Here is a 49,896-nt window from a genome sequence, read left to right on the forward strand (position 1 = left end):
AAAGCACACATAGATGCTTGCCCTTATAGAAGTATTGTTGCGGGAGACACCAATAACACTTCATTTTCTTGGAATTATCATCACCTGATAAAAGGAAGAAAAGATGCCTTTGTTGAAGCAGGAACAGGGTTTGGAAGTACGTTTAACTATCTATTTCCTTTGCGAATTGATTTTATCTTACCCGATGAGACTATGAACATTGGTTCTTTTACCAATTTTGATGTAAAACTTTCTGACCATTTTCCTATTATGGCTAGAATAGATTTGAATAATTAGTATCTTTAACCTATGAAAAAAAAGAGATTCTACCTTATTTTATGCATCTTGATTAGTCAAGTATCTTTCTCTCAAAAAACGGATGACAAAGACTTAGAAGCTATTCAAAAATCCATTTTTACAGATTTTAGAATTCCAATTCGTGAAAACATAAACGAATCAGATTTACGACAAGATGGTTGGAAAACTGATGCTGGAGCTTATACATTTAGATGCAGAGATCGCAAAAGAATAAGAATGACCTTATGGTATTTAGATTCTGGTCCTAAAAAAGTAATTGGCTCGGAATTTGTAAACATAACAGCTGCGATAGATAAATGTCAAAAAGGAGATTTAAAGTATCGTGAATACCATGACAAAGAAGCTTACTAAAATCCCCTCTTTTAACTTACAAAACATGAACAAAAACTATCTTTTAATACTTATTTGCCTACTGTTCTTTAGCTTAGGACATGCACAAGATTTGCTAAAATTTAGCTTAAAGGGTAAAATTTCTAATGCCATAGACAGCACTGCTATTGATGGAACTACATTGTTAAACCTAACAACTATTGATGGAACTGTATCTGATAAAAATGGTTTATTTGAAATTGACACCCAAGAAAATGACACCATATTAATTTCGCACATAGGTTTTGAGTCGATCAAACTTAAAATTACCCGAGATTTATCAAAAGGAACAGAATTAGACATTCAACTACATCCTAAGATAGAACAATTAGAAGAAGTTCGTGTTCACAAATTGATTGGGGTTTTGGAAATTGATATTAAAAATGTTCCTAAAGACAAATACAATAGAGTGCATATTAACGGGTTGCCACAAACATATGAAATTCGAAAAAATAACAGTTCTGTATCTAGTTTAAGTGTTGGGAAAGCCTTAACAAACCCTGTAGACTTTGTGTACAATCTGTTTGGAAAAAAACCCAAAAAACTACGTGATTTAAAAGAACTTAAAGAAAAAGATGCTACCAGAGAAATTCTAACCAATCGATTTGATAGAGAAATTATTTTGGATTACCTACAAATGGATTTGAATGAGTTGACAGAGGTTTTATCTGAGTGTAACTATTCTACTTTCTTTATTCAAAAAGCTACAGATTTACAACTGATAGAAGCTGTTCTAGAATGCTACGAAAATCACAAAGCCATCAAAAAAGGAAGCACCTCCAAAGAACTTAAAAACAACTAAAATGTTTAGTCTATTAACGACTCTCCATTAAGGTTAGTGGTTAAGACACTACTCATATAATCTAAAAAAGGTCTTGCTGTTTGAAAAGATAGCAAGACTTTTTGATAAAAATCAGGAGCCAACACTTCTTTATCAGTAAAAGTTCTCATCAGCATAAAATCTTTTTTCCTTATAAGTTCAATCGCAGGGTGCTCTTTATCAAAACCTTTAGGAGCCGTTTTTAATGTTTGTCCCTGATAAAAACCTCCATAGATTTCTAGCAGTTCTGGATGGTTTATAATCTGTTGGATTTCTTCCGAGTCCATTTCAAACTCTTTTCTAATTCTAAACAAATCTTCTTTATTAGGTTGCCAAAAACCACAAGCTACAAAAGATGTGTTGGGTGTTATTTCTACATGATAACCTCCTCTTAATGCCTCTGTAGCACGCTTGTAACTACAACTTCTATATATTTTATATGGAGATTTATCTCTAGAAAAACGAACGTCTCTATAAATTCTGTACGCTTTCATGTCTTCTATCAAATCGGTTTCTTTTAAGCCTTCCATTACTTGTGTAAAAAAAATCTTGAGTTGTGCATCTTCTTCTTGAAACCACTCCTTATTATCTGCAAACCATTCACGATTGTTGTTTTCTTTTAAGGCATTTAAAAATTTAAAAACAGAAGGTTGTATTTGTATAGACATTGTTGTTTTTATAGAAAATTAAAGTCTCTAAGATACAAAATCAACTACATTCCTTTGGATCAGATTGGCAAAATTAAAAGCTGTACTTTTTACATGATTATATGCTTGTTCCATGGCCTCTTGTAAAGTACATGGTCCTTTTGCAACAGCTGATGCAAAATGAATCCCTAGTTCCTTTTGTTCTTTAGCAGATAAGGAAACATTACCACAAAAAGCTGCTACAGGTTTATTTTGTAATTTTGCAGATGCTAACACACCTTGTATAGTTTTACCCGATAAAGTTTGGCTATCTAACCTCCCTTCTCCAGTAATAATCCAATCTGCTTGTTGTATTTGTTTGTCAAACTGAGTAATGTTTTTAACCAAATCAATTCCAGAAATAAGGTCTGCCCCTAAAAAGACCATAGCACCTGCTCCCATTCCTCCTGCAGCACCTGCTCCTTCTACTTTTTGACAGTCTACGCCAAATTGTTTTTTTAGAACTTCAGCAAAATTTTGCATTCCCACATCTAGCTTTTCTATCTCAGAAGGAGAAGCTCCTTTTTGAGCTCCATACACATAAGCTGCCCCATGTACGCCATAGAGCAAATTTTTTACATCGCAGGCTACCTGAAATTGTACCTGATTTAACATGTCAACAACATTGTTAGTTTTAACTTCATCTACTAGTTCTAAGTTGTCTCCAATGGGTTTTAATACAGAACCATTTTTGTCTATAAATTCATACCCCAGTGCATGAGCCATCCCAATACCTCCATCGTTAGTAGCACTACCTCCAATAGCTAAAACTATAGAAGTAGCACCCTTGTGCAATGCGTGTAAAATCAGCTCTCCTGTACCTATAGAACTAGTTTGTCGGCAATTTCTGTCTTGAGGTGCTAGCAAACTTAAGCCCGAAGCTTGTGCCATTTCGATGACAGCAAGCTTTTGATGAGGAACCCATAAGTAACTGGCTTCAATAAGTTCAAAAACTGGATTATGAACTTGAGTCGTAATTTTTTTTCCATTCATGGCATGCAACAAAGCATCCATAGTACCATCTCCTCCATCGGCTAAGGGAACTTTTACTATTTCTGCATTAGAATCAGCTAATAAGATTCCCTCTTCTACTGCATTGCAAAACTCTATACCAGAAAGAGATCCTTTAAATTTATCGGGGGCTACAATATATTTCATTAGAAACTAAGTAAAGAAGGTAAGAAAAAACTAAATACTAATATTAAGACAAAAAAGAACAGTAATATATAAACTTCTTTGGTTTTAAAATCGCTTACTTTTAAGCTAAAATCCATAGCGTTTAAGCTGTTGATACGAACTTGTTTTGTAAATGCACTTACCACATACGCTACCAACAAAGCAATAATAACCCCTGTAAAGTTTAGCCAAATCCAAAAAATATGAATTCCTAAATCTATGTGAAATAATTCTTGAATAGTTTTAGAAAATATAAGGTTGATGAGCACAGCAGTTAAAATTCCTATATTCATTCCTATATGATTGACTTTTTTAGAAAAAAATGCTAAAATAAAAGTGACCAAAACGGGTCCATAAAACACTGATGAAATCGCGTTGATAATTTCAATCACTGCACTTTTACTTCCTCCAAACAAAAAAGCACAACCAATACATACAGCTCCCCAAAACACCACCGCTATTTTAGACAATAGCATGTATTTACTAGTGCTCATTTTGTCTTTTTGTACTCCTCTGTTAAACAAATCCTCTACGGTTACAGCAGACAAAGAGTTAATGGTAGAACTTAATGTAGACATAGCTGCAGAAAGAATTCCCACCATTAAAACACCAATCAAGCCATTGGGCAAGTATTTAATGATAAACACAGGAATCATCAAATCAGCTTTTAGACCATTTTGTTGATAATCTAGTGGAAAATGCTTCTGAGTCATGGCTCCAATATCCGATAAAAAATCTGGAGAAATACTCACCAATCCTCCAATAATTAACCCCATAATACAGTACACTAATACAACAGGAAAACGTAACAGCCCATTGGCAAGCAACAATTTTCTAATGGTTCCCTCATCTTTACTAGACAACAAACGTTGTGCTTGTGTTTGATCACATCCGTAGTAAGAGGTATAAAGAAAAAAACCACCAATCAACATCGGTAAAAAACCGTATTCATTACCTTCTCCCAAGCCTAAATTCCAATTCATTACTTCCAATCTTTGTGGTTCAAACCCCTGAGGTAAACCTCCTTTTTCTTGTAGTAAATTCCATCCTATAAACAAACAAATTCCCAAACCAACTACCAAAATAATCATCTGAATGGCATCTCCCCAAACAACAGCTTTCATCCCTCCTTGCCAAGAATATATAATGGTAATAATACTTATAATTAGAATGGTATAAACAAAGTCTATATCTAAAACAGCTTGTAAAATAATAGCAATGGTATAGACCATAACCCCGGTACCCAAGGCTCTACTAATCTGAAAAACAATACTTAAAATAAGTCGTGTAGATGTACTAAAGCGTTTTTCTACAACTTCGTAGATACTTACCACCCCCGATCGGAACAAAGGAGGCACTACAACAATCATAATAAAAATCATGGCTAGAGGAACAGCAAACTCAAAGGTTAACCATTTCATTCCACCTCCCATTTTTAGTCCAACGAATGCTGGTGCCGAAATAAAGCTAATGGCAGAAAGTTGGGTGGCCATGGTTGATAAACTTAAAGGAAACCATCCTAGGCTTTTTCCACCTAAAAAGTAGTCTTTAGAGTTTTTATTTTCTTTAAAAAAATAGCCCATTCCTAAAAAAAAGGCAATGTATGCAATGATAATTGTATAGTCTAACCAGTTCATTTTATAAGATGTTTTAGTGGTACATGAGTTTGTTATAGGTCACTTTCAATCAGATCTAAAAGCAAAGCAGCTGTCCAAGAAAAGTCGCCACCTCCATAACCTGCCTTGTCAGAAATGTGAATTTCTTTTCGAGCATCAAAATACTCATAAAAGCCGCTTTTTTCCACAATTTCTATCGTGTCTTTTTTAATACGCTCTGCCAAAGTGTTGTAATCATAAGCCCTACAACCTCGGTACAACATCCAGTTAAGATTTACCCAAACAGGCCCTCTCCAATATTTCTTGGGATCAAAGCGTTCGTTAGTAGGATCAAAAGAAGCACATAAGTATTTGTCTTCTCCGCCAAACTTATCTAACATTATATTCAACATATTTTCTACACGTTGTTGACTCACAAAATTGGCAAATATTGGAGCAAAAGACGATGATGTAATGAAAGGGATAGGTCTATTGTTTCTTACATCGAAATGGGTATAAACTTGTAATTCATCATGGTAGAGTTTGGTATTCATTCCCCCTATCGCCTTTTGGTTCCAAAGTTTTAATTGCGCTATTTTGTCTTGATTATCTCCTAGTATTTCATACAAATTAATCAAAGCCTCATTGGATTTAATTAGCATTGTGTTAAACAAGGGATCTTGAATTAAAAACGGAGACAATTCTGCAATTTTTTCATCGCTATAATTGTGTTCTTTAGCAATGTTAATAATGTGCAGGTAATGATCGTACTCTCTATTTGTAGGCCTTTCTGCTGCATCTACATGAGTAGTATCTCTGCGTGTAAATTCGTAATGAGGTGGATTCATGGTTGCAAAAATATCATCCCAAATAGGGGAATTATCTGTTCCCGACTCCCAGTTATGATAAATATATACTAAGCCTTCATTATTAGGATCTCTGTGTTTGTAGAAATATTCGTGGTTTAAAAACACCTTGTCTATTTGTGATTTGATAAAAGCCAACGTGCTGTTTTTGTCTTGGCTTATTCTATACATTTCTTCTAACACAAAACCTGTTACTGGTGGTTGTGTCATTCCTGTTGATTTGTATTTTTTAGAAGACAAAGGGTGCAGTTCTGACTGGTGAAATTCAGGTCCTGGAAAATACGTATCGCTAGGGGTATGAAAAACAATGTGTGGAATAAACCCATTGTCCCATTGCGCATCCAATAAGGTAGCAATTTCTTTTTCTGCTTTGTCCATATCATAATGAGCAAAACCAATGGCGATAAAACCAGAATCCCACAACCATTGAAATGGATATAATTTGGCACTAGGTACACTAAAACCATCTTTCCAGTTTTTGTTGAGTACTTGTTGTGCTTGTTTGACTAAATTTTTCATGTTTAAAATGTTGATTAAAAAATCGCCCACACCCGAGGATGCAGGCGAAAAACTAAAACTTAACTATGTTAAAAAAGAGGTTCTTTTTTCTAAAAATTAAAAGAAGCTGTTACAAAAAACCTTCTTGGTAAAATTGGTCTACCTACAAAGAATTCTTGTTCTGTTTGACCTGCAGCTCCTGCTCTTGGATTTCCTTCGGTAATACCAGCATTGTTAAACAAGTTGAATATTGAAGCTCCCAATCTTAAAGATTTATCATTGCCATCCAAATCAAAAGTATACCCTGCATTGATACGTACCATGGTAATAGCATCCAACTCAATGTCATTTACATCCGATGAAAACTTTTTACCTGTGTGGTTGGCAGTTATACTAGAATCAAACTGCTTGTTGTCAAAATGCAAGCCTAAACTACCTATAAAGTTAGGTTGTCTTGCCAGCTTGTTCCCTTCGTTGGCAGAAGTCGTTGTATTGTTTACCAAGTCTTCTTGCTTATTTTTAGTGATTTCATGCATTTGATAAGTAGCAGTACCTCTTAAATTTAAATGTTCTATAATTTCTAAATCCCCATTAAATTCCAATCCAAAAGTTTCTGTGTTTTGTGTATCTCTAGTTTGATCTACTAAATTTCCTCCAATGATTGCTTGGGTTATTTTAACACGATCACTTAACGAAACATAATAAGCTGCTGCAGAACCAGAAAACTTATCTGTACCAAACTTAGCACCTAGCTCTACTTGTGAAATTTTTTCTGAATCGTATGAGGTTTCAGGAATACCTGCTGTGGGTGCAAAACCTCTTAATTGAGGAAAGAAAAAACCTTTGGAAGCATTGGCATATAAATTAACAGCATCGTTTAACTTGTACAATCCTGCCAAAGAAATAGCCCAATCATCGGCCTCTACTGTTCCTCGTACAAATGTTCCATCTGCATAACGTACATTGCTTAATTCAGAAGTAATATCTTCATATACTGTAGAATCGTATAAATTTCCTTTGTTAAATTCTCCTGATGTTTTTTCGTATCTAAACCCTACATCAATCCTCCATTTGTCTAAAATAATCTCATCAGAAACATAAAAAGCGGTTTTGTTTTGTGATAGATAATTGTTTGCTGTCATCCCAATTCTGTTGTATAATCCTCCCTGAGAATAAATTACATTATCACCGCCTGCATTCGTATAAGATAAATTTACCAAACGAGGGTCGTTATTAAATTCAGATAATACTCTGTATTGATAGTTTACGTCTTCAGCCTCTGTTCTTGCCAAAAAAGTACCTGCTGTAATGTTATGGTTTCCAAAGTCCGTATCTAAAGTTTTGGTCAACGAAGCTTCTCCTGCATAATCTGTCATAGGACGTAATCTATCTACATGAAGATTTTCTATCACCAAATCGGTATCGCTTATCTGAGATCCATCTCCTCCTTGATAAGTAGCACTGTAACCTAGATTATTAGTTGCTATATTGTTTACATAATCTCCTAACTGAATAGGGGTTCCGTAATCTCCACTTCCTCCTACATACAAAGCAAAATTGTGTTTGTATTTGGCATATCTAACCTTGGCTTGAAACTTTAAGTCGTCCTCTAAATTGTATTTAAAATCTCCTAAAAAGTACCCGCCACTTGTAGCCACTCCATCCTGAATAGGACTGTTATATACTCCTCCTGGTGTTAAAAAAGATGTGTTAGCCAATTGGCTAGGCAGCAATTGTTCTACTGGTTTTCCATCATTTCCATCAATACGTTCTCTAGATCCACCTTGTAAAGGCAATGGCAAATAGAACTGAGCTTTATCGTCTATAAACTGACCGTGCATGGTAAACGAACCTTTGTCAAATTTCTTTTTAATATTACCTCTTAATTGCACCCCTTTGGTTGGTAGTCCTACATCAATGGGCCCTTCATCATATCTAACAAATCCGGTTAAAGCGTAATAAGTATTAGAATCCTCACCTCCTAATTTACCTCCACTATAAAAGTCTGTTTTTAATCTTCCTCCATTAGCCCATTCTACATTTACAGTATTCCCTGGGTTGGTATCTCCTGTTTTACTGGTATAATTAATAATTCCAGCTACAGAACCTGCTCCGTATAAAATGGCAGAACCTCCACGAACAAATTCTACTCCTTTAAACCCTATATCGGTTCTTGCATATACGTCATGTGCCGATGAGTTCAATCCAAAAGTACTCATCAAAGGCATACCATCGTATTGTAAAGGGTTAAAAACGTATTGCCCTCCAGAAGGCAAACCTCTTACAAATACATTGGTCGCTACTTCTCCACCTCCACCTTCTGCTGTAATTCCTGGTACACTACGTAAAATATCTGCCTGACTGTTGGCTGATAATTTCGTAATCTCTTCGGCCTTTACCGAACTGATAGACAGAGGAGCTTCTTTTTGAGACCTAAAGGTTGTAGAGGCTGTAAGCACTACTTCTTCTAGAGTATTCATATCTCCTTTTAGTACCACATCTACAATAATTCGTTTTCCCTTTACATTGATTTGTTTTTCAAAAGTTACAAAACCAATATTAGAGAATTCAATGGTCTTAGTTCCTGTACCGTTTATTTTTAATACGTAATTCCCATCCAAATCTGTAGTAGTACCTTGATTGGTTCCTTTTACTTTGACATTAGCAAGTGTTACAGGAAAACCAGTTTCGTCTGTTACGATACCTGCAACTTCAGTCTGGGCATTTATTGCTAGATAGCCAAAAACACAAAAAAGTGTAAGTAATATATTCTTCATAATTTAGGTTTTATTAGTTATTAATTTCGTTCACTACAAAATTACTATACAAAACAACTTTTTTTTACGAAAAAAGCAATATTACACCCGCAAACGTTTGCGTAAACTCATACAATTATCCTACATTTACTACATGAAAAAAAGACAAAACGTACGATTAAAAGACATTGCAGATGCATTACAAACCTCTGTATCTACAGTATCTAGAGCTCTAAAAAACCACAAAGATATTAGCACTGAAATGAAAGAAAAGGTGCACAAAAAAGCAAAAGAACTCAATTATTTTCCCAACATATTTGCACAAGGTTTTCGTAAAAGAAGAACGCATCTTATAGGTGTTATTGTTCCTAATCTAACCCATTACTACACCTCTACCATATTAGAAGGAGTATTAGAAGAAACAGAAAACAGAGGTTATCATCCTATTATTATGGGATCAAAAGATAGTTACGAAAAACAGATAGAACTACTTAACATGATGTTGCACCTAGGGGTAGATGGCATTCTACTATCTTTAACAAGAAATACGCATAATATTGATAAAATTATTCAGTACATAGAAGAAGTTCCTTTGGTACTATTTGACAAAGTTTCGAGAAAAGTGCCTTGCACGCAAATTATTATAGATGAAGAAGAAGCTGCTTACAAAGCTGTAAAACACTTGATTGATTTAGGAAGAAAAAGAATTGCCATTTTTAAAGAAACCAACGATTCCTTTAATTCTCTTAAACGTTACGAAGGCTATTTAAGAGCTCTAAAAACCCACCAACTCCCTTTTGACGAATCTTTAGTACTAAGTTCGCAATACATTCCCCTAGATCAAGGTAAAATACTGGCCGAACAAATTTTACAAAATCCAATCAAACCCGATGCAGTATTTTGCATAACCGATAATTGTGCCGTTGGAGCGTTACAAACTTTTAAAAAAAATAAGCTAAAAGTCCCCGAAGATATTGCTATTGTAGGATTTAGTAATTCTATGTCTTCACAAATTGTAGAACCCCAAATAACTACTATTGATCAACCTGGAACTAAAGTAGGAAAAACAGCAGTAACCTATTTGGTAGATGAAATTGACAATCCCAAAAAGGGTTTTATGGACTACAAAACTGTGGAACTTAAAACACATTTAATTGTAAGAGCATCTACTAAAAAAGAAGCTAATTTTTAGCCATATTCTGTATCAAAAGTTACTGTTTAACAAACGAATTGTCGTAAATTTATTCTTATAAATTTTGGTGTATTTTTTCTTGTTTTACTAGAGATAAAGTCAAAGTTTAAGCCATCGTTATTTCATTTTAAGTCACAATTTTTTTCCCTCATGGAAGACATGATTTTTTACGATCGTTTGCAGTTTGCTTTTACGATTACATTCCACTACATTTTTCCCCAACTTACCATGGGACTTTCTTTAATTATTTTGTTCTTTAAAGGCTATTACCTTAAGTCTAACAAAGAGATTTACAATGATGCTGCTAAATTTTTTATGAAAATATTTGCCATCAACTTTACTATGGGAGTTATTACTGGGATTCCTATGGAGTTCCAATTTGGAACCAACTGGGCTAAATTTTCAGAACTCACAGGGGGAATTATAGGGCAAACCTTAGCTATGGAAGGAACTTTTTCTTTCTTTCTAGAGTCTTCGTTTTTGGCACTGTTTATTTTTGGAGAAAAAATAATGGGACAAAAATTGCATTTCCTTACTGGTTTTTTTGTGTTTTTAGGGTCTTGGGCAAGCGGTTACCTTATATTAGCTACCAATGCTTGGATGCAACATCCTGTAGGATATGAAATAATAGAAAATGGAAAATTCGTCCTAACACACTTTGGCAAATTGTTTAGCAATCCATGGTTGTTACCTGCTTTTTTACACAATCAAATGGCATCTTTGGTAACTTCTTCTTTTTTAGTAGCGAGCATTGGTGCTTTTTACTTACTCATCAAAAAAAACGAAGCTTATGGAAAATTATTTGTAAAAACAGGAATCATTTTCGGATTGGTTTCTGCTTTGCTAGTCGCTTTTCCTACAGGAGATCTGAATGCTAAAAATGTAGCCAAGTATCAGCCTGCAGCTTTTGCAGCCATGGAGGGAATTTTTGAAACCGAACATGCTGGAGCAGAAATTGTATTGATTGGCCAGCCCAACATGGTAGAAAAAAAACTAGATAACAAAATTGCAGTGCCTAATGTTTTGAGTTTCTTAACGTATCAAAATTGGCATCAGCAAATATCAGGAATGGATCAGTTTGACAAAGAGGAATTACCCGATAATATTCCTGCCTTGTATTATTCTTATCACATTATGGTAGGATTGGGTACTATTTTTATCGGAATTATGATGGTTGCTGCGCTGCTGTTGTATCTTAAAAAAGTATATACGTTTAGACCCATTCTGTGGACACTACTATTGTTAGTACCATTTCCGTTTATAGCAAACATTACAGGTTGGTATGTTGCTGAATTGGGTAGACAGCCTTATTTGGTATATGGTCTATTAAAAACTGTTGATGGAGTCTCTCCCACAGTTTCATCAGGAAACACCTTGTTTACTTTGCTCGGCTTTGTAGCCTTGTATTTAATTTTAGGACTTCTATTTTTAATCTTGGTAGGAAAAACCATTTACCAAGGACCACAATCACAAAAACACTAAGCCATGGAAATATTTTGGTTCATTATTATTGCAGTCGTCGTTACCGTATTTTTTATTCTTGATGGTTATGATTTTGGTACAGGAATTATCCATTTATTCTTTGCAAAAAAAGAAAAAGACAAAGAAGTTATTTCTAAAGCAGCGGGGTTGTTTTGGGATTCTAATGAGGTATGGCTTGTAGCCGCTGGAGGATTGGTTTTCATGGCATTTCCTACGCTATACGCTTCTGTTTTTAGCGGATTTTATTTGCCTTTAATCATTGTATTATGGCTCATGATTTTTAGAGCTTTGGGATTAGAACTTCGCGGACAGTTTCACCACCCTGTATGGAAATCTTTTTGGGATACTGCCTTTGGTGTTTCTAGTCTTTTGTTAGTTTTGTTTTTTGGAATTGCTTTAGGAAATATGGCTCGTGGTGTAAATTTAGGGGGTGTTGAAGATGGTGTTTCTACCTACGAAGCTCACTACTTCTTTTTGCCTTTATGGGATGCTAGTTTTAGCCCCACCACCACCCATCCTGGTGTAATTGATTGGTTTACCTTGGTCATCGGAATCATTGCGGTAGTAACCTTAACCATTCACGGTGCCAATTGGGTCGTTTTAAAAACTCAAGCCAGTATTAACGAGCAATTAAAAAAAGTGAGTTTTCGCCTCAACATTGCTCTAGCCTTATTAACTGTGTTTTCTGTAAGTATTTGGCATTTAATTGAGCCACAACCACTACACAATTACTTAAAATACCCTTTGTTTTTAATTTTTCCTGCTATTTATTTTATTGGATTGATCGGTCAGTTTTTTGTGCTAAAATTTAAAAAAGAAGCTCATGCTTTTACTTCTTCTTGTTTGATGATTGTAGGTGGCATTAGCTCTACCCTTGCAACCATGTTCCCTACTATTTTACCTTCTACCCATAACGAAAGCCCAGATTTGACCATTTATAATACCGCTACAAGTGAATACGGAATGTCTGTTGCAGTTCCTTGGATTATTATAGGTTTGATTTTAATTTTAATTTATTTCATCATTCAGAAAAAACTAAATGCTGGAAAAATAGACAATCGAGAATACGGTCACTAATAGTTTCTTTACAATATTACAATCAAAATGAATCCCATACAACATCTTGAAAAATTAGGTTTGCAACTTCCAACAGTTTCTACTCCTGGCGGAAATTATGTTTCTGTAAATATCAGAGAACAAATTGCGTATGTTGCCATCCAATTTCCAATTGAAAATGAAAGCTACAAATATCAAGGTCGTTTGGGTAATGAAATTGCTACTTCGGATGGAATCAAAGCCATGGAACTCTGTGCTTTAAATGTTTTAGCACAAATCAATGCTAAAATTGGTTTTGAAAACTTGGTAGGGCTCAATCATATTGATGCCTATTACCAAGCAGACAATCATTGGGACGATGGTCCGATTGTGGTAAACGGTGCTTCTGATTTGTTTGCACATGTTTTGCAAGACAAAGGTACACATAGCAGGGCTATTTTTGGTGTTGCACAATTACCCAGAAACTTTTGTGTAGGACTTACAGCTTCTTTTACCTTAGAAAAATTATAATATCAAAGTTATGAGAACATTACAACAAAAATCTAGAAATAATAAAAAATATCATTCTGCTTTACAAAAATGTCCGTAATTTTGTCCGTACAATATAAAAAATGTGATTTTTTATGGCATCAATAAATTACTATCTAGACAAACCTGATAAAAAAGGATTTACACCAATACACTTAAGAATAAATTGCAATGGAAGACAATTAAAGATATCTATAGGTCAAAAAGTAAAACCAGAAAACTTCGATAAAGTAAGTCAAAAGATAACTGGAACAACATTAGAATCTAAAAAAATCAATCATTATTTGGATTTTTTAAGAGAAAGAGCTGACGAGTTTCTTCATCATTCTAATAAAAAGACTTTTATCCAAGACGAAGTAAAAAATGTTTTAAATGAGCACATAAAAAATTACAAGGAAAACAGCTTTGTAAACATTGTAAAAGAACAAATTTCACTTTACGGAAAACCGTTCACTTTTGTAGATTTATTTGCTGGAGCGGGTGGTTTTAGTGAAGGATTTTTACAAGCTGAACATAACAATAAATTCTTTGATTTTGTTGTAGCTAACGATATAAATGAAAACTGTGAATTAACTCACGTAGTACGATATAATCACCAATTAGGTTTGGATGCAGAATTTCTTAAACAAGATATTACCGAACCAGATTTTTTAGACAACTTACTAGAGAAAATAGATGGCAAAAAAATTGATGTTGTTTGTGGAGGTCCACCTTGCCAAAGTTTTAGTCTTGCAGGAAAACGAAAAAAATTCGATAAAAAAGACGACTTATTTTCTCATTATTTAGAAGTTATTAAGGTATTACAGCCAAAATACTTCGTAATGGAGAATGTAAAAGGTATTTTAACTAAAGAAAAGGGTAAAATAAAAGAGCTTATCATTAAAGAGATAAACTCTATAGTTGACATTAAAGAGATTCCTACACTCACATCATTTATAAAAAAAGTTCGAGTAGAATCAAATTCTTTTCTATTAGATAGTATTATAAAACGTGTAGAACTTGAAAAACTACTCGAAAAAGACAAAGAAAGTGGAAAAGCAGATTTTATAAACTTTGTAGAAAATAGGTTCAGAAAACTAACACCAAAAATTGCAGATTATAAAACCAGTAAAACAGACGAGAATATAAATACTATACGTCACGGTTTTAATCTTTTATCGCGAGCGAAAGAATGGGAAAAACTGAAACGTGATATTATAAAAGAAAAAGACTTTTGCAATATTGATAGTGATAATTTTGTAAATGCTTTTACTGATTTCATAACAGAAATCAGCTCAGAAAATGTTATATCAAAAATTGAAAATGCTTTCAAAATTTTAAAAGTTGAAAATATTTATAAAAAAGATTGTGATGATATCATTACTGCGTTAAAAATCTATACAACTTCTTTTGATGAGTCAATAGAGATATTAAAATCGCATTGTAATAAATCACAGAAAAAGGAATTAGAAACTATTCTTGAAAGTATTAGACTTTACAAAATAGAAAAACCTTTTGTTGCTAACGCTTCAAATTATGGTGTTCCACAAAATAGAGAAAGAGTGCTTTTCATTGGTTGTCGAAAAGACCAAAAATATATTTCTGAAATTCCTGCAACCGTTTCTGAAGAAGAAAAGGTTACCATTTTCGAAGCTTTGTATGATTTAGATTTTATCGGTAACAATCAAGAAGCTCACCGATACGAATTAGTTGATATTTCAACTCAATACAACGGAACAGCTAAGAAAATGGCTAAACTTTTGAAAAAACGTAGAATTGATGGGAAGCCAATCTCAAAAGGCGGAAAGTCGTTTGCGGAATGGTCAAGAAAAGGTAGATTAATTGAACGTTTCAAACCTCAAACAAAGCCTTTTTACGTAAGAAATACAGAAGCACTTGAAAATGGAGAAAAGTATTTCGACATACTCAATAATCACAAAACAAGTAATCAAAACGAAACTGTTGTTGAAAGACTTGGAGTTATTTTAAAAAATGGAGATTATAAAAAAGCTCAACCAGAATTAGAAAAATTGGGGCTTTCTACCAACAAGCGAAATTATAATGTTTTAAAACCAGATGAACAAAGCTCTACAATAATGACTATCGCAGATGATTATATTCATTACAATTCGCCAAGATCGTTAACAGTTAGAGAAATGGCACGTTTACAGTCTTTTGATGACTCTTTCGTATTTCAAGGGAAACGCTCAACGGGAGGAAATAATAGAAAAACGGAAGTGCCACAATACACTTTAGTTGGTAACGCTGTTCCACCTTTATTAGCAAGAGCAGTCGCAAGTGAAATTTTAAAAAATATCAAGTGAGAAAACTTACAGACGAAGAACAAGAAAAAATAAAATTACTGACCAAAAACCAAATTTCTCTTACTTTAATTGAGCCAACCGAAACCGGATTGAAAAAATCCATTATGGATGCGACTGGTTCTGTTCGTAGTTATTTGAAAAGTGAGAACATTCACGATTATGAATTGCAGAATCAGGGTACAGAGAGTAAAGTAATGATTCCAGCAATTATTCATACTGGCTTTAAGATTATCAAATCAAAAACTTCTCTATATCGTCCTTCAACTAAAAAAGGAGATCCAAGAATTTGGTTTTACGGTTTAACAAAGGTTGCTGACCCTAACGATATTATTGGAATCACTTTTTACAACGATAATTTTCAAGTTTTCAACTTGACAAAATTAGACATCAAGGAATTAATTTATTCTTCAATTCTAAATCCATTTCAAGAATTAATTAACGCAATCAATACGACAGAAAATGAAGTTGCTTTTGAGCTTTTAGCTCTGTTAAGAAAAATTGCGAATGCAGGCCCAATACCTTCAATGGTTGATGCTGATACTTCTGTAGGTAGGACACTTGAGACAGCACTCGGAATTAACATTAACTCATCAAAACAACCCGATTATAAAGGAATTGAACTTAAATCGTTTAGAAACAGCAGAACAAATCGAAAAAATCTATTCGCACAAGTTCCAGATTGGAACTTGAGTAAGTTTAAAAGTTCAGCAGAAATTCTTGACAATTTTGGTTATGAACGTGATGATGATTTTAAACTTTATTGCACAGTTTCAGCAATTACGAGAAACTCGCAAGGTTTGAATTTAAGAATTGATAGCGAGATAAAACAACTAATTGAAAACTCTGATAAACCAGAGGTTGGAGATTTTGTAGTCTGGACATTAGACAAACTTCATAACCGATTAAAATCAAAACATAAAGAAACATTTTGGGTAGAAGCCGAAAGTATAAGGATTGATGAACGTGAACATTTTCAATATAAGCTGGTAGAACACACAAAAAAACCAATTACCTCACAATTTGACTTGCTAATTGAACAAGGAATAATTACGCTTGACCATTTGATTAAGCGAAACTCAAAAGGAAAAGTGGTCGAAAAAGGTCCATTGTTTAAAATCAAACCGAAAGGAATTGAACTCTTATTCCCTCCGAGTATTAATTATAATTTGTTATCATAAAACTACCGTAAACTAACATGACTCAAACCCTTATCTCCTTACTTAGTATTGTCTTTGGGATATTAGGAGCTTTGGTTTTTAATGCTTTTTGCCAAAACAAAAAAACAAGTCTTACTGCTCTTGTTATTTTGGGTGTGTTTTCTAGTATATTATTTAGCAAATCTTTAGGAAAGTTGGGGGTTTCTCCTAATTTTATTGTACAAAGTTTCGAAGTAAACTACAAATTGTTGTGCCTTAACCTGTCTATTTCATTCCTTTCGGGATGCTTTGGAACACAAATTTTCTCTTGGTTAAAAGCACGGTTTGGTAACTAGTAGCTAATCGTAAGTTTGAGTAAAAAGTACAAAGTAGTTGGCATGCTATACTCTGTACTAACTACTCTATACTACCTCAATACGCTTCTTCAGGTACGTCGGTCAACGTATTCAAAAACGCAATAATGTCTATAATTTCAATTTCTGACAAATTCAATTCATCAAAAGGCAAAGTTTGATGTGGCAAGTTAAACCCTAAACCAGCTCCTCCTCCTTGATTGTAAAAATCCATCACTTCCTCTAGGGTATTGTATACACCATTATGCATGTAAGGTGCTGTTAAGGCAATATTTCGTACCGTAGGGGTTTTAAACATTGTCTTATGATACTCTTGCTGGAACATGTGATAAAATCCTAAATCGGCATCTAATTCTTTATTTTTATTTGTTTTAGGAACTCCAATAGCTTCTTTTTCGGTATCCGTAAAAAATGGAGGTACAGTTCCATTGGTTAAGGGCATAAAATGACAGGTGGCACACAAGGCTTTTCCCATAAATAAATTAAACCCTCTTTTTTCTGATGCTGTAAACGTATCTTCTTCTCCTCTAATATTTTTATCAAACTTTGCACTAAATCCATTGAGTGTACCAACGTATGATGCAATAGCTCTCACCATATCTTGATTGCTTTTGGGAATTTTTCCATAAGCTTCTTTAAACAATTTTATATAAGTGGTGTCCACTAATATTTGATCTGAAAATTGATGCACAGAACTATTAAATTCTCGATCGTTTTGAAAAACATTGCTAATTTGTTCGTTTAAATTCCCTGATTTTCCATCCCAAAAAAATGCTTTTTGAAAAATAGAATTGATTAAAGTAGGAGAATTTCTTGATAAAGGTTTTCCCGAATTATCCAAAGAAAAACGAATTCCATCCGCATAACCTTTCTTAGGATCGTGGCAAGTAACACAAGCCATATCTTTTGTTTTGGAAATATTAGCATCGTAAAACAATTTTTTTCCTAAGGCAATTTGTTTTGGAGTTGCATTTTGATTTTTGGGTCCTGCAAAATGATTTACATCCCAACTGTTTTCTTCAAAAAAAGTAGGAGCCTCTAAGTTAAAAGGATACACTCCATTAGGTTGCCATAAATCACTTTTTTTTCTAATTGCCACCCAAAGGCGAGTGATAGGATTGAGATGATTTTTTATAAAGTCGAATTTATCAAAAGTGGTTGGATTGCTGTGAGAACTTATGCTATAAACTGCTTTGTTGATTGCATTCACAAAAGAAATGTCTAGTTCTTTATCTTTAATTTGAATTCCTTTTTGAATACTATTTTGATAGACAAACAACAAACTTTGCAATGAAATTTCAGCTTCTAGCACTCCCCATTGACTTACAGGAGTATCAAAATTAGCCATAGAAAAGCTTACAATTCTAAGCAATTGTTGGTGTGTTGACAGAAAAAAACGTTGTGCATTGAGTTCATAATACGTCATTTCACTTTTTACCTTACTTAAAGTTCCTTCTATATACTGCAAATTATCTACCCATTCTTGATGAGAGGTTTCTCCTAAAAAAATAGACTCTTCTAAAGTTTGTAACCCTACAGGAGGCAATATTTTACCGCTATTTTCTCTAAAAACTGGCAAAGCAGGACCGTTAACTCTATGTCCTGCCTTAGGGTTTAAATAAGACAAATAAGGCTCACATTTTTTGAATGCTGTTCTAATTTTTTTAAAAACAGTAATGTTGTGTTGGGAAGTACGATTAACACTATCTAAATCCTTTAGAAATACCAACGTTGAATCTAAGTTATCTAGATAGTACTGTTGCACTGGATCCCAATTTACCAAAGTTGTTTGCTGTTTTTCTTTTTTATTAAAACAAGCTGTAAAAACGATAAGTGCAAGTCCTGTTAAAATCAAAAATTTGAATTTCATTAAGCTTCGAGATTTTAAAGAAATAGTTCCCAAAAATACTTTTGGGAACTATTAAAGTCAATTTTGTATTGTTTAATTATTGTGGCAACCCTCTTAAGATTACGATTTGAGAAGCTCTATCAGACTCTCCTGTCCCATCATGACCGTCCAAAGCTTTAAAAGCATTGTCTTGCCAATATTTTACCTGAATGTTTAAGATAAAAGTTCCTGGTACTCCAACTTTATCAGAAACATCTATTAAAGAACCAAACTCTCCACTTTCTACAATATCTAAACTATTGTTTCCTAAAGATTTTACTTTTAAGTCTAATAGATTTTTCACGTTATCTCCGGCTAAATCAGCTTGGTAAATAGAAGCTGCATGACCTCTATTCCAAGTTCCTCCGTTAGGATCTTCTTGAATGTACACATAGTTTTCTGTAACACAAATATTGTCTGGACTTTGCAAAGGTCTTAAATACCCTTCTTTTCCTAAATCACTATCGTTACCACTAATAATTTTTGTCAGTCTACCTGTTAAAGGAGAGTCTTCATCTAACTCTAATTTGTACACTGTACCTTGGTCGTTTACCGTACCTCTACCCGCACCTTTACCTGTTACCGCAAAATAAATATTACGAGCATTGGCATCGCTTCCTTTTTGATAGTCTAAATCTTCCATTCTTACAAAGTGAGTTGCAAACAATGTATTTCTGTAATAATTAGATGTTTCACCGGTACTTAAATTTTTAGCGTTAGGAATTTCTAAAAACTCGATATCGTATGATTGTTTCAAATCAAAATCACTTTCATCGTGTCTTTCTCCATCAGGAGCAGCAACAACACCACCAGCACCATCAGAAATTTGCTTTGCTCTAAGAACATATACTTTACCATTGGTTCTATCTGCATCTCCGTTTTCGGAAAGGTATAAAATAGGTTGCCCACCATCTAAGTCATTCCCCCCTAAGATTACCGTTTTTCCTGGGTAGGTATTTTTAGGTAATGGTACAGCGTTTTCCCACAAAAAATGTCCTAATGCTTTGTTTCCGTAATCTCCTGTTGGGTTTGGAGTTTCTACTCTTGGGTCTAGTTCTTTTACCACGTTACTAATAGACTCTTCCGAAGCAGATAAGAAAACGTCTTTGTCTCCTCCGTGAATCTCTTTTTCCCACATAGTTCCCGAACACTGTCTAGAATAATCGGCAACTCCTGAGTTTAGTAAATAATCTCCCGAAATAGGATTTAAATTATTGTCTAAACGCAAACGAGCAACTGCTTTTGCATCTTCACAATTTACCACGTAAATAAATCCATTTTCATCTTCTCTAATCAATCCAGACCCGTCTACAGTACTCGCTATCTGAAAGTTTGATTCCCCCACAACATCTACAGAAGTTAACAAAGAGTAAGCTTTTACATTGCTAAAACTCGGATTGATGTTTACCAAAGGTTCAATCAAAGATTTGTTGTAAAACATTTCTGTGTCTTCTAGAGTCACAGCATCCTTACCATCTTGACCATCTTTTCCATTTTGTCCATCTACACCATCAATTCCGTCTTTTCCATCCAGGCCATCCAGTCCGTCTTCACCACAACTTATAGTAATTGCAGCCAAAGACATTGCTACCCATAATAAAGGTAATTTTAAAATTTTCATTGTATTAAATTTGTTTTTGTTTATGGCTGCGAAACTAGATATCCAATCAGCACAAAGGGAGTGAAATCGTATTAAAAGGTGGAGTTTTATATCAAAACACAGCACTTTAGAAACAAAAAACAGCACTATTATTACAAGTACATTAAGTTTACTTAAAAGAAACTTTTACCTAACATACGAGTTTAAAAAAGCAAAAAAAGAACATAAAAAAATCCTCATCAAAAATATTGATGAGGATGCTATTATTTGATATAAAAATTATGGTTTAATAAGCCTCTGGTACGTCTGTTAATGTGTGTAAAAATGCAATGATGTCTTTAATTTCTGTTTCTGATAAATTCAATTCATCAAAAGGTAAAGTTTGATGTGGCAAGTTAAACCCTAAACCAGCTCCTCCTCCTTGATTGTAAAAATCCATCACTTCTTCTAACGTATTGTACACACCGTTGTGCATATAAGGTGCTGTTACGGCAATATTTCGTACCGTAGGGGTTTTAAACATACCATCGTGAATTGCCTCTTCATACACCCAATAAAAACCTCGATCGCTATCCAGTTGCTTATTCGCATTAGTTTTGGGCACACCAATTACCTCTTTTTCAGTTTCTTTAAAAAAAGGAGGTACTGTTCCATTGGTTAAGGGCATAAAATGACAAGTAGCACACAGGGCTTTTCCCATGTACAAATTAAACCCTCTTTTTTCTGATGCTGTAAACGTATCTTCTTCTCCTCTTATGTTTTTATCGAATTTAGAGCTAAACCCTTTAAGTGTAGAAATATAGGCTGAAATGGCAGAAATAACTTTTGTATTCTTTTTAGGAACACGACCATACAACTCCTTAAAAATAGGAACATAACTACTATCTGTTAAAATAGTTTCTGAGAATTGATGAATTTCTGTATCAAATTCTGATTTATTTTGAAAAACCAAACTAATTTGATCATTTAAGGTATTGGATCTACCATCTAAAAAGAAACTTTTCTGAAAAGCAACATTTACCAAAGTAGGAGCATTTCTTAAACTTGGTTTTCCGTTGTTATCTAAACTCGTTTTTAATCCATCTGTGTACGCTTTGTCTAGATGATGACAAGTAGCACAAGACATGGTTCCTTTGGTAGATAATTTAGGGTCGAAAAATAATTTTTTACCTAAAGAGATTTCTTTTTCACTAGGATTTCTTTCAGAAGGTTTTCTAAAAAAATCTACATTAAAACTATCTTCTTCAAAAAAAGTAACTGCATCGTAATTAAAAGGATCTTGAACCTTTGGAGACCAAATACCTAATGTTTTTCTTAGCTGTACCCATTTACGCATTAAAGGATTAAAGTAGTTTTTTAAAAAGGTAAACCTGTTAAAAGATTCAAAATTTTGGTGCTGCTCTAAATACTGGATAGCTGCTGTAAATACTTCTACCAATTCTTTGTCCAAACGGTCATCTTTTTTGCGTGTATAATCTTGTAAACTTAATTGATATACATATAACAAACTCTCCAATGACACTTGAGACTCATACAAACTTTGTTGACTAATAGGAGTATCAAAACCTGTCAATCCAAAACTTACTATACGTAACAATTGTTGATGCGTAGCTCTAAAAAAACGTTGTGGATTTAAGTCACGATGGTTTATGTTTCGTTTTAATACATTCAGCAACCCTCTAGTTAACCGTAATTCTTCTTTGTAATCAAAATCAGAAGTTCCACCTTCATAAATAGATTCTTCAATTTTTTGAAGCCCAATAGGTGCTAAAACTCGCTGTGTATCGTCTGTAAACTGAGGCAAAGCAGGACCATTGGCTTTATGCCCCACTTCTGGATTTAAATAAGATGCATACGGTTCTGCTTTTTTAAAAGCAATTCTCAGTTGTTTAAAAATTAATTTAGAAAATGTATCCTGAGCTTTATACAAAGCAAGTGAATCTATAGAAATAATGGCTTGCTGTATTTGCTGCTTGTAAAAATTTTGAGCTTTTGTAAAATCAACATTAGTTTTTTGTGTTGTTGATTTTTCTTGTTTACACGATAATAATAGTAATAGAAAAACAACAACTATCCCATTAGATGTTTTCATTGTGTTTGTTTTAAAGTAAAGACCAATATGTCTTGTGTTTAATGTATAGGAAAGAGCCTTCACAAGCGTGAAGGCTCTTTTATAATTAAAAAGTTATGTTGTTTTATCTAGGTAATCCTTTTAATAAAACAACTTGTCCTCCTTGGTCGTGTGGAAACGCGTTTCCTTTTACAAAGTCATCATTTTTCCAGTAGTGAGGTTGTAAGTTTAACATAAAAGTATCTGCCTCTCCTACTTTTTCAGAAACGTCAGTTAACGCTCCAAACTCTCCACTCAATCCAGTAGAACCGTTTTCAGCTAAGTTTTGTTCAACTTTTAATTCTAAAACCACTTTTGCATTGTTACCCGCTAAATCAGTTTGATGGATGTAAGCAGCATGTCCTCTAGAAAAAGAGTTAGGATCTTCTTGTATATAGATGTAGTTTTCTGTTACACAAATGTTATCAGGACTCTGTAAAGAAGAAATATTTCCATCCATATTGTTAGAGTCAGTATTACCACTAACTACTTGAGTTAATGTTCCTGTTAATGGAGAATCTGCATCTAATGCTAATTTGTAAACAGTACCCCAGTCATTATATGTACCTCTTCCTGGCCCACGTCCTGTTACAGCAAAGTATACGTTTCTTCCATTTTCATCAGAACCTTTTTGGTAATCTACATCTTCTACTCTCATAAAAGCAGAAGCTTTAACAGTAACACAAGCTTCTTCCATTTCAGATTTAGTCATATCCTTACCGTTAACTATTTCTACAAACTCCACTTTGTATTCTTTTTGAAAATCTAACTGACCTTCATTATAAATTTCTCCGGCATTTACTGCAGTAGTAGTTCCTCCGTTAGAATATTCTTTTAGTCTTAGAACATAGATTTTACCATTTTCTAAATCTTGATCTCCATTTTCAGAATAATACAAAGTCACTTGTCCTTGAGAATCAGAAGAATCATCGTCACCACCAATAATCACTGTTTTACCAGCATATGCATTTGCAGGTAATGGCACTGCGTTTTCCCAAGAGAACTCACCCAATGCATCCAATCCAAAATCAGCTGTAGGAGTTGGTGTTTCAATATAAGGATCTATTCCTTTAACATCATAAGCAATATTTTCTGAAGCCGATAAAAAGATATCTTTTGTTCCTCCATGAATAGCTGCTTCCCACATAGTTGCAGAACATTGTCTTGCTCTATCAGCCACTTCACCGTTTAACAACCACTCTCCTTTTAGAGGGTTCATGTTTTCATCAAAATATACACGAGATACTGAATAATCATCTTCTGCATTAGATAAATAAATAAATCCATCACTATTTGGATCTTTTAACAATCCTGCTCCATCTTGTGCCCCATACAATTGGAAACCATTAGACAATACATCAGAAGTACTAATCAAAGAATAAGCTTCTACATTAGAAAACTCAGAATGCATTTTTACCAATGGCTCTAAATTTGATTTGTTTTCGAACATGGTTTCAGTAATCGTTAAATCCTGTCCATCTTCTCCGTCTTTACCGTCAGTTCCGTTAACTCCGTCTATACCGTTAACTCCGTCAATACCATCTTCTCCACAAGCTGTGAACAAAACCGCAGTTCCACATAAAGCAGCAAATAAATAATTTTTAAAATTTGTCATTTTACTAGTTTGTTTTTTGTTTTTGATGCTTCAAACATAAGAACTAGTAAAAGCAAAATATGTAAGCTAAACATTAAGGAAACCCTACTTTTTTTATTAAAAAAATGTAAAAACTGTAAAATTAACCTTAAGCTATTTTACATAGAATCCTACCAAACAACTATTTATAGATTTATCACAAGCCGAAGCCTAATTTAGAACCATTAAAAACATTTACATTGCGGATAAAAAAAACTCCAAACGCTTGTGTTTGGAGTTTTATAATTAAGAATATTTTACTGTTTGTTAGTCTTCTTGATGTAAAAAAGCTTTTTTTGCCAATAATTCTTCTTCTGTTTCTACCACATCCTCATCAGGTACGCAACAATCTACAGGACATACAGCAGCACATTGAGGCTCGTCATGAAATCCTTTACATTCTGTACACTTATCAGGTACTATATAGTATACTTCATCAGAAATAGGTTCTTGCTCTTCATCTGCATTCCCCGACTTTCCGTTGGGTAATACAAAATCTCCAGACAGTTCTGTACCTTCTGCAAATCGCCATTCTTCTGCTCCTTCGTAAATTGCGTTATTTGGACACTCTGGCTCACAAGCTCCACAGTTGATACATTCGTCAGTAATTATAATTGCCATCGTTGTTTTTTCTTTAAATTTGTAGCCACAAAAATAATACTTTGTAATTTTCATTCAAAACCTACAAACTAACTTATAATGAGTTTAGATAAGAGAAAAAAAGCATTCATCACTTTGGGTGATTTTTTAAGTCAGTTTTCTAATCAAAAAATTTTAAAGAAAGATCACATTCCTTATAACGATGTGTTTTATGATGCGTTCCTTACTCAAATTAACAGAGCTCAGGAATACAACTCTTGGTTTACCAAAGAAAATGTATTGTTTGCGTTAGAAAGTTGGTCCAATGCACTTACCGAAACCCATATTAATACTTGGTTAACTCCTTATCAAAAAAAAATAAAAACATTAACAGAATCCTCAAAATCCAAAACTATTGCCATTATTATGGCAGGAAATATTCCTTTGGTGGGTTTTCATGATTTTTTAAGTGTAGCCATTACTGGTAATAAGGTGTTGGCCAAACTATCTTCTAATGACAAATATTTCATTCCGCTTATTGCAAAATATTTGGAGTATGTAGAGCCTTTGTTTAAAGGAACGTTTGCTTTTACCAATGAAAAACTAGAAAACTTTGATGCCGTTATTGCAACAGGTAGCAACAATACGGCTCGTTATTTTGATTACTATTTTGGAAAACATCCACATATTATAAGACAAAACAGAAATGCTGTAGCGGTTTTAGGCGGAAATGAAACTCATGAACAACTAGAAGCTTTAAGTGATGATATTTTTAGGTACTTTGGATTGGGTTGTCGTAGCATTTCTAAAATTTTTGTTCCAAAAGATTATAATTTTGATTTGCTATTTAAGGCTGTTTACAAGCATAAAGACTTGATTCACTATCAAAAATACGCTAACAATTACGATTACAACAAGGCTATTTATTTAATGAGTCTTTTTAAGATTCAGGAAAATGGTTTTTTAATGGTAAAAGAAGACTCTAGTTATGCATCGCCTATAGCCACCTTGTTTTACGAAACTTATACCAACTTAGAGGATTTAAAAAGCAAACTAAAAGAAGACAAACATCAAATTCAATGCATTTCTAGCGAACTTTTTATTGAAGATTCTGTAAAATTAGGAACTACACAAAGCCCTAAATTATGGAATTACGCAGATAATATTGATACTATTGAATTTTTATTAAAGTTGTAATCCTCTAAAAAAAATAAATCCATAAACTTAGTCTATAAGCACTCAGAATTTTTAAATTTGTGCTTTCCAAAAATGAAAACCATAATGAAAAAACATAATTTTAGTGCAGGTCCATCAATCCTACCACAAGAAGTATTTGAAAAAGCTAGTAAAGCACTTTTAGATTTTGAAAATACTGGACTTTCTATTATTGAAATATCTCACCGTAGCAAAGAATTTGTAGCAGTATATGATAAAGCAGTTGCATTGGTTAAGGAAATTTTAAACGTACCTGAAACTCACGAAGTTTTATTCTTACAAGGAGGGGCTTCTACTCAGTTTTTGATGACTGCTATTAACTTAATGAAGTCAGAAAATGGAAAAGCAGCATACATTAATACAGGTGCTTGGAGTAAAAAAGCAATTAAAGAAGCAGGATTATTTGGAGAAGTAAATGTTGTGGCTACTTCGGAAGACACCAACCATAACTACATTCCAAAAAATGTAGAAATTCCATCAGATGTAGATTACGTACACATTACTTCAAACAACACCATCTTTGGTACGCAATACAAGTCTTTTCCTGAAACAAATGCTCCATTAGTAGCAGACATGTCATCAGATATTTTTTCTAAACCTATAGACGTATCTAAATTTGGAATTATTTACGCTGGTGCTCAGAAAAATTTAGGTCCTGCTGGGGCTACTTTAGTTATTGTAAAAAAGGACATCTTAGGAAAAACAGGTAGAACAATTCCTTCTATGTTAGACTATCAAATTCACATTAAAGGAGAAAGTATGTTCAACACCCCTCCTGTGTTTGCTATTTACGTTTCTATGTTAAATTTAGAATACTTAAAAGCTAACGGTGGATTAGAAGCTGCAACTAAAAGAAACGAAGAAAAAGCAGCTTTGTTGTACAATGAAATAGACAACAACCCTTCTTTTGTAAATAACGTAGCAAAAGAAGATCGCTCTTTGATGAATGTAGTATTCTTATTAAAAGACGAATCTAAAAATGACGAATTCTTAGCAGCTTGTTCCGAAGCAGGAATCTCTAACGTAAAAGGACACCGTTCTGTAGGAGGTTTTAGAGCTTCTATTTACAATGCAATGCCAATTGAAAGCGTACAAGCTTTAATTGATGTAATGAAAAAATTTTAACGCTTAACGGATAAGCAAATAAACAAAAATAAAATGAAAGTTTTAGCAAACGACGGTTTGGCACAATCGGGTGTTACGGCATTAGAAAATGCTGGATTTGAAGTAATCTTAAACACAGTAGCCCAAGATCAATTAGAAAACTACATCAACGAAAATAATATTGATGTAATTTTAGTAAGATCGGCAACTACGGTAAGACAAGAATTAATTGATGCTTGTCCTTCTTTAAAAATCATCGGACGTGGTGGTGTAGGTATGGACAATATTGATGTGCAATACGCTAAAGACAAAGGTTTACACGTTATTAACACACCTGCTGCTTCTTCGCACTCGGTAGGAGAATTGGTTTTTGCTCACTTGTTTGGTTTGGTACGTTTTTTACAAGATGCCAACAGAAACATGCCTTTAGAAGGTGACACAAAATTTAAACAACTTAAGAAAAACTACGCTAAGGGAGTAGAATTAAAAGGACAAACTTTAGGAGTTATAGGATTTGGACGTATTGGTCAAGCAACAGCTAAAATTGCATTAGGATTAGGAATGAAAGTGATTGCTTTTGATCCTTACTTTGAGAAAGTAGACTTAGATTTAGAATTCTTTGACGGACAAAAAGTAAGCTTTACTATAGAAACAACTTCTAAAGAAGAAGTATTAAAAAATGCTGACTTTGTAACCCTACACGTACCTGCACAAAAAGACTACGTGATTGGTGAAGCAGAATTAAAAATGATGAAAAACACGGCTATTTTACTAAACGCAGCTCGTGGTGGTGTTATAGACGAAGTTGCTTTGATTGATGCTTTAGAAAAAGGAGAAATTGCAAAAGCTGGTTTGGACGTATTTGAAAACGAACCAACTCCATCTATGAAAGTGTTGATGAACCCTAACATTTCATTAACTCCACATATTGGTGCAGCTACTTTAGAAGCACAAGACCGTATTGGAACTGAATTGGCAGATCAAATTATTTCTATTTTGAAATAAATTATACTCTTATACCATAAAAAAATCCCTCACAACCGTGAGGGATTTTTTGTTACTGAATACCTACATAATCTTCGGCATACTTTTTACTTTGTCTTTTTAGTGGTTTTCCTTTGCTCCAATATCTAAAATACTTTACCTGAAACGTTTGGTCTAGCTTACTTTTTTCTGATGGTAATGCTCCAAACCACTTGTTTGATTCGTTATTAAAATTAACCTGCATTGGCTGAAACCAGTGGGTGTTTTTTGCCTCTCTAAATAAAACACCATCCAAATAAAAACGAATAAACTCTTTGTCCCATTCTACTCCCCAAACATGATAATCATCGTGTAAATTAAAAGGAACTTTGTATTTTTTATTCCTGCTAAAATGTTTTTTTACGTTGCCATATTCTTTAGGAGAACGAAATACATGAATGTTAGAATTCAAATCGTTCTGTTGATTTTTGGTCGCTGGTGAATTTTCGCAAAAATCAATTTCTGTCCACCAATCTTTGGTCCCTAAAGAAGCCCAAAAACCAGAAACCCAAGTGTCATCCATCAGTTTCATTTCTGCTTCAAAATAACCATACAATACTTTTTCTTTACTTTTAATAAATCCAGCTGTATGTGTATACCCTTCTGGAAGAATATGATCATCTTTATGTTGATTAATTTTAAAAACTAGCTCTCCATTTTTTAAACTTACATTAGAACCATGAAAATAAGTTGGCTTTCTCCCTTTCCAGCCTGGGTTGTTTGGATACCATTTTTTGGTGTTCAATTTTTTTCCTTCAAACTCATCACTTAATTTTTCAGACAAAATCCAATCATTTTTATTTACCTGATCCGAGAGCGGAAACTTTTGATTAACCCTTTTAGGAGCATTGGTAAAATCTACCTGATTGGTAAAAGTGTGCTTTGGTTTGGTCTGTGCACTTAGACAAGTAACAACTAATAAACTAGCTGCTACTGTAGTTTTTAAATTGATCATTTTTTTTTGATTTGGTTGTTTATTACTGTTTTCTAATCTTTATTAAACATTATAGATTAGATTCGTAAAAATCTCAAAAAAAGAATCCTAAAACCTGAACAATTCAGACAATTACTTGAACAATTTTAAAGAAACACTCCCAAAGATTCCCTTTATATTTGCATAAAAAACAATTCTTTATGAGTATTGCCCAAAATCTACAAAAAATAAGTCAGACACTTCCTCAAGACGTAACCCTTGTTGCTGTTTCCAAAACCAAACCTGTTTCTGATATTCAAGAAGCATATAATGCAGGTCAGAGAGTTTTTGGAGAGAATAAAATTCAAGAAATGGTAGAAAAATATGACGTTCTACCCAAAGATATTTCTTGGCATATGATTGGGCATTTGCAAAGTAATAAAGTGAAGTACATGGCTCATTTTGTAGATTTGATTCACGGAGTAGACAAATTTTCTACGCTGAAAGAAATTAACAAACAAGCAAAAAAACACAATCGAGTAATAAACTGCTTATTACAAGTAAAAATTGCTCAGGAGGATAGTAAATTTGGTTTGTCTCAAGAAGAAGTAAACGAGATATTAAGTTCTTCGGAATATGAAGTAATGGAAAATGTAAAAGTTGTTGGATTGATGGGAATGGCTAGTTTTACAGACGATGAAAATCTAATTAAAAATGAATTTAAAGGGTTATATGCTTTTTTTGACAACTTAAAAAAATTGAACCAAGAGCTTAAAATTATCTCTATGGGAATGAGTGGTGATTATCCTCTAGCAATTCAAGAAGGAAGCAATATGATTCGTGTAGGGAGTGCAATTTTTGGGGCTAGAAATTATCAGAAATAAAAGTCAATAAATTGAAGCTAATTACGAGAAAATTCTAGTGGACTTTTTTTACACAAAGGGCAATTCAAAGAATAATCTCGTAAATCTAGCTACAAATATTGGGGGATTATTGACTGTTTTTATCCAAAGATTTAAATTTTAAGAAAAATAGATTGCCCACCAAAGAACAAATAAACATCCCAACGGCTATTGGAATTAAATTTTCTGTGTGAAAAACCGCAATCAGAGTTCCTATTAAGAACCCCAATAAAAATCTAAAAATACCTAAAGCTCCATTTGCTGTTGCACTTACTTCTGGATTGATTCCTAAAATAATAGCGATACCGTTTCCAAAAATTAATCCTAGACTTCCTATAAAAAGGACCATCAAAACAAAAACATGCCAAAAAGCTGCTCCTAAAAACAAAACTTCAATCCCTAACAACAAACCTGCTGTTAGCTGTAACCAAAGTCCAAATTGCATAATGGTTTTAGGAGTAAATTGTTTTAGCAAAAAGGTATTTAACATCGATAATGTAATGTTTAGTGCTATGTTTGCTCCAAAAATTAAAGGAAAAACAGCAGGATCTACATTAAAATAATCCAAGTATATAAATGATGATGTAGTAATAAACGCATACAATCCCGAAGCAGGAAAACTGATAGCCAGCATAAATATTACCGATTTTTTATCTGATAAAAACAACTTATATTTTCCTACTAGTTGTTTGATTGTTAACTGATGTGTTAGCAGTTCTTTTGATCTAGATTCTGGTACAAAAACAGAAAAAACAACAAATAGAAGCAGTGCACAAATGGTTAAAAAGTAAAAAACCCCTTGCCACTGTACATGTTCGGCAATGTAGGCTCCTATAATGGGAGCAAACAAAGGTGCCAACATCATAATCATCGTGGTAATGGTAATTAATTTAGCTACTTCTTTACCTTTGTACCAATCTCTTATAAACAAATTGGAAGTTACTGTAGCAAAACCTCCTCCAAATGCCTGAAAAACACGTAATAACAACACATACTCTATAGCTGTACATTGCGGAATAATCAATGCAGAAACTCCGTATAAAACAACCCCAATCAGAGCAATTTTTTTTCTACCAAAAGCATCGGATAAAGGTCCTCCCAAAAAATTACCTAAGGAAAAGCCTAAAAAATACATGGTAATGATAAGCTCTATAACATTAAATTCCACTCCAAAAAAAACAGCCATATCTGGCATTGCAGATAAAAACGAATCTATTGCAAAAGGAGACAAAGCAATCAGTGCTGCCATTAATAGAGTAATGGCTACTTTGTTATTTTTGTGTAGGTAATATTTCACTTACTTTTTGTTTTAAGTGTGCAAACTTAAAAAGAAGAAAACAAAGATTATTGACACAAAAACATGTAAAAATGATACTTTTTAGGGTGTATTTCTAAATTGTTTGGGAGTAAGACCTTCGCTATTTTTAAAAAATTTAATCAAATGAGTCGATTCTTTAAAACCTACAATTCTAGCAATTTCATCAATTGTTTTAGAAGTTTGAATTAACAGAGACTTTATTCTTAGAATCTGATAATCCATCACTACTTTTTTTGCAGATTTTCCAGTTGATTTTTTTACACATTCAGACAAATACATGGGGGTAATATTTAGAATTGCAGCATAAGATGCTACGGATTGGTAGCCTGTTTTTTCTTGTAGAATTAATTCTTCAAACAGCAACGTAATTTCTTCGTATCGTTTTAAAGAAATACATCCAGATCGATCTTGAAATATTCGTTTGGTATAGTTTAATAAAATACGCAAATACGATTGTACAATTTCCATACACTGTGGCTCTTGTGCAATGTATTCTTGATACATTTTATCAATCCATTCCTTTATCAACAGTTCCTCCTTTTCTTCTAACTGATAAAAGGGGTTGGTGTTCAGTTTAAAAAAAGGAAAATCTTGCTGAATTTCAAACTGATGTTTGGATGCATACAGAAATTCGGACGTAAAATAAATTCCCACTCCAACCGAATTCTTTTTTCTATTAATAGACAAAGATTGCATAGGAGAAATAAAGCTAATTGAATGACTTAAATTCTGTACCGAGGTATGTCCTATTTGCAAATCGTTGCTGGTTTGCTGATACAGTAAAATTTCGAAAAAACGTTTGTAATGTGGAAAACTATCTATTACTTTGTGTTCGTTGATTTCGTTAAAGTTAAAAATAAAAAAATCAGAAGAAATGGGTTTTCTTGCTATTTCTAGTTCTTTTACTAACTCGGGAATGGTCTGAAAAACTTTCACAAACTTTAACTTTTACATACAAAAATACTACTTCCTTAGATTTTATGACTAGCTCTAATAAAAATCGTCGTTTTTCTCCATTTTTATTATACTATATTTGCTAGTATCTAGTATTATAAAATCTAACTTTGTGGTTACAATAATCTAAACTAAATGTTTGCAATTCTAGACATAGAAACTACGGGAGGAAAATACAATGAAGAAGGAATGACTGAGATTGCTATTCATAAATTTGACGGTACCAAAGTCGTAGAGAAACTCATTACCTTGGTCAATCCAGAAATTCCTATCCAACCTTTTGTTGCCCAACTTACGGGAATCAACAACAAGATGTTGGTAAGTGCTCCTAAGTTTCATGAAGTTGCAAAAAAGATTATAGAAATAACCGAAGATTGTATTTTGGTTGCCCATAATGCCAATTTTGATTATAGAATTTTAAAAATGGAGTTTGCCAGACTGGGTTACAAATACAAAAGAAAAACTTTATGTACGGTAGAACTCAGCCGAAAATTAATTCCAGGACAAGACTCTTACAGTCTGGGAAAACTATGTAGAAGTTTGGGCATACCTATGAGCGATAGACACCGAGCTAACGGAGATGCCATTGCTACAGTAAAACTATTTAAACTGCTTATTAGTAAAGATGTTAAAAAGGAGATTATAAAAAACAACATTAAGGTAGAGGGTAAAAACAATGCTATGTTAACCAACCGTTTGCTAAAAATCTTGGACAAAATGCCCCGAAAAACAGGAACCTTTTATGTACACAATCAGAAAGGAACTATTTTGTATGTAGGCAAAAACCGAAATATCCGAAACGGCGTTAATCAATTATTACTGCGAAAATCTAAACAAGCTAAAAAACTTTTAAAAAACATTCACGATATTTCTTTTGAAGAAACAGGAAGCCTATTACTAGCCTATATTATGGCTTACCAAACCGTAAAAAGCAACAATCCAGAATTCAATAAAATATCCTCAAAAAACATTCCCACCACCGTTTTCAATATACAAAATGCTGTTTTGATAGATCAAGGTAGAATTCCTTCTGAAAAATCTATTTTTTTAATAGAAAACGGAATTTTACAAGGATACGGTTATGTAGATTTAGCTCACCAAATTACCCATATTGATATTATTAAAAACCTCATCACTCCCTTAGACGATAATTTAATTAATAGAGATTTGGTAAAAAAATATTTAGAAAAAGGAAAATTCAAAAAAATCATTCGTTTTGAATAAAGAATCCAAACACTGGAAAGAACAACTGCATGAAATTATCTATGAAGCCGATACACCTGCAGGTAAACTTTTTGATGTAGTACTACTAATACTAATCTTTATTAGTGTTTTAGTTGTAATGTTAGAAAGTGTGGCCCCTTTGCAACAAGTTTACGGAAACTATTTTAACATTGCAGAATGGGTTATTACAGCTTTGTTTACCATAGAATATGTATTAAGAGTTGTTTGTGTAAGAGCTCCTTGGAGCTATATTTTTAGCCTGTATGGTTTGATTGATTTGGCGGCTACCCTTCCCAAATATTTAGGTCTCTTTATCGGAAATACTGAAGCCTTGTTTATTTTAAGAGCTCTGAGATTATTGCGTGTTTTTACCATTTTAAAATTGGTAAGATATGTAGGAGCTTCTAATCATTTAATCAAAGCAATTAGAGCTAGTAGAGCTAAGATCAGTGTTTTTATGTTTGCTGTTATTATACTTTCTATTGTACTAGGTACTCTAATCTATTTGATTGAAGGAAACGCCAATAGTGGGTTCTCTAGCATTCCTAGAAGTATATACTGGGTAGTGGTTACCATGACTACTGTTGGGTATGGAGACATTGCACCGGCCACACCTTTGGGTCAATTTTTTGCGACTTTGGTAATGATTATTGGATACGGAATTATAGCAGTACCTACAGGAATTGTTTCTTCTGAATTGAACGATCAAAAAAAAATAAAAACAAACACACAAGTTTGCCAATACTGCAACGAACCTCATCACGATAACAGAGCAAAATTCTGTCATCAATGTGGAAAAAACTTATAACATGAATTATTTAATTACCGTTGTAGGGCCAACTGCCATTGGTAAAACAGCATTGGCAATACAACTTGCACAACAATACCATACCGAAATTATTTCCTGTGATTCTAGGCAATTTTATAAAGAAATGACTATCGGTACAGCAGTTCCAGAACCCGAGGAATTGGCTGCTGCAAAACATCATTTTATTCAAAACAAAAGCGTACATGATACTTATAGTGTTGGACATTTTGAAAGAGATGCATTGGCTAAGTTAGACCAGCTTTTTACAAAACACAATGTTGTAATTATGGTAGGAGGTAGTGGCCTCTATGTAGATGCCGTTTTACAGGGATTGGATTATTTTCCTAAAGTTAATCCCGAAATTAGAGAAAGTCTAAACCAACAGCTATTAGAACAAGGGTTGGAACATTTGCAAAATCAATTAAAAAAACTAGATCCTGTTACTTATCATGAAATAGCCGTAGACAATCCGCATAGAGTTATAAGAGCATTAGAAGTTTGTATAGGTAGTGGTTTAACCTATAGTTCCTTTAAAAACAAACCCAAACAACCCCGCAACTTTACCTCTATCAAAATAGGTTTAATTGCAGATAGAGAAGTAATGTATGATAGAATTAACCAAAGGGTAGAGATTATGTTTAACAAAGGGCAGTTAAAAGAAGCCCAAAGCTTGATTAGTTTAAAACATCTAAACGCATTGCAAACCGTAGGTTACAGAGAATTATTTGATTATTTTGAAGGAAAAATTAGTCTAGAAACTGCTAAAGAAGAAATTAAAAAAAATACTCGTCGTTTTGCCAAAAGACAATTGACTTGGTTTAAAAAAGACAACACAACTCAATGGTTTGATTATCTTTCTAAAGTAACAGAAATCATTTCTTATATAGATACTCATTTGTCTAAGTAAATTTCTTTTTATACCTCTTCAAAATCAGCTTCTACAGCTGATTTTTTTATTTATAAACTATTTTTTTATTTTTTTTTCAAAAAAAAATAGAGGTTAAAAAAATGTCCTAACCCCTTTAATACACTGAGATTCTTCTACTTTTCACAAAAGAAACCAAAAAACAAAAAGTACTTTGTTTTGCATAGTACCACAATATTACATAGATTTGTGTCATCAACAAAACCAAAATTCTATCAATCATGAAAAAAAATACGGAAAACACAAATGCACTTTTGTTACATCTTAGTGCATTTTGCAACTTTATTTTTCCTTTTGGTGGTGTTATTGTTCCCTTAATCTTATGGCAAACCAAAAAAGGAGAAAGCGAATTTTTAGACACGCAAGGAAAAGAAGTTGTTAACTTTAACTTAAGTTTCTTACTCTATCAAACATTTATTATTTTATGTTTAGGTATGGTTTTTATAGCAACGTTTGCCAATCACTGGTCGTTGTTAAAAAACATAGTAATCGACGATCGTTTTGATGTAGAAATGTACCTACAAGACCATCACTTTTTTATTCCTTTTGTATTTATGTTAGTCTGCGGAATGTTCGTTTTTATTAAGAGTGCTCTAATTCTTATTGGTGCTTTAAAGGTAAAAAACGGAGAAGCCTATAAGTATCCACTAACTTATACATTTATTAAATAACCTAGAAAAAACCTTTATGAAGATTGAAAACACTAAAGCACAAATGCGAAAAGGGGTTTTGGAATACTGCATTCTTTCCATTCTAAAAAATGGAGATGCATACACTTCAGAAATCTTATCGTCGTTAAAAAATGCAGAAATGATTGTGGTAGAAGGTACTATATATCCCCTACTAACCCGATTAAAAAACGCTGGATTGCTAAGCTACAGATGGGAAGAATCTACCTCTGGCCCTCCAAGAAAATATTATGTATTAACCGAAAACGGAAGTATTTTTTTAAAAGAATTGCATCAAACTTGGGGCAATTTAGTCAATGCAGTAAACCAAATTACAAGTACCAAAAACAAAGAAAATGAATAAGACAATCAACATAAATTTAGGGGGATTCTTTTTCCATATTGATGAACCTGCCTATCATATATTAAAAAAATACTTAGAAGCCATTGCCAACTCTCTAAGTGATGATCCCAATGGTAAAGATGAGATTTTAGCCGATATTGAAGCTAGAATTAGCGAATTGTTATCCGAAAAAATTCAGGACAACAGACAAGTTGTAAACGAAGAGGACATACAAAGCATTATAAAAATTATGGGGCAACCCGAAGATTATGCAGATGTGGATGAAGGATACACAGAGTATCATTCTTCTTACCAAAGAAAAAGTACTGTTTCTAAAAAAATGTTTAGGGATGGAGATGATAAGTTTTTAGGTGGAGTTGCTTCAGGAATTGGACACTATTTTAATGTTGATGCTATCTGGATTCGTATCTTGTTTATTTTACTGTTACCAGCAGGCGGTTTTAGTGTGTATACTTATATTATTCTTTGGGTATTGGTTCCCGAAGCAAAAACCACAGCAGAAAAACTGCAAATGCAAGGCGAACCAGTGAATATTGACAATATTGAAAAAAAAATTAGAACCGAGTTTGAAAATGTTAGCAACAAAATAAAAAATGCAGATTACAGTGGTGCCAAATCGGTGTTTCAAAATTTTATAGATGTTTTAGGAAAAATTCTTTTACGCTTTTTTCAGCTTATCAGTAAGTTTATCGGAATTGTACTTATCCTTTTGTCTATCGTTCTTTTAGTTGCTTTTATCATTAGTGCTTTTTCATTTAGTACGCTAGAATTTATTGGACTTAATGAAGGTTTGATGAGCAACTTACCCTTTATCTATCAATCTGTATTACCTAGCTGGCTGCTTTACACTTGTTTGTTTGTAGCTATTGGAATTCCTCTAAGTATGGTCTTTTATTTGGGAACTAGAATTGTGTCTAAGTCGGTAAAGCAAATGAGTAAAGTAGTGTCTTTAACCCTTTTAGGAATTTGGATTGTATCTTTCTTAATACTTGTATTTACAGGAGTAGAATACCATTCTCAAAACGCATATAACGGCTCTAAAGTATATAGCAACACCTTACCTATTACTCCAAAAGACACGCTTTCCATCAAAATAATTAACAACGACAACTTGTTTTTTCAGAACAGATTGTATCGAAATAACGATCAAACATTAGTAACAAGCAACGGGGAAGAAAAAATATACAGCAATCACTTATATTTTGACATTAAAAAAAGTGAAAACGATAGCATTTACCTAAAAATCAGAAAAAAATCTGAAGGAAGTAACCATCAAAACGCAATAGAAAATGCCGATGCGATTGACTACAACTACCAATTAAACAACAAACAACTGGTTTTAGACAGCTATTTTTTAAGTCCCATACAAAATCGTTTTAGAAACGAATCTATTACAATAACCCTATACATAACCAACGGAACAACTCTTTATTTAAATAATTCAACACGAAATTTTATCAACCATTATCCAAACACCAAAGGAGTCAATATTTCCAAATTGATTGACCACCATTTGCTTATGACTCCTTCTGGATTGGATTGTACAGACTGTAACATTCAAACCTCCAATACTAACATTTAAAAAATTCTAATGATGAAAAATTTTAACATCCCATCTATCTTTGTTTTAATTCTACCTTTTTTGTTGATGAGCTGTGCAGCAGATTTTAACAGCAAAATAAGAGGTGACGGAAATACCATAACCAGAACAAGAACAACCTACAGACCTTTTGACAAAATTTCTGTAGCCGAAGGAATTCAACTACACATTAAACAAGACGATGAACAAAAAATTAAGGTTCAAACTGATGAAAATTTACAGGAATATATCAAAACTGAGATTGAAAACCGTCAATTAAAAATCTATGTAGATGAAACCATCAAACCAACAGACAGCAAAACAGTTTGGGTTTCACTTCCTGAAATTATAAGCATACATGCTTCTAGCGGAAGTTATGTTCAGTCTGAGAGCACCTTATTTAGCGATGATTTAAAAGTAAAAGCCTCTAGTGGAGCTACGGTAAAACTTTCTGTAAATACCCAGAATTTAACAGCAGCAAGTAGTAGCGGAAGTGCTATAGAACTAATTGGAAAAACCAACCTGTACCAATGTAACTCTAGTAGCGGAAGCACTATCAATTCTTTTGATTTGACCAGTAAAACAACAACTGCTAAGGTTAGTTCTGGTGCATCTATACGTGTATTTGCAACCGAACAGTTACACCCTATAGCTAGTAGTGGCGGACATATAAAGTACAAAGGAACTCCCACCATAGAAAATTTTAAGACTTCTTCTGGAGGTCGTATTTCTCAACCTTAATCTATCTATTCTAACCCAAAAAAGCTGTCCATGTTGGACAGCTTTTTTATTTTTAATTGTAAGGTAACTTATTTATTCTACTGTTACTGATTTTGCTAAATTTCTTGGCTGATCTACATTACATCCTCTATAAACAGCAACATGATACGAAAATAATTGCAAGGGAACCACAGCAATAATAGGCTGTAAAATATCCGAAACCCTTGGCACTTTAAACACAAAGTCTGCGGTGTGAGTCATCTCATCATCATCTTCATTAACAACTGCTACAATAGGCCCTTTTCTTGCTTTAATTTCCTGTGCATTAGAAACTAATTTGTCATAGAAATTATTGTTGGTTGCAATCATCAATGTAGGTAAAGACTCTTCTATTAAGGCAATGGGTCCATGTTTCATTTCTGCTGCGGGATATCCTTCTGCATGTATGTAGGAGATTTCTTTTAGCTTTAGTGCTCCTTCTAAGGCTATAGGGAAATTAATACCTCTTCCTAAAAATAAAAAACTTGAAGATTTTACAAAGTTTTTAGCTACAGACTTTATATGCTTTTCTGTATTTAAAACTTTGTTGACTTCTAGTGGTAATGATTTTATCTCTTTAACCAAACCATCTGCGGTGTCTTTAGAAATGGTTCCTCTTTCTAAACCTAATTGAATTCCTAATAAGGTAATTACTGCAACTTGGGCTGTAAAAGCTTTGGTAGAAGCTACTCCAACCTCTGCACCAGCATAAGTGTAGGCTGTAAAATCGCATTCTCTAGACATAGAAGAACCAAACACGTTACAAATACAAAAAGTAGTTGCTCCCATAGATTTAGAATAGCGCAAAGCAGCCAAAGTATCAGCTGTTTCTCCAGATTGAGAAATAGCCATTACTATATCTTCATCAGTAATAATTGGGTTTCTATACCTAAACTCTGAAGCATATTCTACCTCGACAGGAATTCTTGCCAACTCTTCTATTACATATTCACCCACAATTCCAGCATGCCAAGAGGTACCACAAGACACAATGATGATACGCTTGGCTTTAATTAATTTTTCTTTTAGTTCTTCTAATTTGTCAAAACTAATTTGGGTATTCTCATTATTTAAATGACTGTACAAAGTATTCTCTATGGTACTAGGCTGCTCAAAAATTTCTTTAAGCATGTAGTGCTCATATTTTCCTTTGTTGACTTGATTCAAATCTAAGTCAATATTTTTGACTTTGTAACCTTTAGTAACTCCGTAAATATCTTGTACTTTTAGTTTTTTACCTCTTTCTAAAGTAACAACTTCATCATCGTTTAAATAGACTAAAGATTGGGTATGCTCTACAATAGGAATAGCATCAGAAGCCACATAAAACTCATCGTTGGTATCTGTAACCCCTATAGCCAAAGGACTACCTTTGCGTGTTACTACCATTTTATTGGGCTCTTTTTTATCTAAAACAGCCAAGGCATATGCTCCGTTTACTGATTGCAATGCTTTTTTAAGAGCATCTTCAATATTTAATTGATTTTTATCCTGTATGTACTGAATGTAATTCACCAATACTTCGGTATCTGTCTGACTTAAAAAATGAAAGCCTTTTCTTATCAACTCATCTTTTAGAAATTTATAATTTTCTATAATCCCATTATGGACTAAAATTATTTCACCGTTGTTAGACGTATGCGGATGTGCATTTTCTTGCGTAGGTTCTCCGTGTGTTGCCCATCTTGTATGAGCAATTCCAGTAGTAACTTGTTTTACTTTAGCATCTATAATAGCTTCTAAATTGCTAACCTTTCCTGATTGTTTGTACACCAAAAAATCATTTTCCAACACCGCTATTCCTGCACTATCATACCCTCTGTATTCTAGTTTTTTTAGCCCATTTACTAATATAGGTGCTGCTTCTTTACCACCTATATATCCTACAATTCCACACATCTTTTTATTCCTTTTATTTGTGTAATTATTTTTGTTCCAAGTTTCTCCATCAACTCAGAATCGTTTAAAATTTCTACTACGGTTGAGTTCTTTTCAAACTCACCTCTTACATTAATAAAGTCTGCCAGTCGGTCATCTTCATCTCCGTCGGCACCAAAGCCAATATGTTTATGCAAGTCAAACTCTTTGCTTGCATCTTTGTATAGTAAGTTGTTTAACTCCACTACTGCTTCTCTCCACTGATCTACAATAAAAATAAGATCGTCTTTGGTTATGCTTTGAACATCTATCATATAAAATTCATACAACATATTTACGGTCCACCCCCATAAGTACGAGTCGTAGTTTTCATGAATTTCTTGCAAGCCTTCATGAATTTTTTCTATCGAATCAATCTCATGGTTTTGTACTTTGGTAATCACGTTTTCCAAAGCACTTTTAGGACAAATCATTCCAGCAATATCTACCCACTTTTCATTTCCTATTGTAGAAGTTGGCTTTAGTATTTCTCTTAATTTTTTCTCGGAACGAATATGAATTCCTAAAATTTTACTAATCACCACTCCTCCTAAATACTTTTGCAAAATACGTGTATACAAACGAATTCCTTTAATCAGACTAGATTTTTTTATCACCATATCTCTAAAAGTATATTGTACAGAATCTTTGTCAGAATTTTCTAAAATTCTGTTCAAATGCTCTAAGCCAATTGCTACCTTAGAAATTGTATACGGACTAATGGCGTTAAAATTAACAATATCCAATCTTCCTTCTTTGGATCTTTTGTCTCTTTTTGGCCATTTTTGCATATCCCTTACCACACCCACACTTTTTAGGTTGGCTCCGGGTATTAAATAACTTTTATTATCGTTTTCTATCAAATAAGAAAATGGAAAATCAGAAGAATCTACATGCTTGTAATGACGTCCCATAATTAGCGTAAAGGCTCCTATTTTTGAAGGCCACAAAACATAGGAGTTACTTGTTGTTTTTGCTCCCCTACTCATAATTCCCTGATGGATAGGCCCCAGCTTGTACATATGGTTACTTTGGTTAGACCCACTACCCGCATTCATAAAAGAAAACAAACCAGCAATTAATAAAGTAGATTTGTGATGGGTTACTGTATAAGGTCCAGCAAAAATAGAACATGCCTCTCCATTAAATCCTTGCGAATTGGCAAAAAACACCGAATGGTCTATTGCGTATTGTTTGTCTATTCTACATCCTTGACCAATAAAACAGTCTGACAAAAACGAAGCGTTGTCTATAAAAGAATCACTAGAAATAATAAAATTAATAACTTTTACATCGGTACCAATATATACTCTTGCATCGTTTCTAGAGTTGATAGATCCATTTTTTAAAAGAGAAACGGAACGAATAACTGCATTGTCTCCAATGGCTACATCTTTTATAGTATCGGTATTTAGAATTTTTACGTTGTCTCCAATCGTTCCTGTATCCGATGCTATCGATTGTGTATATTCATCTACCATTTTTAAAATGGCAGTTACCAATTCTGTTTTATGTCTATACAATGCTAAAAAATAAGCTATCTGTGCCGAGAGTTTGTTAAAAATTGGAATTTCTCTTCCTCCTCCTTCATTAATTACATCTACCTTAATACCATTACCAAAGGTAGAAACTCCATCTACAGCAATAATACCTACATTGTAGATCAATACGTTTTCACCAATATTATAATTCGCTATATAACTCCTAACGTTAGAAATATAAGGATTGTCTCCAATGCTACAGTTGTGCAAGTGCACTTTTTCTATAACATTTTTCTTTTCTATACCTCCGTAAAAAGTTCTGGAACCTTCTATGCTTCCTAGGTAATTTTTTCCAGAAAAAGTTACACGCTTAACTTTAGAGAGATCTGTGGATTTTTTTATGTACAAAAGCGACCAATCATCGGAGGAACATCCTTGTGACTGTAGCTGTTCTATGTCTTTTTGGGATACTGATATGTAATTTTTCAAGTAAAAACCAATTTATGTTAATCAAATATAGAAAAACGACTACATAATAAAAGAACTAAATGTTAAAAAAAAACTATTTTTAGCCTCAAATAAAACATGTATTATGCAGCAGTATATCGGAGTGGTAGGAATTTTACTCCTTTTATCAATTGCCTATCTTATGAGCAACAATAAGAAGGCTATTTCGTTTAGAACCGTATTGTGGGGATTGGGTTTACAAATCATTTTTTCTTTGGTTATATTAAAAACAAAAATTGGACTTCCCTTTTTCTCCTTTTTCGATAAAACTATCAAAAAATTACTAGAATATGCCGATAAAGGTGGAGATTTTTTATTCTCGTCTTTTGTAACTGGTGCAGTAGAAGCTCCTATTATAAATTTTGCTGTTAGAGTACTCCCAACCATTGTTTTCTTTTCTGCCTTAATGGCTTTCTTTTATCATTTAGGAGTAATGCAATGGATCGTAAAATTAATTGCCAAAGTGTTTCAAAAAACCATGAAAACCAGCGGTAGCGAAACGCTAAGTGTAGTAGGTAGTATTTTTGTTGGGCAAACCGAAGCTCCTTTGCTTGTAAAACCTTATGTAAAAAACATGACCAAATCGGAATTAATGACCGTAATGGTAGGTGGATTTGCAACTGTAGCGGGTGGAGTAATGGCCATTTATGTAAAAATGCTACACAATTTGCCCAATATAGCAGGGCATTTAATGGCTGCCTCTATTATGAGTGCTCCTGCTGCCATTATTGTAGCAAAAATTATTTATCCCGAAACTGAAAAATCAGAAACTGCAGGAAGTTTAAAAACCAAAGTTAAAAAAACAGCCAACAATAGTATAGAGGCTATTGGTGATGGTGCAGTAGACGGTTTAAAACTAGCCGCAAATATTGCTGCAATGATTATTGCCATTGTAGGTATGGTAGCTATGATTGATGGACTGTTAAGCTTTTTTGATTCTTCTTTAGCAGAATTACTAGGGTTTGTTTTTCAACCCCTTGCCTATTTAATGGGAATTCCGTGGAATGAAGCTCACATGTTTGGAACCCTATTGGGTGAGAAAATCGTATTAACAGAATTGATTGCTTATAAAGATTTGGCCATTCTAAAAAACGACAACAAAATATCAGAACGCACAGCCATTATTGCCAGCTATGCTTTGTGTGGCTTTGCCAATTTTGCTTCTATCGGAATACAAATGGGAGGAATTAGTGCTATTGCTCCTAATCGTAAAAAAGACATCTCTAAATTGGTCTTAAAAGCGATGGCAGGAGGTGCTATTGCTTCTTGGCTTACCGCTTGTTTGGCAGGTTTAATTTTATAGTGTTTTAAATTTAACTTTTAATTAAGTTGCTTTTAACACATATAGCATACGTTTGCCAGATAAAGTATTGTGTACCATGTCTTCAGCAAACAAAAAACCGAAAAGAAAAGTAGATGTCGTTGTAATTTCGGATGTTCATTTAGGAACATATGGCTCTAGAGCAAAGGAGTTGTTAAACTATCTAAAAACTATAGAGCCTAAAAAACTAATCCTAAACGGAGATATTATTGATATCTGGCAATTTAAAAAAAGATACTTTCCAAAACCTCATATGAAAGTGATTAAATACATCACTTCTTTAGTTACCAAAGGGGTTGATGTATACTATATTACAGGAAACCACGATGAAATGCTGCGTAAATTTGTTGGTTTCGAAATTGGAAATTTTCAACTGGTAAACAAACTGGTATTAGAACTAGACGGCAAAAAAGCATGGTTTTTTCATGGAGATGTGTTTGATGTTACCATGCAACATTCCAAATGGTTGGCAAAGCTAGGTGGCGTAGGCTACGATTTGCTAATTATGATCAATACCTTTGTAAACTGGTTTAGTGAAAAAATTTTAGGAAGAGGACGTATTTCTTTTTCTAAAAAAATTAAAAACAGCGTAAAATCTGCTGTCAAACACATCAACAGTTTTGAAGATACTGCGGCCGAAATTGCCTTTCAGAACGAATACGATTACGTTATTTGCGGACACATACATCAGCCACAACAACGCAACATTTTAAACACCAACAATCCAGAACAATCGGTAGAATATTTAAATTCTGGTGACTGGATTGAAAATTTAACAGCGTTAGAGTACCATCAAAAAAAATGGAAAATCTACTCGTATCAAAATGATGCCATTGCACAAAAACTAGGTCCCACCGATCACGACACAGACAATGATTTAGGAAAAGCAGACTTAAAAAACAAAGACCTTTTTAACGAGCTGATTAAGGAAATCAACGTAATAGGAGAAAAAAGCATACAAAATAAAAGCGTATGAAAGTTTTGTATGCCATACAAGGAACCGGAAACGGTCATTTAAGTCGTGCCAGAGACATTGTTCCCATCTTACAAAAAAAAGTAGATTTAGATTTGTTGGTTAGCGGTGTACAAGCCGATGTAAAACTTCCTTTTAAAATCACATATCAATTAAAAGGATGGAGTTTTATCTTTGGAAAAAAAGGAGGTGTGGATTTGTTAAAAACCTATAAAAATTCAGACTTTAGAAAGTTCAGAAAAGAAATAAATCAACTACAAATAGAACAGTACGATTTGGTTATAAACGATTTTGAACCCGTATCTGCATGGGCTGCCAAGCTACACAAAATTCCCTGTATATCTCTCAGTCATCAAGCTGCTGTAAAAGCCAAAGAAAGTCCCAAACCCAAAGAAAGAGACCGATTGGGTGAACGTATTCTTAAACACTACGCTCCTACTACAGATTATATTGGTTTTCATTTTAAAAAATACAATGCCAATATTTACACCCCTGTAATTAGAGGCCAAATAAGAAGCCTACAACCTACCGTAAAAAGCCATTATACGGTATACTTGCCCGCATATGGTGATGACAAACTGATTGAATTCTTTAAGCAATTGCCAAACACCCAGTGGCATATTTTTTCTAAGCATACAAAAAACGCCTATACAGTAAAAAACCTACAAATAACCCCAGTAAACAACAAAGCGTTTTTAAAAAGTTTTGAAAGCTGTAGCGGAATTATTTGTGGTGCAGGTTTCGAAACTCCTGCCGAAGCTCTTTTTCTACAAAAAAAGTTGTTGGTAATACCTATGAAAAACCAGTACGAACAACAATGCAATGCTGCTGCCTTGCAACAACTACAAGTACCTGTACTTAAAAAACTAAAAAAGAAAGCACTACCAATTGTACAACAATGGTTGGAACAAAAGCAAAAACTAACCGTAGAATACCCTAACCAAACAGAACAAATAATAGATACTCTTTTAAAAAAATACCAGAAATAAATCGCTACTAACAACCAAACCTAGCTAGTTTTTTTGCTATGCAGTCTGTACATGTTTTAGCCAGACATTTATCGTATATATCCATACGTTTTTAAAGGTTTCTTTTATATTTGAGGGTCCAACAAAAACGTTTTTATTGGACGTTGTAATGCATTTGATTAATGACGCATAAATTTAAAGCTAGGCTAAAAAAAATAATTGATACTTCTTTTGACCTTCTAGAAATGAAAATTGCTAACGGTGGAATTATATCTAAGAATGAAGCTTCTTTTCAACTCGAACTTGCATACATCTTAAAAGTTGTTGGACAATTGTATGAATTTCACCCTAGTGAAAAATTTCATTTAGAATTAGAGAATACTATTCAATTAAAATCAAAAAGCCGTAAAAGTAAAACTGACAAAGCTAGAATTGATATTTATCTCGAATTTGGAAATGAAAACGAAAAAATTAATTCGGCAATTGAATTAAAGTTTCTAAAGAAAAAAAATCATAGAGAACCAAATAATAGATATGATATTTTCAAGGATTTGGCTAATCTCGAAGATTACAAAGAAAACGGAATTGAATTGTGCTATTTCTATATTTCCACCAACCATTCTCATTATGTAAATCAAAATGAATACTCTGAAAACACAAGAGATTTTGATTTTAGAGATGGAAAAGAATATATAGCAGGAACAAAACTTGAATACAAAACTGAAAAACCTTACGGTAAACCAATTTGTCTAAAGACGAACTATAAATTTAATTGGAAATCAATTGAAAACTTATATTTTATGAAATTAGAAATATAAAAAACATATTACAACAAAACCAAACACATAAATCTAAGCCGTGACAATACAAGAACTTAACAATAATACTAAATTCTATAAAATTGGAATTTATAGATTGATTGACAACAATCTTAAATGCGAATATTTCGTAAAAAAGACAGAAAGAAAATCTATTGTTTATGTTATGACTATTAACGACGAAATAAAATATATAGGTAAATCAATCCAAGGATATAGTAGACCATTATCATATGACAAAAATAAAGTAATGGTCAAGGTAAGAAATGGAATAAAGTTAGCATGTAAAAATAACCAAAGTGTAGATGTATATGCAAGAAGTGAAAATTTATCTATGGAATTTGAAAAGCTTAATATTATAGAAGCATATGAACAAGCTTTAATTCAACTTGTTAGACCTGAATGGAATAGTCATATTCAAAAATAAAACGTAGTACAACACCAGCCAAACCGTTGTATTTAATGCCTAGAAAACGGCTAGAATTAAAGTTTAAAAAATGGATAAAAATTTTCCGACAATAAAAACAAATCGACTTCTGTTACGTGAAATAACTGATTTTGATCTTGAAAATATTTTCAACGGACTTTCAAACCCAAAAGTTATTCAACATTACGGAATTAGTTTTAACAATTTGGATGCTACAAAAGAACAAATGATTTGGTTTGCAGATAAAAAACAAATGTGGTGGGCTATTTGCTCTCTTGATAACCAAACTTTTTACGGAGCAGGTGGATTAAATGACATAAACAATCAAGAACATAAAGCTGAAATTGGACTTTGGTTACTACCAGAGTTTTGGGGCAAAGGAATTATGAAAGAAGTTTTACCTTTGATTTCTGATTTTGGATTAAAAAAACTCAAACTAAATAGAATCGAAGGGTTTGTTGAGACTGATAATGTAAATTGCAAAAATGCGATGTCTAAACTTGATTTCAAAAATGAAGGAACAATACAAAACTATGAAATAAAAAACGGAAAACTAATAAGTGTTGATGTATATGTCAAAACAAATTAGTTTGCGGAAATCCATACACACAAAAATGCACAAACACCATTGCTATTCAATTAATTAAATCAAAAAAAAACATTAATACGCAACGAGCCATACATAAACTCATCAGCAAACATCACAACAACAACAACCAATACAATTAACAAATGAAACAAATTTACTTTTTTATTTTATTCTCTTTTTTATCATTCAATGTATCAGCAATGCTAATATTTGTAAGAACTTCAACTGATAAAACCATAACATTAGACGTTGACCCCAGTGATAGCGTTGAAAACATCAAAGCCAAAATTCAAGACAAAGAAGGAATTCATCCAGACCAACAAACATTGATATTTGCTGGTAGAGAACTTGAAACTGGAAAAACTTTATCTTATTACAATATTCAAAAAGAGAGCATACTTCACTTAGTAATCAATACGCTAAGTATTGCAACCAACACCAAAAAAAATACACTGCTTAGCTTATATCCCAATCCTTCAAATAATTATATCATAATTTCAGGATTAAATAAAAATCAAAACTACTCTATTTACAACACCGTCGGAGTTAAAATAAAAGAAGGAATAGTATACAATCAAGAAAAAATAAACATCCAAAATTTAAGTGATGGAGTTTACTTCTTAAAGCTAACAAATGGAAAAACTCTTAAATTCATAAAAAACAACACTCCATAAATATTGCCAACAATATACAATCACTAATTAAAGTAAGTAGAATTGTGTTCTAATCTGCTGGGAACTTAACTAAAATTAATTAACTTTAAACCAACCAATTAACAATTAATACATTCCTTTCCCAAAACTGTAATACATCTAAGTACAAATGAAAAAAACAACTCTTATTTTATTGATTTTAGTACCAATACTAAGTTTTGGACAAGCAGAAAAAGAAAACGCAAAAAAAATTTCAGCTGAATTTGAAAAACATTTTAACTCAGAACACTACCAAACAATTTTCAACCTATTCTCTCCCGAAATGAAGGATGCTTTACCCTTAGAAAAAACCATAGACTTTCTAAAAGGACTCAAAACTCAAGCAGGCAACATTCAACAAAGAGAATTCGTAAACTATCAAAACACTTACGCTTCGTATAAAACAACTTTCCAAAAAGCTGTTTTCTTAATCAACATTTCCATCAACAGCAATGCAAAAATCAATGGCTTTTTTATCAAACCCTATACAGAAAACAATCTCTCTACTTTAAAAAGAAATAAAACCAAGCTAATTTTACCATTCAATGGTTTGTGGACAGTATTTTGGGGTGGAGATACTAAAGAAGTAAACTATCATGTAACCAACAAAGCTCAAAAAAACGCATTCGACATTCTTATTACAGATAAAAATGGAAAAACCTTTAAAACTGATGGAAAAACAAATGAAGATTACTACGCTTTTGGTAAAAAAATTAGTGCACCTTGCAATGCAACAGTCGTTTTAGTAGTTAATGGAATAAAAGACAATACACCAGGCGAACTAAATCCAATGTACGTACCAGGAAACACAGTAATTCTTAAAACAAAAAATAATGAATATTTATTTTTTGCTCACTTTAAGCAGCACTCTATTGCTGTAAAACAAGGTCAAAACGTTAAGCAAGGAGACTTATTAGGACTTTGTGGTAATTCAGGTAATTCTTCAGAAGCACATCTTCATTATCATATTCAAAATACAGAAGATATGAACAAAGCTACAGGGATAAAATGTTATTTTAACCAAATAATTGTGAATGGAGAATTAAAAAACGACTACTCACCAATTAAAGGAGATAAAATTAAAAACAAATTATAGCCACTACCTAATATGTATGTAGGATAAAAACTGCATTTTAAAGTCAACAATAGCTCTGCAACTACTTTACGAAATCTTACAACTAGCAAATTAAGTTCCAGAATCCTTATTTACCTATTGGGAAGTCCTAAACAAATAATAGGAAATACAATTTTGACCGTGGGAAACAAAAAACAGTGTCGTGTTGACCTTTATTGATGTTGGGAAGTCCTTTTTAAGCTGCAAAGGCACAATTTAGAGTCATAACACCCCCTAAAACAGTAATAGAAAAGGTACAAATATATGCAAAGACTAACAAAACCATTACAAAGACTTTAAAAACAGTAATAGGAAAGGTACATTTGCTTGCAAAGCATGGCAAAACTGCTGCAATACCCTTTATTTTTACCAAAATAAGTCCAAAAAAC

The 49,896-nt window shown here is 33.2% G+C and carries 44 protein-coding genes (1 of these 44 cut by a window edge); 28 read left to right on the plus strand and 16 right to left on the minus strand.

The features are described 5' to 3' along the window. The 3 genes in view from FS85_RS0101150 to FS85_RS0101160 are tightly spaced (at most 25 nt apart) and all read left to right on the plus strand, a layout consistent with a single transcriptional unit that may run on beyond the window. A protein-coding gene (locus tag FS85_RS0101150) for an endonuclease/exonuclease/phosphatase family protein (RefSeq protein ID WP_010134121.1) crosses the window boundary here: on the plus strand, nt 1-276 show its end. The gene continues 735 nt to the left of window position 1, outside the view; the window shows 276 of its 1,011 coding nt (coding positions 736-1,011); the start codon falls outside the window, past its left edge; its stop codon occupies nt 274-276. Between the two features lie 12 nt (nt 277-288). Continuing rightward, nucleotides 289-648 (plus strand): hypothetical protein, encoded by a 360-nt coding sequence (locus FS85_RS0101155; RefSeq protein WP_139062116.1) that lies wholly within the window; start codon nt 289-291, stop codon nt 646-648. Nucleotides 649-673: 25 nt separating this feature from the next. Then, entirely contained in the window at nt 674-1,468 is a 795-nt protein-coding gene (locus FS85_RS0101160) for a carboxypeptidase-like regulatory domain-containing protein (RefSeq protein WP_010134124.1), read from the plus strand. A 5-nt stretch (nt 1,469-1,473) separates the two neighbouring features. Here FS85_RS0101160 and FS85_RS0101165 read toward each other — a convergent pair whose 3' ends face one another. The 5 genes from FS85_RS0101165 to FS85_RS0101190 form a co-directional block, all read right to left on the minus strand. Then, on the minus strand, nt 1,474-2,154 hold the full coding sequence (locus FS85_RS0101165; RefSeq protein ID WP_010134125.1) for a DUF2461 domain-containing protein: 681 nt from the start codon (nt 2,152-2,154) through the stop codon (nt 1,474-1,476). Between the two features lie 27 nt (nt 2,155-2,181). Further along, complete coding sequence (locus FS85_RS0101170) at nt 2,182-3,330, minus strand: glycerate kinase (protein ID WP_010134126.1); 1,149 nt, start codon at nt 3,328-3,330, stop codon at nt 2,182-2,184. Further along, a complete protein-coding gene (locus FS85_RS0101175) occupies nt 3,330-4,985 on the minus strand; it encodes a sodium:solute symporter family transporter (RefSeq protein WP_010134127.1) in 1,656 nt (551 codons plus the stop codon). The genes FS85_RS0101170 and FS85_RS0101175 overlap by 1 nt, the downstream gene beginning before the upstream one ends. A 32-nt stretch (nt 4,986-5,017) precedes the next feature. Continuing rightward, nucleotides 5,018-6,328 carry an MGH1-like glycoside hydrolase domain-containing protein gene (locus FS85_RS0101180; protein WP_010134128.1) on the minus strand — a complete coding sequence of 437 codons (1,311 nt, stop codon included), beginning with the start codon at nt 6,326-6,328 and terminating at the stop codon, nt 5,018-5,020. A gap of 89 nt (nt 6,329-6,417) precedes the next feature. Then, entirely contained in the window at nt 6,418-9,084 is a 2,667-nt protein-coding gene (locus tag FS85_RS0101190; protein WP_010134129.1) for a TonB-dependent receptor, read from the minus strand. A gap of 133 nt (nt 9,085-9,217) precedes the next feature. Between FS85_RS0101190 and FS85_RS0101195 the strand changes: the two genes are divergently transcribed. The 6 genes from FS85_RS0101195 (at nt 9,218) to FS85_RS0101220 (ending at nt 16,802) form a co-directional block, all read left to right on the plus strand. Beyond that, nucleotides 9,218-10,255, plus strand: coding sequence for a LacI family DNA-binding transcriptional regulator (locus tag FS85_RS0101195; protein ID WP_010134130.1), 1,038 nt, complete (start codon nt 9,218-9,220; stop codon nt 10,253-10,255). A gap of 150 nt (nt 10,256-10,405) precedes the next feature. After that, complete coding sequence (locus FS85_RS0101200) at nt 10,406-11,737, plus strand: cytochrome ubiquinol oxidase subunit I (RefSeq protein WP_010134132.1); 1,332 nt, start codon at nt 10,406-10,408, stop codon at nt 11,735-11,737. Nucleotides 11,738-11,740: 3 nt separating this feature from the next. Further along, nucleotides 11,741-12,814, plus strand: coding sequence for a cytochrome d ubiquinol oxidase subunit II (cydB, locus tag FS85_RS0101205; RefSeq protein WP_010134134.1), 1,074 nt, complete (start codon nt 11,741-11,743; stop codon nt 12,812-12,814). Between the two features lie 27 nt (nt 12,815-12,841). Continuing rightward, nucleotides 12,842-13,303 carry a RidA family protein gene (locus tag FS85_RS0101210; RefSeq protein WP_010134135.1) on the plus strand — a complete coding sequence of 154 codons (462 nt, stop codon included), beginning with the start codon at nt 12,842-12,844 and terminating at the stop codon, nt 13,301-13,303. Nucleotides 13,304-13,416: 113 nt separating this feature from the next. Continuing rightward, a complete protein-coding gene (dcm, locus tag FS85_RS0101215; protein WP_010134136.1) occupies nt 13,417-15,624 on the plus strand; it encodes a DNA (cytosine-5-)-methyltransferase in 2,208 nt (735 codons plus the stop codon). Next, entirely contained in the window at nt 15,621-16,802 is a 1,182-nt protein-coding gene (locus FS85_RS0101220) for an MvaI/BcnI restriction endonuclease family protein (protein ID WP_010134137.1), read from the plus strand. The genes dcm and FS85_RS0101220 overlap by 4 nt, the downstream gene beginning before the upstream one ends. A gap of 390 nt (nt 16,803-17,192) precedes the next feature. Here the strand turns inward: FS85_RS0101220 and FS85_RS0101230 are convergent, their stop codons facing one another. From FS85_RS0101230 to FS85_RS0101250, 5 genes are all read right to left on the minus strand, one after another. Further along, a complete protein-coding gene (locus FS85_RS0101230) occupies nt 17,193-19,004 on the minus strand; it encodes a cytochrome-c peroxidase (protein WP_010134139.1) in 1,812 nt (603 codons plus the stop codon). Between the two features lie 76 nt (nt 19,005-19,080). Beyond that, entirely contained in the window at nt 19,081-20,643 is a 1,563-nt protein-coding gene (locus FS85_RS0101235) for a PhoX family protein (protein ID WP_010134140.1), read from the minus strand. A gap of 265 nt (nt 20,644-20,908) precedes the next feature. After that, a complete protein-coding gene (locus tag FS85_RS0101240; RefSeq protein WP_010134142.1) occupies nt 20,909-22,714 on the minus strand; it encodes a cytochrome-c peroxidase in 1,806 nt (601 codons plus the stop codon). A 103-nt stretch (nt 22,715-22,817) separates the two neighbouring features. Continuing rightward, nucleotides 22,818-24,347 carry a PhoX family protein gene (locus FS85_RS0101245; protein ID WP_010134143.1) on the minus strand — a complete coding sequence of 510 codons (1,530 nt, stop codon included), beginning with the start codon at nt 24,345-24,347 and terminating at the stop codon, nt 22,818-22,820. 285 nt (nt 24,348-24,632) lie between these two features. Continuing rightward, the gene (locus tag FS85_RS0101250; RefSeq protein ID WP_010134144.1) at nt 24,633-24,986 is read right to left on the minus strand and encodes a 4Fe-4S dicluster domain-containing protein; all 354 of its coding nucleotides are present in this window, start codon (nt 24,984-24,986) and stop codon (nt 24,633-24,635) included. Between the two features lie 78 nt (nt 24,987-25,064). Here FS85_RS0101250 and FS85_RS0101255 point away from each other — a divergent pair, with 78 nt between their 5' ends. The 3 genes from FS85_RS0101255 (at nt 25,065) to FS85_RS0101265 (ending at nt 28,268) form a co-directional block, all read left to right on the plus strand. After that, a complete protein-coding gene (locus tag FS85_RS0101255; RefSeq protein ID WP_010134145.1) occupies nt 25,065-26,141 on the plus strand; it encodes an acyl-CoA reductase in 1,077 nt (358 codons plus the stop codon). Between the two features lie 84 nt (nt 26,142-26,225). Further along, nucleotides 26,226-27,284 carry a 3-phosphoserine/phosphohydroxythreonine transaminase gene (gene serC / locus FS85_RS0101260; RefSeq protein ID WP_010134146.1) on the plus strand — a complete coding sequence of 353 codons (1,059 nt, stop codon included), beginning with the start codon at nt 26,226-26,228 and terminating at the stop codon, nt 27,282-27,284. Between the two features lie 33 nt (nt 27,285-27,317). Beyond that, the gene (locus FS85_RS0101265) at nt 27,318-28,268 is read left to right on the plus strand and encodes a D-2-hydroxyacid dehydrogenase (RefSeq protein WP_010134147.1); all 951 of its coding nucleotides are present in this window, start codon (nt 27,318-27,320) and stop codon (nt 28,266-28,268) included. A gap of 52 nt (nt 28,269-28,320) precedes the next feature. Here the strand turns inward: FS85_RS0101265 and FS85_RS0101270 are convergent, their stop codons facing one another. Then, a complete protein-coding gene (locus FS85_RS0101270; RefSeq protein ID WP_010134148.1) occupies nt 28,321-29,241 on the minus strand; it encodes a family 16 glycosylhydrolase in 921 nt (306 codons plus the stop codon). Between the two features lie 179 nt (nt 29,242-29,420). On the opposite strand from FS85_RS0101270, the gene FS85_RS0101275 reads away from it, so the two are divergent. Continuing rightward, a complete protein-coding gene (locus FS85_RS0101275; protein ID WP_010134150.1) occupies nt 29,421-30,083 on the plus strand; it encodes a YggS family pyridoxal phosphate-dependent enzyme in 663 nt (220 codons plus the stop codon). Between the two features lie 106 nt (nt 30,084-30,189). Here the strand turns inward: FS85_RS0101275 and FS85_RS0101280 are convergent, their stop codons facing one another. Together FS85_RS0101280 and FS85_RS0101285 are read right to left on the minus strand one after the other, a co-directional pair. Further along, a complete protein-coding gene (locus FS85_RS0101280; protein WP_010134151.1) occupies nt 30,190-31,398 on the minus strand; it encodes a multidrug effflux MFS transporter in 1,209 nt (402 codons plus the stop codon). Between the two features lie 81 nt (nt 31,399-31,479). Beyond that, nucleotides 31,480-32,355 (minus strand): helix-turn-helix domain-containing protein, encoded by an 876-nt coding sequence (locus tag FS85_RS0101285; protein WP_010134152.1) that lies wholly within the window; start codon nt 32,353-32,355, stop codon nt 31,480-31,482. A gap of 153 nt (nt 32,356-32,508) precedes the next feature. On the opposite strand from FS85_RS0101285, the gene FS85_RS0101290 reads away from it, so the two are divergent. The 7 genes from FS85_RS0101290 (at nt 32,509) to FS85_RS0101325 (ending at nt 38,682) form a co-directional block, all read left to right on the plus strand. Continuing rightward, nucleotides 32,509-33,597, plus strand: a complete 1,089-nt coding sequence (locus tag FS85_RS0101290; RefSeq protein ID WP_010134153.1) for an exonuclease domain-containing protein — start codon at nt 32,509-32,511, stop codon at nt 33,595-33,597. Next, on the plus strand, nt 33,590-34,405 hold the full coding sequence (locus tag FS85_RS0101295; protein WP_010134154.1) for an ion transporter: 816 nt from the start codon (nt 33,590-33,592) through the stop codon (nt 34,403-34,405). The genes FS85_RS0101290 and FS85_RS0101295 overlap by 8 nt, the downstream gene beginning before the upstream one ends. 1 nt (nt 34,406) lies before the next feature. After that, entirely contained in the window at nt 34,407-35,312 is a 906-nt protein-coding gene (gene miaA / locus FS85_RS0101300; protein WP_010134155.1) for a tRNA (adenosine(37)-N6)-dimethylallyltransferase MiaA, read from the plus strand. 239 nt (nt 35,313-35,551) lie between these two features. Further along, nucleotides 35,552-36,001, plus strand: a complete 450-nt coding sequence (locus tag FS85_RS0101310; RefSeq protein ID WP_010134156.1) for a DUF4870 domain-containing protein — start codon at nt 35,552-35,554, stop codon at nt 35,999-36,001. Between the two features lie 16 nt (nt 36,002-36,017). Next, a complete protein-coding gene (locus FS85_RS0101315) occupies nt 36,018-36,362 on the plus strand; it encodes a PadR family transcriptional regulator (RefSeq protein ID WP_010134157.1) in 345 nt (114 codons plus the stop codon). Then, nucleotides 36,355-37,944 (plus strand): PspC domain-containing protein, encoded by a 1,590-nt coding sequence (locus FS85_RS0101320; protein WP_010134159.1) that lies wholly within the window; start codon nt 36,355-36,357, stop codon nt 37,942-37,944. The genes FS85_RS0101315 and FS85_RS0101320 overlap by 8 nt, the downstream gene beginning before the upstream one ends. 12 nt (nt 37,945-37,956) lie before the next feature. After that, the gene (locus tag FS85_RS0101325; RefSeq protein ID WP_010134160.1) at nt 37,957-38,682 is read left to right on the plus strand and encodes a head GIN domain-containing protein; all 726 of its coding nucleotides are present in this window, start codon (nt 37,957-37,959) and stop codon (nt 38,680-38,682) included. A gap of 72 nt (nt 38,683-38,754) precedes the next feature. Here the strand turns inward: FS85_RS0101325 and glmS are convergent, their stop codons facing one another. Then, on the minus strand, nt 38,755-40,599 hold the full coding sequence (glmS, locus tag FS85_RS0101330) for a glutamine--fructose-6-phosphate transaminase (isomerizing) (protein ID WP_010134161.1): 1,845 nt from the start codon (nt 40,597-40,599) through the stop codon (nt 38,755-38,757). Beyond that, nucleotides 40,584-42,587 carry a DUF4954 family protein gene (locus FS85_RS0101335; protein ID WP_010134162.1) on the minus strand — a complete coding sequence of 668 codons (2,004 nt, stop codon included), beginning with the start codon at nt 42,585-42,587 and terminating at the stop codon, nt 40,584-40,586. Before FS85_RS0101335 ends, glmS begins: the two co-directional genes overlap by 16 nt. A gap of 103 nt (nt 42,588-42,690) precedes the next feature. On the opposite strand from FS85_RS0101335, the gene FS85_RS0101340 reads away from it, so the two are divergent. From FS85_RS0101340 to FS85_RS0101375, 8 genes are all read left to right on the plus strand, one after another. Then, nucleotides 42,691-43,908 carry a NupC/NupG family nucleoside CNT transporter gene (locus tag FS85_RS0101340; RefSeq protein ID WP_010134163.1) on the plus strand — a complete coding sequence of 406 codons (1,218 nt, stop codon included), beginning with the start codon at nt 42,691-42,693 and terminating at the stop codon, nt 43,906-43,908. 76 nt (nt 43,909-43,984) lie between these two features. Next, entirely contained in the window at nt 43,985-44,902 is a 918-nt protein-coding gene (locus FS85_RS0101345) for a UDP-2,3-diacylglucosamine diphosphatase (protein ID WP_010134164.1), read from the plus strand. After that, a complete protein-coding gene (locus FS85_RS0101350) occupies nt 44,899-45,888 on the plus strand; it encodes a glycosyltransferase family protein (protein ID WP_010134165.1) in 990 nt (329 codons plus the stop codon). The genes FS85_RS0101345 and FS85_RS0101350 overlap by 4 nt, the downstream gene beginning before the upstream one ends. Before the next feature lie 224 nt (nt 45,889-46,112). Beyond that, nucleotides 46,113-46,685: a hypothetical protein gene (locus FS85_RS0101355; protein WP_202797924.1), complete on the plus strand. Its 573-nt coding sequence runs from the start codon at nt 46,113-46,115 to the stop codon at nt 46,683-46,685. A gap of 166 nt (nt 46,686-46,851) precedes the next feature. Then, on the plus strand, nt 46,852-47,112 hold the full coding sequence (locus tag FS85_RS0101360) for a GIY-YIG nuclease family protein (RefSeq protein WP_160162375.1): 261 nt from the start codon (nt 46,852-46,854) through the stop codon (nt 47,110-47,112). 70 nt (nt 47,113-47,182) lie between these two features. Further along, nucleotides 47,183-47,701 (plus strand): GNAT family N-acetyltransferase, encoded by a 519-nt coding sequence (locus tag FS85_RS0101365; protein ID WP_010134169.1) that lies wholly within the window; start codon nt 47,183-47,185, stop codon nt 47,699-47,701. Nucleotides 47,702-47,844: 143 nt separating this feature from the next. Beyond that, complete coding sequence (locus FS85_RS0101370) at nt 47,845-48,375, plus strand: ubiquitin-like protein (RefSeq protein WP_010134170.1); 531 nt, start codon at nt 47,845-47,847, stop codon at nt 48,373-48,375. A gap of 148 nt (nt 48,376-48,523) precedes the next feature. Continuing rightward, on the plus strand, nt 48,524-49,489 hold the full coding sequence (locus tag FS85_RS0101375; protein WP_010134171.1) for a DUF3887 domain-containing protein: 966 nt from the start codon (nt 48,524-48,526) through the stop codon (nt 49,487-49,489). A gap of 214 nt (nt 49,490-49,703) precedes the next feature. Here the strand turns inward: FS85_RS0101375 and FS85_RS16830 are convergent. Further along, nucleotides 49,704-49,896: hypothetical protein (locus tag FS85_RS16830; RefSeq protein WP_010134172.1), on the minus strand; the 193-nt coding region annotated here is incomplete at its 5' end.

The organism is Ochrovirga pacifica, from assembly GCF_000220525.1.
In the GTDB taxonomy this organism is placed as follows: domain Bacteria; phylum Bacteroidota; class Bacteroidia; order Flavobacteriales; family Flavobacteriaceae; genus Ochrovirga; species Ochrovirga pacifica.

What these genes read in the sequence shown, in the direction of transcription:
- FS85_RS0101155 (WP_139062116.1), top strand. Translation starts at nt 289, where the DNA reads ATGAAAAAAAAGAGATTCTACCTTATTTTATGCATCTTGATTAGTCAA.
- FS85_RS0101160 (WP_010134124.1), top strand. Translation starts at nt 674, where the DNA reads ATGAACAAAAACTATCTTTTAATACTTATTTGCCTACTGTTCTTTAGC.
- FS85_RS0101165 (WP_010134125.1), bottom strand. Translation starts at nt 2,154, where the DNA reads ATGTCTATACAAATACAACCTTCTGTTTTTAAATTTTTAAATGCCTTA.
- FS85_RS0101170 (WP_010134126.1), bottom strand. Translation starts at nt 3,330, where the DNA reads ATGAAATATATTGTAGCCCCCGATAAATTTAAAGGATCTCTTTCTGGT.
- FS85_RS0101175 (WP_010134127.1), bottom strand. Translation starts at nt 4,985, where the DNA reads ATGAACTGGTTAGACTATACAATTATCATTGCATACATTGCCTTTTTT.
- FS85_RS0101180 (WP_010134128.1), bottom strand. Translation starts at nt 6,328, where the DNA reads ATGAAAAATTTAGTCAAACAAGCACAACAAGTACTCAACAAAAACTGG.
- FS85_RS0101190 (WP_010134129.1), bottom strand. Translation starts at nt 9,084, where the DNA reads ATGAAGAATATATTACTTACACTTTTTTGTGTTTTTGGCTATCTAGCA.
- FS85_RS0101195 (WP_010134130.1), top strand. Translation starts at nt 9,218, where the DNA reads ATGAAAAAAAGACAAAACGTACGATTAAAAGACATTGCAGATGCATTA.
- FS85_RS0101200 (WP_010134132.1), top strand. Translation starts at nt 10,406, where the DNA reads ATGGAAGACATGATTTTTTACGATCGTTTGCAGTTTGCTTTTACGATT.
- cydB (WP_010134134.1), top strand. Translation starts at nt 11,741, where the DNA reads ATGGAAATATTTTGGTTCATTATTATTGCAGTCGTCGTTACCGTATTT.
- FS85_RS0101210 (WP_010134135.1), top strand. Translation starts at nt 12,842, where the DNA reads ATGAATCCCATACAACATCTTGAAAAATTAGGTTTGCAACTTCCAACA.
- dcm (WP_010134136.1), top strand. Translation starts at nt 13,417, where the DNA reads ATGGCATCAATAAATTACTATCTAGACAAACCTGATAAAAAAGGATTT.
- FS85_RS0101230 (WP_010134139.1), bottom strand. Translation starts at nt 19,004, where the DNA reads ATGAAATTCAAATTTTTGATTTTAACAGGACTTGCACTTATCGTTTTT.
- FS85_RS0101235 (WP_010134140.1), bottom strand. Translation starts at nt 20,643, where the DNA reads ATGAAAATTTTAAAATTACCTTTATTATGGGTAGCAATGTCTTTGGCT.
- FS85_RS0101240 (WP_010134142.1), bottom strand. Translation starts at nt 22,714, where the DNA reads ATGAAAACATCTAATGGGATAGTTGTTGTTTTTCTATTACTATTATTA.
- FS85_RS0101245 (WP_010134143.1), bottom strand. Translation starts at nt 24,347, where the DNA reads ATGACAAATTTTAAAAATTATTTATTTGCTGCTTTATGTGGAACTGCG.
- FS85_RS0101250 (WP_010134144.1), bottom strand. Translation starts at nt 24,986, where the DNA reads ATGGCAATTATAATTACTGACGAATGTATCAACTGTGGAGCTTGTGAG.
- FS85_RS0101255 (WP_010134145.1), top strand. Translation starts at nt 25,065, where the DNA reads ATGAGTTTAGATAAGAGAAAAAAAGCATTCATCACTTTGGGTGATTTT.
- serC (WP_010134146.1), top strand. Translation starts at nt 26,226, where the DNA reads ATGAAAAAACATAATTTTAGTGCAGGTCCATCAATCCTACCACAAGAA.
- FS85_RS0101265 (WP_010134147.1), top strand. Translation starts at nt 27,318, where the DNA reads ATGAAAGTTTTAGCAAACGACGGTTTGGCACAATCGGGTGTTACGGCA.
- FS85_RS0101270 (WP_010134148.1), bottom strand. Translation starts at nt 29,241, where the DNA reads ATGATCAATTTAAAAACTACAGTAGCAGCTAGTTTATTAGTTGTTACT.
- FS85_RS0101275 (WP_010134150.1), top strand. Translation starts at nt 29,421, where the DNA reads ATGAGTATTGCCCAAAATCTACAAAAAATAAGTCAGACACTTCCTCAA.
- FS85_RS0101290 (WP_010134153.1), top strand. Translation starts at nt 32,509, where the DNA reads ATGTTTGCAATTCTAGACATAGAAACTACGGGAGGAAAATACAATGAA.
- miaA (WP_010134155.1), top strand. Translation starts at nt 34,407, where the DNA reads ATGAATTATTTAATTACCGTTGTAGGGCCAACTGCCATTGGTAAAACA.
- FS85_RS0101310 (WP_010134156.1), top strand. Translation starts at nt 35,552, where the DNA reads ATGAAAAAAAATACGGAAAACACAAATGCACTTTTGTTACATCTTAGT.
- FS85_RS0101315 (WP_010134157.1), top strand. Translation starts at nt 36,018, where the DNA reads ATGAAGATTGAAAACACTAAAGCACAAATGCGAAAAGGGGTTTTGGAA.
- FS85_RS0101320 (WP_010134159.1), top strand. Translation starts at nt 36,355, where the DNA reads ATGAATAAGACAATCAACATAAATTTAGGGGGATTCTTTTTCCATATT.
- FS85_RS0101325 (WP_010134160.1), top strand. Translation starts at nt 37,957, where the DNA reads ATGAAAAATTTTAACATCCCATCTATCTTTGTTTTAATTCTACCTTTT.
- glmS (WP_010134161.1), bottom strand. Translation starts at nt 40,599, where the DNA reads ATGTGTGGAATTGTAGGATATATAGGTGGTAAAGAAGCAGCACCTATA.
- FS85_RS0101340 (WP_010134163.1), top strand. Translation starts at nt 42,691, where the DNA reads ATGCAGCAGTATATCGGAGTGGTAGGAATTTTACTCCTTTTATCAATT.
- FS85_RS0101345 (WP_010134164.1), top strand. Translation starts at nt 43,985, where the DNA reads ATGTCTTCAGCAAACAAAAAACCGAAAAGAAAAGTAGATGTCGTTGTA.
- FS85_RS0101350 (WP_010134165.1), top strand. Translation starts at nt 44,899, where the DNA reads ATGAAAGTTTTGTATGCCATACAAGGAACCGGAAACGGTCATTTAAGT.
- FS85_RS0101355 (WP_202797924.1), top strand. Translation starts at nt 46,113, where the DNA reads ATGAAAATTGCTAACGGTGGAATTATATCTAAGAATGAAGCTTCTTTT.
- FS85_RS0101360 (WP_160162375.1), top strand. Translation starts at nt 46,852, where the DNA reads ATGACTATTAACGACGAAATAAAATATATAGGTAAATCAATCCAAGGA.
- FS85_RS0101365 (WP_010134169.1), top strand. Translation starts at nt 47,183, where the DNA reads ATGGATAAAAATTTTCCGACAATAAAAACAAATCGACTTCTGTTACGT.
- FS85_RS0101370 (WP_010134170.1), top strand. Translation starts at nt 47,845, where the DNA reads ATGAAACAAATTTACTTTTTTATTTTATTCTCTTTTTTATCATTCAAT.
- FS85_RS0101375 (WP_010134171.1), top strand. Translation starts at nt 48,524, where the DNA reads ATGAAAAAAACAACTCTTATTTTATTGATTTTAGTACCAATACTAAGT.